Here is a 53,794-nt window from a genome sequence, read left to right as displayed (position 1 = left end):
ATAATATTTATATTTTTTTGTAAATTTGTTTTTTAAGTCGGCCTAGAGCTAGACTCTGTAGCGTGCTATACTATCTCAGTTTTCACGCTATTTTTTGATTTATATTTACCGTCATAAACGGTTTCATTTTTAAAAAGAATATAGATCAATTCTAATATTTTTCTTTGGATTGCTACTAAAGCCTTCATTTTTATTCCATGTTTTGAAGTGAGTCTTATATAAACTTCTTTGAAGTTATCATCCCACTTCACAATTGTTAAAGCCGGCAAAAACAAACATTTCCTTAACATTCTATTTCCTTTTTTTGATATCCGTGATTTACCTTTTACCGACGTTCCAGATTGTTTTTCTCTAACATCTAACCCTGCATAACTTGATAATTGAGACTTGTTTCTAATCAGTTCAAAGCCATTGGTCTCTCCCAAAACAGTAACCGCAGTTAAAACACCAACTCCCGGTATTGTTGTAAGTCGTTCTATCAATTGTTTTATCACAGGATTAGTATTGATAATACTATCGATATCTTTCTTTATTGCTTTTTCTTGAGCATTGAGCAAATTCATACGAGCTTGCATTCTTTCTATACTTTTTAAATGAGGAGAAGCTTGAATAGTTTCTGCATGAAGCTGATTTTTTATCACATTCCGCTCCTGAACAATTTGATCACGCTCTCTGGTAAGCTGTTGCAGCTCATTATAAGTCTGATCAGGTTTTTTCCAGTGATTTAATTTTCTTTCAAGACCGAACTGAGTAATAGCCTGAGAACAACTTTTATCAGTTATCGTTTTTATATCAAGAGTTCTTAGGTAGCTACTTATTTTATTGGGCAAAACGATATAGACCTTTTTATTATTCTCAGCAAGATAATAAGCGAACTTCTGATGATAAACCCCTGTGGCTTCCATAACATAGTGAATTTCCTGATCTTCAACACTTTGTTTTTCAATCCAATTAATCAATAATGGGATTCCAACATCTGTGTTTTTAAATACCTTATAAGCTAGAAATTTTATAGTTTGATCTTCATATAGACAACCTAAAGTAACTACTAATTCTTTTTGAGACACATCTATACCGGCTACTTGTTTTAATACTTTCATCTTTTATTGCTTTTTAAGTGAGATATCTTCCTTCGTCTTTTCTCCTGATTGGATATTCTGGATATTAAATGGGGTTTTTAATTCCTTACATTCTGCTCTGACTCTAAAAGATAAAAAAAGAATGAGGTCGTTTCTTGCGCCGAATATGTTTCTTTGAACTATTGGATTTTTATTCAACTCTCATTCTTATTCACTTTATGGCTAAGATAATATTTGAGATAAAGCAAATTATAACTTATACAAACATAGGAGGATTTTATCTACGATAAAATTTAATACCATAAAAATATCTAATTAATGCTTTAAAATATCTTGTATCTTATATTTTCCCAACAAAAAACCCTCCAGAATTAAATTCCGGAGGGTTCTGTTTGTATTTTTTATATCTTATTTTTCTTCTAATTCTTCTTTCTTCTCTTCTTCTTTGTCAGGGAAGATAACAGATAAAAGAACTGAAATAACTAATACTCCACCTACAATTCCTAGTGAAATTGGAGAAGGAATATGAATCCATGGTGCAATAAGCATTTTAACTCCGATGAACGACAGGATAATCGCCAATCCATAAGGAAGTTTGCTGAACATGTGGATAAAATTGGCTAATAGGAAATATAATGATCTAAGACCTAAAATCGCAAAGATATTCGATGTATACAGGATAAACGGATCATTTGAAATCGCAAAGATCGCCGGAATGGAATCTACTGCAAAAAGAACGTCAGTAAACTCAATAACTCCCACAACCACTAATAGCGGTGTTGCCATTTTGATTCCGTTCTGAATCGTAAAGAACTTATCACCATCATAATTATCAGAAACTTTCCAGAAGCTTTTGATTAGTCTTGCTCCTGCTGTATTGCTGTAATCTTCATCGTCATCATCATCACCGTCTCCCCAGGATTTGATCCCTGCATACACAAGGAATAATCCGAATAAGGTCATCACCACATTAATTTTCACTGGAGTTCCGAAAATATTCATTTCAGGAAGATAAGTAAGGTTAATTAACCCAACTCCGGCAAAAATAAATATCGCTCTGAAGATTAAGGCTCCGATAATCCCCCAGAAAAGAACTTTATGGTGAAGGAATTTCGGAACTTTAAAGAATCCGAAAACCAGGATAAATACGAATAAATTATCTACAGAAAGGGCCTTTTCAATCCAATAAGCAGCCTGATACTGAGTAAATTTCTCTACTGCCAGTGCATGACTTTCAGGGGTTCCGTCTGTATTGAAAACCCAATACACGACTCCTGAAAATATCATAGACAGCGAGATCCATACGATAGACCAGATGGTAGCTTCTTTGGAAGAAACTTCGTGGCTTTTTTTGTTGAAAACTCCTAAATCCAGGAGTAGCATGATAACGACTGTTACCGCAAATCCCCACACCAAGCCAGGGTGCAGATCTAAAATACTTTGATGTTCCACTTGAGTTATGTTATTATATGATAAAAGCAATAGATGTAACAAAGTACAAATATTGCTATTTTATTTACATTTTGATGTATAAACGATTATAAATAATTCATCTGTACCGTTTGGATCGTCTGCTCCAGCTTTCTGTCGGCTGTAGGATCTCCAATCGCATTGAATTTCCATTCACCATTTCTTCTGTAGAACACTCCCATAACCATGGCAACATGACCTTTGAAAGAAGCATCATTCGCTATATCATACTTAGCAAAAACTTCTTTTACATTGGTTGGAGTTCCTTCGTAGATACGGATAGAAGCGAAAGGAATAGTTCCGAAGTCCTGCCCTCTGTAGCTGTTCAATACCAATGCCACGTGATCTACGTTAGGCTCAAGGTTACTGAAATCTACAGTGATCACTTCATTATCTAATCCGTCATCTCCATTTACGTCTCCTGTAAGATCATCTCCGCTATGTCTTACAGAACCGTTTCTGGATTTCAGGTTTCCGAAATACACTACTTCAGTAACATTTTTGTTTGAATCATATAAAATACAGCTTCCGTCTAAGTCAACTGCTTCTTTTTTAGTTCCGAAAAGTCCTTTTTTTTCAATTGCTCCCCAGTTGATTCCTACACAAGCTTGGGAAAGTTCAGCTCCGTTTTCTTTTTTAAGGTTGATTCTCTGACCTTTTTGTAAGTTGATAGCCATCTTTTTATGTTTAGTTGTTATTTACATTTTTGCGAAAATATAATTCGCTTGTTTCAAATTTCATTTTATTGATTGTTCAGGTTCAAATTAAGCATTGCTCGCAAAATATTTGTTTCTTCATCGAAGGCGAATATTTTGCTCATAATGTCTATATTTTCGAGGTTTCTGATATAATCTTTCAAAACACTTTCTACCTCAGGAGGTAAATTACGTTTTCTTTCATTCATGGTATCTTCCAGCTCTTCATTTTTTTTCTTAAGCTGGTCTATGATGGTACTTTGATTGGATTGATTTTCAGAAGTATCCAGTTTATCCAGTTCTTTGTCAAAAAGATAAAGCTTTTTATCATCTACACTGAAAATAAAATAATCATCAGTCTGAAAGATCTTGAAAAGTTCATATTCATGAGTCCCGATAGCATAACCACAGACAAAACGGACTTTAAATCCCTGTATATTCAACCTTCCTAAGAGTTTTCTTTCAATAGAATAATCTTTGTATTGATATGCAGGAAAAGATTCCACCTTCAGCAGAGATTCATCTGCTTCTAGCCTATAAAATTCCTTCGCATATTTTTTATGAAAATACAGTACATTATCCCAATTGGCTGTAAAAACATCTTCGGTAAGGTCTTTATACAAAGCTTTCAGATGCTGAGAAAATATACCGCTGTACATTTTTCTGTCTGTCTGAAAACTGTCTGCCTGCCTTTCTTCAAAACCTGAAATATATTTTTTGTTGATGTCAATTTCATTAAGGACCGCCAGCATATCATTTTCCTTCTGCCTTTTTATCTTCGTCAAAAGTTCTATAAGACTGTCGGTATACTGCAGGTGGAAAAGTTCCAGTTTATTGTAATCCAGGGTCGTATTTTCCTGGAACATATTGTGGATAATATCTGTTTTGATGTAAATGGATATTATATCAATATGTTCAAAAAAATTCGCCAGAAGTTTAAGTCTTGTTAACCTTCTTTTGCTCTGTGACAATATGGTTGCTGCATCTTCCCCCACCGTAGTACCCTAAAAATTAACCTCTGACATTTGCTTTCAGTTCGTGCTCCAATGTCTGAAGATCCTGATCCAGTTTTCTTCTGTTATCAGCTCCTTGTTTCTGGATCTGTTTCACTTCATTTAACGTATTGATTAACATTGAAGTTGTTTCTCTCAATGTTTCTACTGATACAATAGTCTGCTCATTAGCTCTCGCTACATTAATTGAGTTCTGGCCAAGACGCTCAGCATTCTTTCTTAAGATTTCTTCAGTAGTAGAAGATACTTTCTGCTGGATTTCAATATTCTGCTGTTGTCTGTACATAGCAACGGCAAGTGAAAGTTGGTTTTTCCATACAGGAAGTGTCGTGGTAAGAATAGTCTGTGCTTTTTCTGCAATAGAAACATTGTTATTCTGAACCAATCTGATCTGAGGAAGTGACTGCATCATGATTACACGTACCACTTTAAGATCAGCCATTCTTCTGTCTAATCTAGCAATAAAATCTCTTTTGTCTGCAATCTGATAATCCTGAAAATTAGCAGGATTGGCTTCCATTTGAGCCAATTCTACAGCCGCTCTTTCCATTCTGATATTTCCTGCAATCACAAGATCTTCAATTTGCTTGATAGAGTTTACGTTGCTTTCAAAAATCGTCTGAAGAACTGCATTATCTTTGGTAGAAGTAATGATTCCTGCATTTACTTTGTAAGAGATCTGTTCAATATTGTTGATGATCTTGTCATACTTAGCAAATAAGTTTTCTACCTGAGTCATTACTTTCTTCATGAATGGTAATTTGCTCAGGAAGCTTTTTACTTTATTTCCGTTAAGCTCCTCTACGTCTACATAGTTCAGCTCTACCAAAAGATCATTGATTAGTCCACCAACTTCTCCAGAGTTTGATCTTCTTACATTTCCTAAGAAACTGTCACTCTGATTAGTTAATGTTTTCTGAAGCTCAGCTCCAAAATTCACAATGGATCCAGGATTAGCTTCATCAATAGAGTTTGCTAAAACTTCATATTTCTGACGTTCCTCTGACTGCAGCTGAGTCAGATTTACATTTCCCTCTCTGTCTACAAGAACTGCGGGTGCCGCATTTTCAACAGGCTGCGTCGGTGGAACCATTGGAGCCGGTTCAAATGTTCTAAGAGGTTCAATTGATCCAAGTGGATCTATCGGTTGATTTTCTTGATTGTCCATAATTACTTTTGATAAATTGATACAAATTTTTCAAGGCCGTCTCTCTGTCCTGCTCCTACTGCCTCAAATTTCCATTCTCCGTTTCTGTTGTAGATTCTTCCGAATTCAACTGCCGTTTCGATCGAGAAATCTTCATCCAATTCGTATTTTAAGATTTCTTCATTCGTATCTGTATTGAAAATTCTGATGAAAGAATTTCTTACCTGTCCAAAGTTCTGTCTTCTTGAATCTGCATCATGAATGGTTACTACAACAGTAATTTCCTTTATTGCATCATCAATTTTTGTAAGATCAATCTTGATCTGTTCATCATCACCAGATCCTTCTCCTGTAAGGTTATCTCCAGTGTGAATTACTGCTTTATCGGGAGATTCAAGGTTGTTATAAAAAATAAAGTGATTATCTGAAACTAATTTTTTGTCATCTCCTAATAAAAATAAAGAAGCATCAAGGTCAAATGCTGTTCCTGTAGAAGTATTATTGATATCCCATCCTAAACCTACAGTAAATTTAGGGGCGTTAATATTTTCTCTTTGTCCTTTTTGTAAGTTAATAGCCATAATATAATTCCGTTTGTGTTAAAGTATTGATGTTATTTTTATATTCTTTTATTAAATGATAATTGTTACTGATGGCCAACTCTAACAGGAGATCCATCTGTTCTTTTTTTACTTTAGACGTAAGATAGTCAAAATTACTTGAATCCAGGCCTAAAATATATTTTACAATCCTTGTATTGAACTGAAAACTCGGCTTATTCATCACTTCTGTGATGTGCATTACGTTTTTCACTGCATAATAATTGAAGAAGTTTTCAATTTTAGGATCCAGATCAAAATTCATCAGTTCGGCGTAATACAGGAACATAAAGTCTGCTTCTACTTCATATTCATCCAGAATTTTGTTCACTGTAAACTCATGACTTCCTGTAATTTTTATATCGTCTATAAAAATACAAAGTTTTCCTCTTAAAAAATCTTTATCAATGTAATATGTATCATTGGCAATCAGATTTTTACGATCTTCAAAATTAAGATTACCATAATCTGTGATATAGGTATGATTTCTATTGATTTTTGATAAGATACTTGATTTTTTTTCTTTTTGAAACAGATAAAAATCCAAATGTTTTTTAAAATAAAAACATAAGAAATTAGAAGCTGTAGGAATTGCCATATAAGGGCTTGGAAGTACTACAATTTCTTTATCTGTATTAAAAAGTTCCTCATTTTCGGAAATAAATCCTTCGAATAATTCTTTTGCAAATTTTTCAGCATACGACTTATCGCCATATTTGAAATAGCTGTATTCTGCCGGTGAGAAAGTGAACTCATCTGCTGAATGAATGTGGTGTAAGCTGTACCTTTTGTTCATGTTTATGGTTAGTGTTTAAGTAAATGTGCGCTGAACCCGAAGTCTGTAGCTCCTTTATAATCAGCCACAGGATTATCACCAATATGTAAAATCTGGTGCAACGGAAGATCCTGATTTTTAAGGCTATTCTTCACCTCCTGAAAAATAAGCGGGTTCGGTTTTGAACAGTTGATTTCATCAGAATAAATATGAAAATCAATATACTGATCCAAATTTTCATGAATCAGAAACTTTCTCATTGTTTTTCCTTTGATAAATCCTGTATTACTCAGAATATTGATAGTTTTTCCCTGATTTTTAATTTCATCAAAAAAATCATGAATATTTTCAAAAATGATAACAGGTTTATATTCTAAAAACAATTCTTCACTTTTTTCGTAAAACTCATTAAGTTTTTCTTTATCAAAAAGCTTTATATCTACATTATTTAATGCTCCCAAAATCATCAGATAGATCTCAAAAGTATCTATATTCCCTCCTGTAACCTCATTAATAGTATTGCAAAGATCATCGTAATATTTTACAGTTCTTGCAACCACCTCAATCGGTACATCCAGATTAAAAAATGAGGAGAACAGCTCAACTCTTTTTGTTTTAAATTCAGGATGAGATTTGATTAGGGTAAGCCACAGGTCAAAGGAAAAATGACAGTGGTTATGAATGTCGATATCTGTTTTCAATATGTTTTAAGTTAAAAGTTTTATTTAGCTTCTTGAAAAAGATTTAAAATTTATTAATCATCAAAAAGTGTTTAATTCTCTATTCTTCCCAAAGATAAAATTTTTATCATAAACGTATTACCTTCTATCTCTGTTTTAAGATATTTTATGATTTAGATGAATACATAGCAATAAATAAAGACTGTAGGGCTTTCTTACAGTCTTTGTTTGGTTATGGGAATTTAATTGTGTTATGTTGGGAATAGTGAATGAGAATTTGCTTAGCTTGTCAATCTTGACAGTATTTCAAAAATTCACTATTCACTTGTAAAGCAAAATTCACTATTGACTTTTCTATTATTTTTCCGGCATGACCTTATAGGTAGGATCTTCCTGAATATTGACTTCTACTACAGCTTCGGCGTTTTTCAGCATTTTTCGGCAGTCTTCACTAAGGTGGCGAAGAAATAATGTCTTCCCTTGTTGTTTATATCTTTTTGATAATTTATCTACAGCATCAATCGCGCTCATATCTACAATACGGCTTTCTTTAAAGTCTACTACCACTTCATCAGGATCGTCCATCGGATCAAATTTATCTGCAAAAGCTGTTGCTGAGCCAAAAAACAAAGGGCCATATATTTCATAATGTTTAACCCCGTTTTCATCTGTATGTTTTTTCGCACGGATTCTCTTGGCATTATCCCAGGCAAAAACCAAAGCTGAAATAATCACTCCAACCAGAACTGCTAATGCAAGGTTATGCAGCACTACTGTAATTAAAGCTACAGTAATTCCAACAAATATGTCTGATTTCGGCATTTTATTTACAATCCGGATAGAAACCCATTGAAAGGTACTGATAGAAACCATCATCATTACACCTACTAACGCTGCCATCGGAATTTTCTCAATAACAGGCGCCCCAAACAGGATAATAAGTAAAATCATGATGGAAGCAATAATTCCTGATAATCGGGCTCTGGATCCTGCATTAAGATTCACTAAGGTCTGGGCAACCATTGCACAGCCCCCCATTCCGCCGAAAAACCCATTGGTAATATTAGCTAATCCCTGTGCTACTGATTCTTTGTTGGCATTTCCTTTGGAATTGGTAATTTCATCCACCATCGATAGAGTCAGTAAGGATTCGATAAGACCTACTCCAGCCATAATCAATGCATAAGGAAAAATAATCTGCAGCGTTTCTATGGAAAATGGAATTTGGGGAATATGGAAACTTGGAAGATTTCCACTGATATGGGCAATATCTGCTACTGTTTTCGTTTGAATATTGAATCCAAGAACTACAGCAAATACGACAATAATAGCAGCTAAAGATGCCGGAACTGCTTTTGTAAGTTTAGGGAAGAAGTAAACTACGGCAATGGTGAGTGCGGTAAGCCCGCCCATAATATATAAAGGCGTTCCCTGAAGCCAGCCTATCACTCCATTGGCATCTGTAACTTTAAATTGTTCGACCTGCGCCATAAAAATGATGATCGCCAATCCGTTCAAAAATCCGTACATAACGGGTTGTGGAATAAGTCTGACAAATTTCCCAAGTTTAAATATCCCGACCAGCATCTGAAAAATTCCGGCTAAAGCAACGGTTGCAAAAAGATATTCTATCCCGTGAGATTTTATAAGAGCTATCAGAACAACAATAGTAGCTCCGGCCCCACCTGAAACCATTCCCGGACGTCCTCCTAAAACAGCTGTTACAATTCCCATCAAGCAGGCTGCATATAATCCTGTAAGTGGAGAAAGCCCTGCCAGAATAGCAAATGAAAGCGATTCAGGAATCATGGTCATGGCTACGGTAAAGCCAGCCAGCAATTCATTTTTGTAATTTATTTTTTTCGAAAAATCGAATAAGCTGATGGTATTTTTCATTGAACTGCAAAGGTATATACTTGATGAGTGGTATACAATTTTTTCTTCCCAACTTTTATGAAATACTATTATTCTCAATTTATTTCACACATCTGTTCACATAATATGTTAATTTTAATTAAAATCTGCCCATAAAGAAACTTTTTTAGATTTCCACTCATCTTTACTTCTAATTTTTGTTTAAATTTGAAAGCAATTAAGCAGATTATTGGTACTAAACAAGATATTCTAAACATAAAAAACTGGTTGTCAAAACACTTACAACCTTTCAACACAAAAGCTTAACGTAAATAGAATTGCATGAAACAACGTTAATAGGTAATATATTATTTACACAAATGGAAGAGAAAAGAAGTTTGAAAGAGAAGATGAGCCATAAAACCATTGGAAATAATGCATATACCTAAAGGTAGATAAACATATCCTTTTAATTTAAGCTGTCCTAAACCGTTTCCTAAAATTTTATCATCTCATTACAGGTATTCAAAATTTTGAATAGCGCTCTGATTCTTCATCTCAAAATTCGATGAATTACACGTTGTAATTTGGAGTAATATATATTGCTTATTTCACGTTTTTGAATGTATAAGTTGTAATAAATAGATAATATTAAATAAAAATGTTATACAAAGAGATCCATATTGGAAAGTTTATTAAGGAGAGGGTTGATGAAAATGAAATAACTATGGAGAGGATATGTAAATTCCTGGGCAAAGATGAAGATGCCATAGAAGGAATGTACAACAGCAGATCAATAGATGCAGATCTTCTTCTGAGATGGAGCAAATTATTGGAATATGATTTCTTCAGACTTTACAGTTCTCACCTGATTTTATATGCTCCACCGGCGGCGGCCCATAAAAATCAACAGAAATCTGATAAAATTCCTTACTTCAGAAAAAACATTTATACTCAGGAAATTAAGGAATTCATTATGAAAAGAATTCTTTCTGGAGATATGACTCAAAGTGAAGTGATTAAGGAGTACTCTATTCCTAAAAGTACGCTTCATCGATGGCTTCAGAAAAGTGATATTAACGGATAAATTGATAAAAATGCGTCCCAATTATAAAAAGATATACCAGGACATGCTTAAGATGGAATATCCGGATAAGCTAAAAGATCCTAAAATAAAGGAACTTTTAGGAAAGCTGGATACCAGCGAAGATGTACTGAAATTCAATGAAAAGCTTTTTAAACCTTCCAAAGAAGGCCAGAAAAATAATCAAAAGCTAAAGACTTATGACAAAAAAACGATGCTTAAACTTCTTGAATATCAAAAGAAGCATGGGCACTCTACGAGTTATATGTCTAAAAAATATAAGATCAGCAGAACCACTCTCTCCAAATGGAAACTGATGTTTGAAGAAGAGTTGGAACAAGCTATGAAAAAAGCCGATAAATAACTTATCGGCTTTTTATAAAGGTAATAGCAAGGAAAAAGCAGGGCTTACGTGAGCCGGAGTCGAACCGGATAGCCTTGCCGGAGTGACCGACTTCGCTATTCCTCCCTCAAATGGTACGATGAACTTTTTCCTAACGACACTTGTAATTTATAGAAAGGAAGCTTGAGGTGGGAAGAAAGGAAGTTATTAAAGTCTGAAAGAATACTCTGCCTGACTTTATAGAAAATTACGATACAAAGACTATTTCCTTCTCCCCGCTTTTGGCTTCGTTTATTTAATTTTTTGTCAATATGATATTAAAATAATAAAACAAGGCAACAAGCAAATAGTGATGTCGTGCTCTACCAGCTGAGCTACTTTTCCTATATTTTAGTGGAAAAGACGGGATTCGAACCCGTGTCCCCGTCGTAATGAGCGAAGTAACACTATTCTACGGCACTTGTTTGTTTTTATGATAATTCTTAAAAAAATTATTTTTCTTCTTCTGCAATATATGTTTTAACAATTGGGCGTCCCCCTTTTACATTTTCAGGATAATAATTTAATCCAAAACCTTTCCATCCTGAAGACCAATACATGATCATTTCTTTAAGATAGGGAATATCTTTAGTTTCATCATATTTAAAATTTTCATCAAATATTTGCTGAACCTCATCAATAAGTTCCGGATAAAACATTTGGTCTTCTTCATCAAAGACTTCGATATGGATATCAAGATGATTCCTTAGCTCATTTAATAAATAAGTTCTGAAATCCCAACCCATGATTATGATATCCGAACCACGTACCGAAAGCACCGGCCGCCATCTGAGGTTTTTATCACTTACAATAAACCTGAAACCTTTCAAAGGTAAAAGTACAGGAACATGGAAAAACCATTCGGAAAAAATTTCTTTTCTTCTTTCAGAAGATTTTGGTTTTATTCCCCAGGATTTCAGCCATACTTTATTAACAGAATCAATATCGGAAAGCATCCATTCATAAGGAGCTCTCATCACTTCTCTAATTTCTTCTTCATGCTCAAGCCAGTTATAAAAAAAGATATATTCCTCAGCAATAATTTCTCCTTCATCTTCATATTCTATAATTTCTTTCCTGTCAATAGCATGAAGGACTTTAAAAAACTCCCGATGCTCTGGTGTAAACTGTACTTCATACTTCCTCTGGACCTCATCAATTTGTTCATCTGAAAGCCCTTGCCATTTAGCACCGTAAAATCCTTTGAGACAATTCTCATCATTTACAGACCAAATTTTCTCTGTACGTTCTTTCACCCAGTATAAAAATTCTGTTAAGTCTTCAGGTATATTCATTGTATTATTTTTTTTAAAAAAAGAGGCAATTTTTGAAAAGACATTTATTTACAGACCACTGTCATGATCTTTCTGGAGTCGAACCAAATAAACCGAAGTAAGCCTTTTCTACGGCACTCTTTTATACAAATCAGGGTAATTTTTTTAGAATCGTTCATGCATTTGCTCTACCCGCTGAGCTACTTCTCCTTTTCGGGGGAAAAGGCAGGATTCGAACCTGCGACCCAATGTTTATTCAATCTCGAAGTATGATTCTAAGACGACACCTGATTTTTAACTTCTTTATTTGTACTAGATTCAAATATAATTCCTAAATCACATTGAAAAAAGCAAGGCAATCAGTTAAACAGACTCATATTAACGGCGTGCTATCTTTACACCATCTGCTTCCGCAGAACAGGACTTGAACCTATACTTCTGTTACCCCACGAAGTAATTCTGTTTTACGGCACTTGCTATTCGTTTTTCCATTGGGTTCTTCTGTATTTCTTCCAATTTCGCTGAAATTTGGTTTCTTTTGCATTCACCACTTCAAAGCCATGTGGAAAACAATACGAACAGCCCAAATCATTTCCATACAGGAGTCTGGAAATCTGTACTCCGGAAATTTTCTTCGGAAAATCAATCAATTCATACACACTGGTTCCGAAGGTTTGTTTTAATTTTTTAATTTTTTTCATGAGTATTGAGTATTAGCCTCAATACACTGCTTCTTTAAGATCTGTTTTATAGTTATTCATGGTTATCAGTTGATGTTACAAATTTATATGGTTACTGCGCATTCTTTTTACGCGGTTCATTTTTTATAAAAACCAAGCAATATATTGTAAGAGTAATTAGTTTCAATGGAAGTTGACGATGAAACTCTTACGGACGGCATTGGTTTGTTTTACCGGGTAATTTGACGAAAGGCTCTGTCAGTTTTAGAATCGAAGTAGACCTTTCTTACGACACCGGTATTATTAATACTTCAAAATTATACGCTAAGTACGCATTCTTTTTACGCAGTTGAATTTTTATTTAATCCCGGACATGAATTCTGAAATTCTTTCGGCATTTTCAATATTCATCTTTTTCAAAATATTTAAAACTCTATTTTTAAAATGGATTTGATGCTGTATTACTTTGTCTAATTCATTTTGAAATTCTGATTCTTCCACTCCAAATTTTGTTTTCACATCTTTCACCTCATTAATATTGGCTTCTGTATACTCTGAGAAACTAATCATTCCGTTTTCTCTTTTATAGAAAATCCAGGGATGTCCAATCCATATTTCTCCCCAGGCGGAAGATCTTCTTTCAATAACTTTCTCCCAGTTTTCTATATTCTCAAGATCACCACAGCAACTTGGCTGAATAAGCACCTCATCATCTTTTTTTAATACAATTCCCCCATCAAAAGAGAGTACAAATCCTCTTTCATCTGGGTCATCAAATTCTACTTCGGTGAGTTTTGCGACTACAATTGTCTCCAGACTTTCATCATCAATGTTTTCAATATTGACAAGGTTGGAACCTTTCTGGATTTCATTACAATTGAGGGTAAGGCGGGAAGCAGTTTCTGTAAACTTCAAAAAATATTCTTCAGGATCAGGATAATCAGCAATTTCTGGCAGTTCAAAGTCTTCTTTGGAATATTTTAAAGGATTAATCTCAATGGTGTTAATAAGCTCTATCATAATACATCTCTTCATTTACTAGCCCCGATTGCAGCGGCATCCTTTTTCTGAATTGGCCTCGGCCAGGCGAAAAAAGATATAGCGGAAAGCAGGAATAAGCTCCTAAATATACTAATGATTTCTAAACTCCCATTGATCATCATAATGAACTTTGAATTTCAATAGAAAGCAGTGCCTTTTACAGCACTACTTTTTCAATCATTTCAATTGCTGATTTCTGATCTTCCAACGCGTTCAATGCATCGAAAATCTTATCTGACCAACCTGCAATAAGGTATACATCATTTCTTTTGATATCAATAGGCTGTCTGCCGTAGCCTGCCAAATCAAAAATATAGAGTTTAGCATTTGGTGCTATCATCTTATACCTGTTCCAGCTATCTTCAAAAGAGTTTCCTCTTCTGCTGCTATCCCACATTTGGGTATCTGTGAATAACATTACTTTATTTACAATTTCCTTTCTTTTGACAAGGTCTTCAATCACCAGATAACCATTGGTAGAATAGCCTACTTCACCTTCACGTTTGTATAATGCATCTACATTTTGAAGAACACCCTGCTTAGGCATTGGAGTTCTCAACCACCGGTTACCGAACATACCCGTAATTACATTCTGACATTGCGACTGCAGAATCATAGACATCAGCAAACCAATATCGTACAACAAGACTTTACTTCTGGGAGAAACTGATTTCTGCATAGACCCTGACACATCCGCCGCAATCACTACTGAAGTATTGAATCCGAAACCTTTAATGTTCTGCGCACTTGCCAGGACTGCTTCTTCTAAGGCATTCCAAACCGAAGACAGATAAGGTGAATCTACGTTTTTCAATTCTCTGTACGCAGCAAGAAAACGGAATGGTAATTGTTTTGAATTTTTTACAGCTCTCTCATCTGACAGGTAGCTGCACACTTTACTCATTGCTTCTGGAGAAACTTCTGATTCAAGAATATTTCTTAAGTTTCGCAAGGTGGCCATATACCCCAGTTTATTACTAAAGATCAGTTCCTCCCATTTATTTTTGAAAGCCTTTTTCTTTTCCGCTTCATCTGCAAATTTTGTCTGTCCCAATACTGAAAGCTCTACTTCCCATGTATAAGGAGTATCTAGAATATCATAGACAATCTTATTGAAAATAGTCTGTTGATTTTCATCTTTTGCTTTTGGATGAACCAAAAACAAGGCATCTTTAAAGGTTACTTCTCCTTTTCTGTTGTATTTAGCGAACTGGTATTCATCAAATTTATTGAAAGACTTCACCAGACCTTTCTGGATCTGCTTTGATAATCTGTTCAGCTTTTTGGTTTCTGTCCTTACATTAGCAAGCTGGTAATATGCCAATAGTTCAGTGATTTCATCCGCTCTTTGGATGACTCCGTGTACCGTTCTGCTCACCAGATCAGTACCGGAAGCCTCTTTTGCCAGCTCTGTGGCTAAAACCAATGGAATGGAACGCAGATGCATCTCTTTTCTTGCATATACAGCAAGCTTTGCCACAAATTCAGGGTCGGTTTTCTGAATCAGAGACTGTATTCTCTCCAATCTGTCATTTCCTTTTTCATAAGTAATATTCGACAGTCCTGTTGTAACCACAGCACTATACAATTCTTCTGCAGGTGTCATCACATATGCTTTTGCACCTTCGTGGTTGGTGACCACTATTTTCTCTTTTTTTAGAAAGTTAAATTTCATGAGTTACTGTTTTTATTGTTAAACATGGGAGGAATTGATGCTTCCTCTCTGATTTCTGATGCAAAGTAAGGACCCTATTGCGCAACCTTTCTGCGTAGATGATTTTTTTAAAAAAAAATGGTTTTATATTTTCAATAGATTGATATAATACGGCTTAAAACTCTCGCAGATTTTGGGTGCTTTTATTTATGTTTTGGCTAAAGCCAATTGAATTTTGATTTATTAATGATGTTGATATCCGTATGAATAAATATTGTTTAACGGCAAAACTTTTTACTTTATCTTTTACTTCTCCCATAATCCTCCATATTTTCCTTCTATCATTCATTTCTATGAAAGAAATCGGTATTATCAGGCTTTTAGAAGAATCTTATCTAGCTTTGTGTGTATTAAAATTAAATCTATGATTAAAGGATTATACGAAACGCATGTTCAGGTAAGTGATTTGGAAAGTGGTATTCAGTTTTATACTGAAGTGCTGGGATTAAGATTGGCACATAGAGATGAAACAAGACCAATTGCGTTTCTATGGGTAGGAGAAGAAAAAGAGTTTATGCTTGGATTGTGGGAGCAGAAGGAGAATCTGCAAACAAGACATTTTGCTTTTACAAGTACAAAAGAAGATATCCTAAATTATTCTGTAAAGTTTTTAGAAAATAAGAATTTAAAGCCTTACAACTTTCTGAAAAACGGAAGTATAGAGCCCATGGTATTTGCATGGATGCCTGCATTGGCTATTTATTTTAATGATCCTGATGGCAATCAGTTGGAATTTATTTCTATTCTTGAAGGAGACAGCAACCCTGAATTAGGTGTTCTTTCATACGAAGAATGGATGAATCGAACACAGAGTTGATTGTTTAAGCCACGAACGCATGGATAAATTAATTTAGCATTCGTGGCAAAATATATCTGTTATTAGCTATTGACAAGTTTCTTCACAGCCAAAACATGTTTACAAGGTCCTCTTTCGCCCTGGTACTTACTGAACCATTCACAGGTGCAGCGTTCTTTACCTTCTTCAAGAATTACAGTATGATGTACTCCAGTACCTTCTACCCTGGCTTCCGTTCTCACCTTACTATTGTTTAAAATCTCTACTTTTCCGTCTTCGATAAGTTTTTCTGCATTTTTCATACGAGGATTCAAGCCTAAAATACGGCTTAGTTTAAAAGGCAGCCTACGATAGAAAAATGCATTTTCATCAAGATCATAGCCCAGTAATCCCATTGCGGCCAGTCTTCCGGTCACGTTATCTGCTTTACTCAAGCTAAGATTTTCTTCCAATGTTAAAACGGTTGCGTTGAATGACTGATTGGCATAAGCATATTTATCCAAGGCATCGATCCATTCATCTGAAACCTCAGCAGTCAGACTATTTAGCACTGCTCCTTCTCCAGAAAACCCTCTCCAGCTTTCTCTTGATAAAGAAAAACTGAATCTTATATTCCCCATGTAAAGCTGCCAGGTGGTAGACTGCATATTCGGATGTGAGAAAACCTGCATATAATCTATATAAGGCAGCAAAGGCTCCAATAAACGAAGCCTGTGAAGCCCTCCGATACAAACGGCATCAGCAGATCTCACAGGAGAAAACATAGGTTTATTTCCTCTCACCATAAGGTAATAATCTGTTTTCACCACCCCTTTCGGCATTCCTCTGAACAGCTGCTGGGTCTGTATTTTATTAAAAGTATGCTGTTTTTCTGATTCCGAAAGGTAGATCTGAACGGTTCCAAGACCTTTGATCCATTTTACAGGCAACGGCACTTTTCTTTCCACCACTTTTTTTTCTTCTTTGTAGAGTCCGACTTCTTTTTCCCCTACAGAAAGCATAATTCTTTCATTGGGACGAATGCTTCCCAAAGCAGTGATCATAGGCTGATTAAAGTCTACATTGGTGGTCCCGTTTTCCAAAAACTCACCATCCAATCCATCAGGAAGAACATCTACACGGGCATAAACTCCGGCACAATGTGAAAAACCTTCGAAACGAAGCCTGTGATTTCCGGCTGTCACGATGGGATCTTTCAACAGGGCCATCTGAAACGGAGACAAACTGAAACTTGATTTTACGATATTGGAAAGTGCAATCAGGCAACGGGCTAATATAAAAGGCTGACCTACATTCCCCCAGAAAAAACAGGGAACATCAGTCTTTTTCTGTATCTCACTATATTGAGCAAGAAACAGCTCCTCAAGAGCATCTTTCTTTACGAAGGAGGAGGATCTTGAGTAATTATAGGTAAGCATATCTTCCATAGTTTTATTTTTTTAGAAGATGATTGCAGATTTTCTTCAGGCTCGAGTTTTCTTTCCAGTCGTTGAGTTTTTCAATTACTTTTTTATCGGCTTCCGACTGGTTTAAAGCCAATACTTCATGATACACTTCCAACAGCTTTTTCAGATTGGTAATAGGTTTATCCATCTGAAGCAAAATATTGGAGATTAATTCTTCGAGTGCAATATTATGATTTTTACTTACATTCAGCATCTGATGTTGGATAAGATCTGTAAATCTTTTCACAGGGGCCCACTCCAGCTTTTCATGGATACCGATCACTTTTCCTAATTGTGCATTATTCATCATCTTATGAGAAACATGTTCTAACCAAATTTCAGCAGCAGTTCCACGAATTGTTTTATCACCATCCAGGAAAATAGTTCCTAGAAACAGGCATCCCATTTCATCCAAAGGTTTTTTAACCTGGTAAAGGGCCTGTGCTGTATTCAACACCAGGTTTCTTTCGTAAACTTCAGCAATACCGGAGTAGAAAAGACAGCTTTTAATCACTTTGGCTAAAGCATTGCCCAAGGTATTCGGAAAGCACCACATCATCCCAATGGTTTCGGAAAGTTCTCTTGGTTCAGCAATAAAATATTCCAGAAGTAATGGATTTTCTCTTTTTTCAAAATGATATTTTGGGATCACGATGTTCAGCTCAGCCGGATAATACGAATTTTTCTTACTGTCAATGGTTTTCCATTGATACATTCCAGAAAAAAATTCTACTGGAATCGTATGATATCCAAAACTGCTAAACTCTTTGAAAGTAGTTTTCGGAGAGCGTGTAAAACCGGCAGTCATCCACCATGCGGGATGTTCAAATTTTCCTTTTGGCTCAGTATTTTTACCAAAGAAGAAAAGCAGCAGATCCTTGTACTCTCCTTTTAATCGTTGCTCAGCCAGCTGTAATGCTTCTGCTGTATTATCCAGAGCACATCTCTGTAATGCCAGTTGCATATCAAGATGATGAGGCTCAATATTTTTATTCTGATATATTTCCAGTTTCTCTACTAAAGTAACCGGAGAAATCCAACAAGGAGCATGAGTAATGGCAAATAATAAAGGAACGCTGTCTCCTGCCTTTATTTTTTCATAAATATATATTGCAAGTTCTTTAAAGGCTTTCATAACCGGACTTCCAGCTCCCACTTCCGTTATTGCGCCCAGTTTCTTTTGATAGTTTGAATAGGTCTCTCTTGCAGCTTCCTCACTGCTTGTTTTCTCATATATTTTATCCAGGTTTTTAAGCTGAATCGGATATTTTTCTAATAAATTCAGTCCATAATTAATGATAACATTACATAGCAGGACGTTCAGATACGGAACTTCCCATTTGGCAATCGTTTTACAGGCTTTCAGGAAAACCGGTTCTATCAATTTCACAGATTCTTCATTAACATCATTGGCAAAACGGGCGAATCCACATAAAGCAACGTCACAATGATGACTATAAGGGTCTTCTATGGCCAGAGGAAGAAAGAACATCAAATCTTCAAAGCTTTCGAGTACCGTAACTTTATTTTCTTCGGTAGTCAGGAATACTTTTTCAGAAACTATTGCTTCCAATTCCTGTGGTTTTTCTTCTATATAAGTATCTAAAAGAGTCCGCACATTCGTCAGTATATTGTCTGAATAATGAGAAAGGGATTCCTTTATCATTTCAGATGGCGGAATATATTTCAAAATAATTTTGGCTGCCTTCGACTGTATTCCATCGTCTTTACTTACAAAAGCAGAAGTTAATGCAAGTCCTAATATTTCAGGGTTTAATTTTTTATATTGAAAGATTTTTTCCGTTAAAGTAAGACTGCTCATAACGACCGTTTTAACTTCCAAACTCAACAGATTGGGAAGGTAATGAGCAAATTCATCGCTTTTGAAAGCAGAATTTCCTACTATTTTCTTTAAATGAATGAGAATTGTATTGACGGCTTTTGACTGTACAGATGCTAGCCCGGCCATTAGCTCGTCCTGAAGATCTATCAATTCATCTTCTGTTGGTTTTAAAGCGGTAAAAGCATCCATAAACCAGCCTGTCACGTTCTTGTTAAAATTTCTATTAGATGCCAGCAGGCATTCTTTTAAAAATCTTTTTCTTTCAATTTTTTGCTCTGTGACAAGCTTTTGAACTAATGGGAACCATTCTTTCTGGAATGGCAGTGATTTGGATGGATACTCACACAGATACCAAAAATGAGTATTGAGTGTTTCAGGATGCTGATCCAGATCTGTAGGATAATTACTCAGATGATGCCCCAACAATTCAGGTTTTGGCTGGATATAGCCTTTTTCTGTCCATCCTAAAATATTCTGATAATTAAAAGCAGTAAACTCAGCATCTATAGAATCATTGATAAAATCGGAGAACCAATCCGGGCATCCCCATTCCAGTATCTTTTCCGTCTGTTCCATATTACGGAAAAGGCTCCAGTAATTTTTACCAAAACTCTTTTGATCCATGCAGATAAATGATGCAATATCAATAATAGAATGCTGATTCACAGAACCTGCTGTATGATAAGAGTTTTTGGTCATGATGATCTTGTTGATCTCACGATCCATTTTTTTTATTGTAGGCACTAATGCCTGCTTTTCTTCGGCTGTAAGCTGTTGCAAAAAAGGGACAATCTCATGTATTTTTTCCTCATTAAGGATATCATAAAGTCTTTCTTTCATGTGTTTTAATTTGATGTATAATTTTTTTCAGGTTATTTTCGTTTTCCCATTCTTTAAGAACCTCAGCAACGCTTTCGTCTACTTGGGTTCTGTTTTGATTCAGAAGTTCATAATAAAGCTCTAACAGCTTTTTTAAATTAAAAACCGGTTTTTCAACTGCTGAAAGAATGGAGATCAACAGTTTTTCAAAGGCTTGGTTATGACTGGAACTCAAATTGATAAATCCGGATAATCCATCGGTAAACCTTTTTATGGGAGCCCATTCGAAATTCACCTTTTTGCCCATGATAATTCCCAGCTCCTGAATATTAAAATCTTCTGAACCAGCCTTGTTTACTAGGGCTTCAAAAGCCATACCAGAAAAGGTTTTATCCTTATGAAACAATCCTGCAGACAGTACTAAATAATGTACAGACTGAAAAGGAAGATTCAGTTTCATCCAGGCATCCAGAAATTCTATATTTCCTTTTATATCATACTGATAGGCAGAACAAGACAAATCACCATTATATTTTCTCGCGGCTAAAGACCCGGAAAAATAAGGTGCTGCATACAAACTACGAATCAGATCATCCTGATACATTGCATGATAAGAATTGAAAAGATGCCCCAGGAATGAGGTATGTTCCGGCAATTCCTTGTTATTATCAATAGTGATTAATGATTCAGGAACTTCTTCTGTATTATTCCATTTATAGATCTTTTTATATCCCAGCTTCCAATCGAAGCCGCCATCAATGAATTCTTTTTTATAACGTTCTGAAAAATAATTTTGCTCAAAAACTGGTTTAAGAAGATCAAAATAGTCTTCATGAAGTTGTTCTTTAGCATATAGTTCTCCTTTTTTCAGATTTCCTTTTTCCACCCTAAGCTGTGCAATCTCAAGATCAAAAGGAATAGGCTTTTCTTTTTGCTGCTGATATACTTTCAATTTATCTACAAGAGTATTAATGGTTATCCAACAAGGAGTATACTCCGGAACTGAAAGTAACGGAAGTTGTTTATTCTCTTTTAAAAATTCAAATATACCTAACAGAAGCTGTTGATATGCTTTGAAAATAAAAGGGGTTCTTTTTTCACTCCAGTTTTCGAGTGCTGGAAATCCTAAATAAGCACTTGAGAATATTTTTGATTTATTCTTTTGTTTCAGCAGTCCGTAATTAATCACAAAAGTTGCCAGCAAATGCTGAAATCCTACCGTTTCTTTTCTTTTGAATGCAGCATTAAATGTAGGTTCAAGCTGATTAAAATGTTCTTCTTTAAAAGTATCATTAAATCTTATTAAAGCATCTAAAAACAGATCAATATGATAGGTTTCATTATTATTGAAAATCTGAGAAGCCAGGAAAATAAAGTCATCTATGGATTCTACGGGAGGTATAGGCTGTGAAATATGCCATGGAGCCGCTTCATAATTTTGTTCATCCTTATTTTCATTGGTTTCATTTTCTATAAGAAATTTACCTAGTAAAGTCTGGGTATCAGAAAGAAGAGAAGCTGTATAAAATATCAGCTCTGTCCTGATTTTTTTTGATTTCGGATCTCCGTATTTAACAATGATCTTTGCTCCTTTGGTTTGAAGGGTTTTATCTTTGTTTAAAAAGACAGGCATGAGAAACAGACATACTGCTTCATGATATTTTTGATGATCTTTTGCCATTTTTTCCAGAACCTGAAGCAAACCATTAATAATATTCTTTGTGGGTAGGGTCATTAATGATGCAGCAGCCTGTAAAAAATCTTCTGTTTTAAAATCTTTTTCCGTAATTACCGGATTGATAATCTTTAATATTCCCGGAAACAATGAATGCTGTGTGGAATGAAAGATCATAAACAATTCATCCTGTAATTCCAGAATTTCTTTATGAGTAGGTTCCAAATAGGCAAAAAGCTCAAGGAACCAGGTATTATGTTCTTTTGAAAAATTGAAATTGATAGCAGCAAGACTTGCTTTAAGTACTCTGGAACGGTCTATTTTCTTTTCCAGCACTAGATTTTTCAATACATCTTTCCAACTTCTTTCGCGATAAACAGATGTAACACTGCATTCATGTTCAAATAAAAACCAAATATGGGATTCCAGTGTTACTGGATACGCAAACAATGTTTCTTCTGTTCTTGATGATGAGGAAAGCAATGATGCCCAGATTTCATCCTGAATGGTAAGATAATTTTTCTGCTCCCATTCCAAGACTTTCAGATAATCAAATCCATCAAGAAATAAATAGCTTTCTCCCATCCAATCAGGAACATAGGTTTCAAAGAGTTCATCGACTAGTTCTACCGGTATAGAATAAAATCCCGGTCTCAACTTTTCATATTCATCCTTTGTTTTACTACACGCCAAAGCAGCTAACACAGATATTGTATTGTGCCCCCATTCTTTATTGATATGTTTTTTTAAAATGGAAGCAACTTCTTTTTTATCTTTTGGTGTAAGCTTCTTAAGAAAAGGTATAATTTCCTTGATTTTATAGTTTAAATATATTGCTTTAAACTCTTCATTAATAAGCATAAATCCATTCTTGATCGCTAAAATAAAAAAAATTGACAGACAGGCTGGTTAATTTTCCCTAAAAAGTGAATTTTTTAACAAATTTTAAGTTAATAAAGTACTTCTACCACTTGCTTTAATTCAATATTGGGTTCTCCTAGTTTAAGAAAATGTGAGATAAAAATCAAAAAATTCAGCTAAAATTGACACTTTTTAACCTGAATTTGAAAAAAAAACCAAAAGTTGAAAAAATAAGAGGGAAACTTCGGTCAATCGTCAAATCACAACATAATCATAATTTATTGAATTCCAGGAATATTAAATCTGATATACTCTAAGAAATTTCACGCTCTTATTTTCTCTATTTCAATCTAATTAAAAATAAATAATCCTCAAAAATAAATAATTTATTTTCTAAAAAACAATTGTAATTCATTAAAATGTATATATTTGCAAAATATAATTACTTGACAACTCAAATACTTTTCAATGATAAGCCTTGAATTATTATTTTTAATGAACATTAATAAACTTCAATCGGTTATGGTAAGGAAGCTTGATTCTCTGAGTGCCCATGGATTGGGTTTTAATGATTTTGTAATTCTTTATATCCTCAACCAGTCATCTGAAAGTAAAATGCGCAGAATTGACCTGGCTGAAAAAGTAGGGGTTACCGCTTCCGGTATTACCCGTTTACTAAATCCTCTGGAAAAAATAGGATGGGTAGCCAGAGAAACTAACGAAAGAGATGCCAGAGTGAGCTACGTTGTTATTACAGCGAATGGGAAAAGAATAGTTGAAGAAGCCCAGGTAACTGCTGAACATACAGCAAAGAACATCATTTCCTCAAAAAAGAATAAAGCGCTACAAACGGCGACCGAGCTTTTATTTGAGTTGGGTGGAAATATTAAATAAATAAACAGGAAGAAGGAAGCTGGAAGTTATTTTGGGTCTTATAATTACTCCTCATTTCTGGTTTCAGGCCTTTAACAATATATACAAAGATTTTTATGAAAAATAATATAAAACAGCAGCTTCGGGAAAAAGCCAAAAACCATATCATCACTATGGGTGTACTTGCTGTGAAAAATAACAAGACCGGAAAGCAATATATAAAAGGAGCATTGAATCTGGAAGCACTGGTAAATAAAATGAAGTTTTTATTACAAGGCAATATGTTTAACAATATCCAGCTTCAGCAAGACTGGAACGAATGCGGAAGTGATCATTTCAGTTTTGAATTTGTCACTATTATTCCTGCTCAGGAAAATAAATATGTTAATTATCGTCAGGAAATTGTAAAAGCAGAACGTGCTGCGATATCAAAACTTGATGGTGAAATGTATGCCTCATGAATCATATTGCTCCTATAAACGATGTTAATCTATGCTATGAAATTTTAGGCGCTGAGCATCAACAGACTCTTGTATTGATTTCAGGACTAGAAAGTCAAATGATCCGCTGGGACGATGCTTTTTGCCAATTATTGGTTCAACGAGGTTTCAGAGTGATCCGTTTTGATAACAGGGATTCGGGAGGATCTGTTTTTCATTCTGAAAAGAGGCTAAATTTCAATGGAAATTATCAGGAGTTTTTTTCTCATATTACAATGGAGGACATCCCCTATTCTTTAATGGATATGGCAAAGGATGTGATTGCTCTACTCGATTATTTACAGATTGATCAAGCTCATTTTGCCGGCAGATCTATGGGTGGAATTATTGCACAATTATTGGGCTCATACTTCCCGGAAAGGGTTTTATCATTAACGATAATCATGTCTACTTCCCTAAATCCTGCATTACCACCTTCAGATCCGGAAGTGATGGCCATGATGATGAAACCTCCGATAGATCCAGCCTTCGATAAGGAAGGTTATCTCAAGGAAAAATTACTTTTTGCAAAAAGAATTTCAGGAGATTTATATGAACTAAAGGAAAGTTTAGAAATCAAAATGATTGAAGAAGAACTAAACCGTTCAAAAACAAAATATGGAACGATAAGACAACTGTTGGCGATTTCTTCCTATCAATATACTTTGGATGTTCTAAACAGAATAACCGTTCCTACTTTAGTTATCCATGGGACTCAGGACCCTATTTTTCACTCTGATTGTGGAAAAGATATTGCAGATTCTATCCCTAATGCAAAATTTTTGTTGATGGAAGGAATGGGACATTCTATTCCCAAGGAGTTAAATCATCTTATCTGTAATCAAATTACAGCATTGATCTCAAAAGTTAGGGTGTAACTTTTAAACGGTTTTTATTGTTTAAAAGTTCTCTCAACTTCTGTTAACCCCATCTTTGCAAGATGTCTGTATACGGTTGCCAGAGTGAGATTTCTTTTTTCAGCAATTTCAAAAGGAGGCATTCCTTCATCAAATAGTTGAAAAGTAATAAGATGGGTCGGTTTTTTAACTACTGTTGTGGAAGTATCTATTTCAGTTTCCTGATTGAATAAAGGAATATCCAGCAGGTGGCAGGATTTCAATCGTTCAATGTACTCTCCAAGGTCATACAGCAATGTTTTCGTTTCTTCGTTGAAGTTTTTTAAACCTTTGATTCCTATTGTTTCCGAATAAAGGTTTTTCAAAGGTAATAAGAACTTCTCAGCAACATTTTTGTAGAAAAAATTGACAGCACCATTGCATTTTTCTTCAATCTCACCCCACTGAATATCACCATTTATAAAATCGGCTAATTTCAGATGGATAACTTTTTTAAATTTTTCAGTTACTTTAAAAAGGTGTTCACTTTCTCTTTCAAAATCATTTAATAAGGTATTGATTTTCTTTGAATCTGGTATTTTTGCACCGATAATTACCTGTTTCCAATTCATTACTGCTTCTTTTAGCCAGGATGCGTCTACTGTCATCTGAACTTTATGTAATGTGTAATCATATTTTTCATGTTCAATGATCTGTACTAGATGATCATTAGCATTGGTAGATATCTGAAAGTCTTCGATTCTATGGTCTTTGAGTATGGCATTCTTCGAAATTTGAGATTTCAGGACGATTCCATTCAGGGTACGGCATCGGCTTAATGCAACATAGACTTGTCCACTGGCAAAGGATCTTCCGGCATCTATGATTACCCGATCAAATGTCAGTCCCTGACTTTTATGAATGGTAACTGCCCAAGCCAGACGTATTGGATATTGATCAAAGCTTCCCAAAACTTCGGTTTTAATGTTTCTATCAGCATCAATCGTATATCTTTTCTGCTCCCAGACTTCGGTGGTTACTGTAATTTCTTTTTTACTTTCATCCAATACCGCCTTAATGGTATCTTCATCGAGATAAGAAATCTCAGCTAACTTACCATTATAAAAGTTTTTCTCGGGAGAGGAATCGTTTCTGATAAACATAATCTGTGCACCTACTTTAAGCTCCAGGGTTTCTTCAACCGGATATTGGGTTTCTTTAAATTCACCCATTACTAAGGCGTTATAAAATAGAGATTCTGCCTCCAGTTCTTTGAGTTTTTTCTGGTTAATATGATCTGCAATACGGTTATGAGAACATAAATGAATATAGGTTTCAGTTTCAGGCTCAAAATCGGGATTGTATCGGGAATTCAGCTTTTCAAAATCCAGTTCATGGAAGTCTGTATGCCTTACAGCATCCAATATTTCCAGGAATTCTTCATCCTGCTGGCGGTAGACTGTCATTAATTCCACTGTTACTAACCGTACATTCTGCAAAGCTTTGGCTGAAAAGAAAAAGGGGGTTTCGTAGAATTTTGATAAAATCCTTTCAGAATCCTCTCTTACAACGGGCGGCAGTTGATATAAATCTCCCACTAATAACAACTGAACTCCTCCAAAAGGCATTTGGTTTCGTCTCACTCTTCTTAATGAATGATCCATCATATCTAATAAATCAGCTCTAAGCATAGACACTTCATCAATGACAATCAATTCTATTTCCCGAAAAAGATCCAGTTTTTCTTTTCTGTACTTAAAATGCGGGAAAAGTTCGTTGATATTCATTGCAAGATTAGGATCAACAGGTTCTGTAGTAGGAACAAATGTTCGGGAAGGAATAGCAAACAGCGAATGGATGGTTACTCCACCGGCATTAATCGCTGCAATCCCTGTGGGAGCAACAATAATATGCTTTTTACGTGTTTTCTTTACAAAATCATTCAGAAAGGTAGTTTTTCCTGTTCCTGCTTTTCCTGTCAGGAAAACACTTCTGTTGGTATGTTCCAGTAGCTCGACGAGTTCCTCCAAAGGATACAATTTTTATCAAAGATAACTGATAAAAATAAAATTAGCTCATAAAAAAGAGACTGATCGCTATGGAACAGTCTCTTACTATCAATGATATGCTCTGTATTGCATCTTAGCTGTGCTTCAGGCACCAATGTAGAATCTTAGCAATATTTCTGGCATCATCCACTCCTCTGTGATGGGTACCGTCTAGTTTAAATCCAAGTTCATTCAGCGCTCTCTGCATTCCTACACTTTTTCTTATGGTAGGATGAGTTTGCCCGAATAATGTTTTGACATTGATATGATCATCGCTTAACGGATAATCCAGATAAAATCTTCTGGTCTGGTTCTGAAGCATATTCAGATCATAGTTTCCATAGCTTGCCCAGGTTAAATCTTCGGAATCATATTCTGCTCTCAGAATATCAAATGCATCATCCAGCATAATTCCCTCGGTATCCAACATATTTTGGGTAAGCGTAGTAAGTTCCGTACAGAACGGGCTTACTTTCGAATGTTGAGGTTTTATTAAAATTCCCTCATTTTGAGAGATCTTACCGGTTTTTGTGTTCATGATACAAACTCCGATTTCGATGATCTCACTTTCCTGACCTCTGGGTGGTCTGTTTTCCCAACATGTAGCTTCAAGGTCTATAATGAGTATATTTTCTGTTGTTTTCATTATTTTTTATTTAAAATTAAAAGATGGAAGTGATGTATAGTTTTGATTTTTATACTTCCATCTAAAGAGTTATTCCAAAATTTTATTGAGAATTTTGGCTGTATTATAAGCATCGTCTGCTCCACTGTGATGATTTCCGTCGAAGTCCATTTTCAAATAATCCAGAGCCCTTTTCAGTCCAATGGGTTTATAAAGTCTGAAATGTCTTTTGAATTCATACATCACATCAAGGTATTGTCCTGAAAAAGGATTTTCTATCCCGAGCCAGTCGGATTGTTCAATAATTTGTTCTCTGTCGAAGTTTCCGTATCCGGCCCAGGTAAGGGATTCGGGATCATATTCATCTCTGATCTTCTCACAGGCCTCTTCAAAATAAATTCCCTTTTCTTCTATGAGTTGTGGTGTAATTCCTGTCAGCTTTGTGCAAAATCTATTGATTTCTGATCTTTCGGGAATGACATAAATGCTTTGTTTTTGTGAAATGGTTTTGGATATCAAATCCAACTTACAAATTCCCATTTCGATAATATCTACTTTTTGTCCGATTGGAATCCTGTCATTTTCCCAACAGGTTGCTTCCAGATCGACAATTACTATTTCATTAGTTGTTTTCATGGTGGTGTACAATGTATTAATAAGAGCAGGATAAAGTCAATAAACAAGGTCATAAAAAACCTGGATACCATAAATATGGCATCATTTAATTATTGATTTATTTTCAGTTTAAATTCTTTCTCCCAGACTCTTCTGTCTATTACTCCCGAGGCCCGAATGGCGGTGTCCATTTTTTCTTTTTCATGATTTCCTTGACTTCTTCGTAGGAAATCGGGTAAAAATCGTGACAGTCTACTCCAACATCGAAGCTCAATGCCATTTCATCATCCGGCAATGTTCCGTGTGAATGTCCGTATAACTGCCAGACTCCACGATGTGAGCCATTCCAGGTACGCATGGCGTAATGGAAAAGAATAATTTTCTGTTTTCCGTTGCTATTATCAGGTTCATCAATTTTCAATTCATGATAATCTCTGATGGAGGCGAATCGTTTAGGATACGTTAAAGCAGCCCCCTCGTGATTCCCCTTGATCAAATGGATATTTCCGTTCAGCTGATCTAAGATTTCCTTTGTAAAGTCTGGCTTTCCAAGACTGAAATCTCCTAAATGGTAGACGGTATCTCCCGGATTGATTCTTTCATTCCATCTTTTGATCAGTTCCTGATTCATATGTTCCATAGACTCAAAGGGTCTTTCGGAAAATTTTATAATATTTTCGTGACCAAAGTGATGGTCAGCTGTGAAAAATATATTGGGTTTCATTTTTTTTAATTTAATTGTTTAGTTATTGGTGGTTCTAGATACCACCCCGCCAAATCATAGATTTGACATTCCTCCGGAGGAGGGGAATATTACGTCTTCAACTGAGATTTTTGTGAAAATGGTGCTGAGGTTTTTAATTATGAAATGCTTTATAAAAAGCGGTTTCGATTTCCTGTTGATCACTTTCCGTATATCTTCTTGAAAAATGGATCGGAACAGCTTCTTTTACCTTACATTCATTCATAATTTTCCCTGATGCAGAAGCAAAACTGTGATAATTGATCTTGGCAAATTCCTGATCTGTATCTTTATAAAATGTTTCAATATACACCTTATCTGCATGATTGAAAACAGCTTTTATTTTTTCATAATTGTCTTCATCCGCCGCGTGATCCATGATAACACCTAGTTTGTAACCTTCATTTCGGGTCAGCAAATGAAATAGTTCTGATGCTTTATACAATGTTCCTTCTATTTCAATTACTTTATCCAAGTCATTATTTTCAAAAGCTGTTTTCAATTCACTGATCCATTTTCCTTTCTTAAAATCAGAAGCATTTTCATGAAAAGTCACTGAATCTTTTTCTTTAAACAGATAAGCAATAGAATCTGTTTTATGATCGAGAATGGCAAAATCTACATTCACATATTCATCTTCAAAAAGGAAATGCTGAGTGTTGATATATTCAAGGTTCCAATAAGGAGGACGAATTGTATAAACATTGATTTTTTCTTTAGAAACAATCTCGTGGATCTCATATTCAATTGCATTTTCATCTATTAAATTCCAGGTATAAGATTTTAATCTTGCTTCAATTTGCTGATGAATATTTTTCGGTCCGCAAATAATTACTTTTTCACCACTTCCGATCTGATGTCTGAAGATGCCGTCAAAATTGGAAAAGTGATCTATATGCGTATGGCTGATGAATATCGCTGATATCGTTTGCGCTTCCTTTACAGTCAGCAAACTTGCTTCTCCGCAATCACATAAATAATGCTTTCCTGAATTGGGAACTTTTATTAATATACTGATGTCTTCTTTTAAAAGACTTTTTATTTCTGCCTGTAACATTTTTTCTTTTTTTAAAACCACCCCGTCAAAAATTCTTTGAATTTTCGCCACCTCTCCAAGGGAGGGGAATTTTCACTTTTTCAACTGGAATTTTGAACATTCCTTTGGGCTTGTGGTTGTATTTATACATAAAAAAGTTCCGGTAAAATACATTACCGAAACTTCATCTTTATTTAAACAATAAGTTCTTTTATCGCTTTTCTACGTATACCAAAATCAGATTTCCTGATCTTACACATACGATTATCTGCTGTATGATGGAAAACAATACCTTCCATATTATTCTCTGGATTGCTCAGAAAGTTTTTGATACATTCAAAATCCAAACTTTCTAAACTAAGAATATTATTTCCGTGTTTTACTAATAAATGACCTTTAATATTTTCAGGGTTTCCTTGTACTTTCTCACCAATAAGTTCGTAAGTACCCTCTTCTACGTTGCCCGATTTGGCCAACGCATTGAATCCTTCCCAGAAGTACTGATCATCTTTTTTCTCCATGCTACACTCTACCCAATGCGGATGATGGCCTGTGGTAAGATCTGCTTCCTGACATGGAATTGCACCTTCAGGAGCTGTTTTACCTTTTTTGGCGTCGTATCTTTTGTATAATTTACCATTGATCACGGCACATGCAGAACCATCAAACTTTTGCGTAGCAATAGCTTTTCCATCAAAAACCCAATTGTTTTCAGGATTAATTTCGTTAATAACTCTTCCTAAATTATTTATATCTTTTTTGAATAATGTACTTATCTTTTTCATCTTTAATTGTTTTAGCCGCAAAAGCTCTTATTCATTGGCATTAATCCCAATCTATGCTTTTGCTGAATTTAATTCTTCTTTCACAATATCAATCACTAAAGAATTCAACTTTTTGTTGATCCTTTTCTGTTCTTCTTTTTCAATGGTTGTAAAAACTGCCGGAAAATCTTTTTCAAAATCTTCTAAAATGTCCTGTGCAAAAAGACCAATCACTTTTCCTATCATTTTAGGTTCGAATTCGCCGATTTTGCTCACCACATTATTCAAACGGTTCACTGTTGCGTATCTCTGGATTTCGTCCCAGATATTCTGAGCAGTTTCGCTGAAATTAAGTTGTTTTTGAACAATTTTATCTTGTTTTTTGACCATTTTAGATTTCTCTATCCACTTTTCATTTTTATTTTTCAGAATGACTCTGGCTCCGTTTCCAAAATATCTGGTTTTTAGAGTTTTAATAATGGTTCCTTCACACATATTATTCATTTCCGGTAGTCCCAACCAGGTTGGAATCTTAGAATTGAAAACATTCGGGAACGTCAAAGCTTCTTCTAAAGTTCCTTCAAATAGGGTTTTAGCATAGAAAAATCCGGTCTCCTCAAAAATTGAGTTGGCAATATCCGTATCCAAATAAGTAACCCCATTCAACTTAATATCGAATGCATAAAAATCGTTGTAAGGTGCATATTCAATTCCTGCCTGCACTCTTATTGCATCTTTTACAGGTTCTACTTCTTTATGTTTGTAACCGCCGCCGAACAATTCACCGTAGATGACTACAGTTTCAATATTCGGGTATATTGTTTTCACTTTTTGAAACAAATTAATTACATTTTTTCTGTATTGTTCCAAAATTTTGTGTGCATTATAAAATTTCTCTTCTTTCTCAATGAAAGCTGTTCTTTTTGCGATTTTAATTTCCTTTCCGTCGGTAAAGAAAGAGAAATTAGCCCCATGAACTTTTTCCTGCACGATGAAAATCTCATCTCCAAAGCCCTGCATCTTGATCTGATCGATCATTCGGGTCTGGTAAGCATTTTCTATAGAGTTATATGTTTTAAAAATCATTTTTTTAGTTTTTTAAAGTTTTTTAAAAGTCTTTCTATATTCTCCTTTCCTACGGGATTCATGGAATGGCTATAGAATTTTGGTAAGTCTAAATAATGATCCATACAGTATTCTACTAACCATTTTGCACAATCATAGCCTGTTTTTTCAACAAACTCTTTAGCTTCTGCTTTCAGGTAATGCTCATCGGCTAGATCATGATCAAAAGAAATCATTTCCGGAAGTCCTTTTGCCAGGATTCTATTGACAAACTGATCGTAATTCCGAACAATATGCCAGTCCCTTCTGAGAAATATATCCTGCTTGGTATAACGATATGCCTCAATCGGATATCTTATATCATCCAGAAACAATAATCTTTTGGTCATTTCCATCGTTTTATTTTTTAGTCTTTGAACTTTACCTAGTCCTCATGAATCCAATCTACAACAGTCTTTAAAAAGTGTAATCTCACTTCTTCGAACCTTGTAATATTGGGAATATGATTAATTTCCAATAAATGTTTGTTTCCGTTTTTCTGAACGATATAATCATTCGCGATCACATCCATTCCTATTTTATCTTTTAAGATTAAAGTGTCCTGTAAAAGCTCTGCATCAATTTCCATGAATTGGGCATCATCAGGGTGTATGGATTTTAACCATGTATCGCCTTCAAGCTTAATCTGCCAGGATTTTTCACCTATGTTTAAGATTCTTACTGCATCTCCTTCAAAATAAGGTTCCAATACGCTGTTTTCTGTACTTTCCCAGCTTCCTGTAAACTTATGTTTGTTTTCTCCACAATGCCAGTTTCCCCATTTTGCAACCAATTCTGTATCCGTATTCACATAAGCTCCTGCAGAGATAAATCCTCTTTGGGAATTAAATTTTGAATACTTCATTGCCTTGGCAAGACAAGGAATTTTTAATCTGCATTCTAACATTCCGTAAGCATTTGGAAAACATGGGCCGTTCCAAAGAGACAATCCTGAGATAAAATCGAGATCATCTTCAAAAATTCCGTGATAGACAACCTTATCTACCGGAAGCATTCCTACTCCCTGAGCTTTTTCAACATATAAAGTTCCGTCCATAACTTTTATCATGGGAATGGATTGATGCCAGATCATAAGGCCATCATAATGCTGCCGTATATATTCGTATTCCTGTTCGTGTAAACCGATAACGGCTATTCTATTGTGAGTCATGTTTTTAGTTTTTTGTGTTATTTTCTTAACACGTGATATATTTGAAAAGTTAGTATTTAAGACAGGAAATTGATATCATAACGTTAAAAACTTCCAGCTTCATTCGCCCTGCTTCCATCCACATTATTACACCATCATATCAGCACAATTGGAACTTGCGAAGGCAAAGGGTTTTGCTTTAAACACATATCCCATTCCCAGAATATATCCCATAGCATCTTTTAGTGCTACATTGGATTTAAAATCAGGATCGGTATTAATGTCTGCGTGTACCTCCATTTCCACTCCATAAGTGTCCAATACAGAACAGATTGCGTAAGCAATTTCAACAGATTTGTTGACTTCATTCAACATTCGCTCTTTGATACTGATTGTCTGTATTTCTCTTTCTTTTCTGATAAAGGTAAACGCTCCTTTTCCTTCACGAATAAACACTACTGCTGTAGCATAATTAATAGCTTCTCCATATACGTGAGAGTCTGATCCCACACATACTTTCAGACGATGTCCGTTTGCCTGTTCGCGAATAATGGCTTTTTCTACCAGCTGTGTGATAGAGTCTTGGAATATTTTTCCGTTCATATTCTGCCATGTTTGTTGTTGCGTTTCCATTTTTTCTACATACTTTAATTTATAATTGATAAATGATTGTTGATAATTAATTACTGAATGATCAATTTTAAAAATTCATTATTGACTATTCATTTACTGCACTCCGAACCGGATTCGAACCAGTACCATCAGTTTTGGAGACTGAGATGCTACCATTACACTATCAGAGTAAAACTGTTAATTCATTAGGACTCGAACCTAAACTCCAAGAATCAAAATCTTGTGTGCTACCCATTACACTATGAATCAGATTAATTCATGAATAATAAGTAATTGGTAATGAGTAATGCTTAAAAACAGTCAAGTATCAAAGATGACTCATTATATTACTTATCATTCATGTTTTGCGGAACAGACAGGAATTGAACCTGTACCTTTAGTTTTTCAGACTAACGTGCACACCGAGTACACCACTCTTCCCTATTTTATGAGTAATGAATAATTAGTGATAAGTAATTATCAAAACTACTTTTCTATCATTGATTACTTATTATTCATTACTTATTGTAGAAAGTAAAGGGCTGTCTGTTTTTATTGATTAAAGATCTTCTGCTCTTGACAGTCCTTTTCTCTTTTCTTTATTTGTGTGAATGGCAACTGGCCAATTTTTTTTATCTGAACTTTCATGGTATTAAAATCAATTTAATATTGACCAGTTATTCACATCCAGTACTCTATAAGGGAATCGAACCCTTATTTTCTGCTCGAAAGGCAGGCGTCCTGACCGTTAGACGAATAGAGCGTTTTTTATAAATAATAAGTAATTAGCGATGAGTAATAATAAAATGACTCTTCTATCATTGATTACTTATTGCTCATTAAAAAAGAATAAGCTTGTCTTTAAATTTGCTTAACAAAAAGAACTTCTACGCTTGACAAGCCTTTCTTTCGAAAATTATATTGAGCATTTAATATTTTCTTCTCTTTGACCAACTGACTAGGAATCGAACCTAAACAACAAGAGTACATTTCCTGCATGCTGCCATTACATTATCAGCGGTTTGGTGGAAGCAGTAGGATTCGAACCTACTCAGCAATGAAGCAACAGATTTACAGTCTGCCCCGACTCTCCAACTTCGGCGTACTTCCCTATTCATAAGTAATTAGTGATGAGTAATGATGAAAACTATTTTTCTATCACTGATTACTTATTGCTCATTATTTATTAAAAAGAAAAGCCTGTCTGTATTTTGTGTTTTGGCTTAAAGATCTTCTGCGCTCGACAGACGTTTTCTTTTATTAATAAAGGATATTTTTTAGCTATAATTGATGAATGATTATTGATAGATGATTGATCATCTTCTGTAACATTCCAATTTTCAGCTTACTTTTGAGATGGTTATGGGATTCAAACCCACTCAGCTCACGCAACGGTTTTGCAGACCGCCCCGACTCTTCCACTTCGGCGAACCATCAGATTTTAATAGGAGTAATTTTTAATACCTATTATTTAAAAAACAAAGTCTGTCTATATTTTGTTTGAACTTCTGCGCTTGACAGACTTTATTTTTACCTAAAATTGTATTCATCATATTGTTTAGCTTCTAACTGTTTATGATTGAGAAAGAAAAAGCTTGTCTTTATTTTAGTGTTTGGTGTAAAGATCTTCTGTTCTTGACAAACTTTTATTTTTCTCCTGAAACCATTAACATTAGTTACTGCGATTCCGGAAAGATTCGAACTTTCAACTTCTGGTTTAACAGACCAGCGCTCTACCATTGAGCTACGAAATCCTTTGTACGGGAAGAGGGATTCGAACCCTCAGCGCCTTGATCCTAAATCAAGTGTGTCTACCGTTCCACCATTCCCGCGGCTTTTTTATAAGTAATGAGTAATTGGTGATGAGTAATGGTGAAAACTACTTTTCTATGCATTATTGCTTATTACTCATTATTTATTACTTATCATTTTGTCTGGAAAGCAAGATTCGAACTTGCGACCTCCCGCGTCCAAGACGGGTAAACAACCACCGTTATCTTTCCAGCTTTGGGGTTCATTTCCGTTTCTTTTCCGGGAGACAGCCGGATGGGAAAGTTTCCATGAACCTTTTTTGTGATTCCGAGAGGACTCGAACCTCTAACCCTGGGTTTAGAAAACCCATGCTCTATCCGGTTGAGCTACGGAACCGTTTTAGTAACCCCAGAAAGATTTGAACTTTCAACCCCCGGTTTAAAAGACCGGTGCTCTAACCATTTGAGCTATGAGATTGTTTTAGTTTTATTGATCATTCATTACAATTTGCTTTGCTTGTCAATTTAAATTTTCACATTCTTTGTAATCTCAGAAGGATTCGAACCTTCAACCTTCGACGTATCAGGTCGATGCTCTAACCATTTGAGCCATGAGATTTTATATTTTGGGTATCTTCGGGGATCGAACCCTGTTCTCCGGTTCCACAGACCGGCGCTTTACCAAATAAGCTAAAGAAACCATAAAAAAAAGCGCCTCTTTTGGGGAGGCGCTTCATATTTTTTAACGTAAAAGATCATTAGCTGACCCACGTATATAAGCACCTTTTATCCACAATTCCACTTTCAAGAATACATACAACACCTGTCGGCTCTTGTCCGAACAGTCTTGAATATTGATTGTATATGTTATGAAATTGTTTCATTTTATTTTTGTTTGTTTCTAAATTATTTTTTGTTGAATCCTGAAAACCTGTTGCTTTCAATTTTCGGTTGCAAAGTAAATATGAATTTTTGAAATCCGCAAATAAATTTTCAAATTAAATCCTTGACAATCAGTTAATTATGATTAAAATTTAGAATAAGTGATTTCTGTCCGCAATATTTTGCGGATATCTTAATTACCTAAATGACTGTCTCTCATTGGTTTGTCTATCACTCTATTTTATCGTATTAAAGTTGCATTGTTAATTAAAAAATTTTCATGTTTATGGTTATTTTTTTTCATTCTAAATAATTTCTGACCTAAAAAACAAAAAACGCCTCGATTTTTCGAGACGTTTTTGCAGTATTTTGATTAATTTTTTACAAGTTTACAGTAAATAATTTCCAAAGTCAGCACATTTCGCCTCATTCCATATCACCTCATTATATCCCAATAATCCTTTATTAGAAGGACTTTCGAATAGTTCTGCATTGATATGTGCTCTTTGTATTGTCATAATTTTCTGGTGCAAAGATATGAAAAATTGCTTTTGAATATAGAAAAATGGACTTGTTGTGAGGGTTGGAAGTAGGAAAAGAGAGGCTGGCAGTAATAAAGGAGATCATTATTAAAACTCATTTTTTAATAAATTTGCCTATTCAAAAGACAGATTTACTTTCATCTTCCATCCTGTAGCTTGACTCGCTATTAATGATTAAACATCTTGTTCCTTCCCGTCTTAAATCTTGAAATATCTTTGAGGATCACCTCATCATTGGGATTAAAATATTTTAGCTCATTCACAATTTCAGAGCGGGTGTCTACTTTTTCTGCAATGATTTCATATGCGATCTTTCTCACCACTTGTTGTAATTTCGGATCTTTTTTAAATTCGTATTTCATGACTTCCAAATAGATCAGTTTTTTGTAAGCAGGAGTTTTTTCATATAGAGTTTCTATTTCTGTTTCCAGTTTTTTATTATCAAAAATATTGGCAAAGTAATTATTCAGGCAGTTGAAGGCATCTTTATCTTCTTCCCAGCCTTTTAATAATACTTTTTGGGCATCTTCAGGTTTTTCCATTTTCTTCCGGTAGACCAATGAGGCTTTTACCATCTGATTATTGAGGGTATAGTCGTCTGCCACCATTTGATAGTAGATATGGGCATTTTTCAGATCATTAATCTCTTTATAAAGATCTCCTACTTTTTCTTTCTGCTCCATTTCTTTATACAGGTCAATGGCTTTTTTATACTGCTTTGCTTTTTCATAACAGTTTGCAGCGTCTGATTTACTTTTTAATTTTTTAAGATATACCGCTGCTGCTTCGTTATAGAAACCACCTTCTTCCAGTGCTTTTGCTCCTCTGTAATAATCCTGCAGCAAATTCATATAAACTTTTGCTGCTTTTTTGTAGTCTTTTTCTTCAATATATTTTTGGGCAAGATCTTCATATTTACTTCGTATCCTGTCAAATAATGAATTTTCAAGATAGAAGTTTCCTCCTCCGGCTCCGCCTCTTTTTGAATTCTGTTTATTTTGTTCTTTATCTTTTAAAGAAGCAATAACCATAAGGATGATAAATGCTACAATCAGAAAAATAACTAACGTTCCCACCACACTCCAGAAGCTTTCATGAAACAGCTGAGCTACAATTCCGATGACTTTAAACATGGCCAGCAATACAAAGGCGGCCATAAACTTGTCTATAAATTTTTGTTTATTCATCATCATCGGATTTTAAAATGGTTTTATCATCCCTGAACAAGCGGTAAAGCAGCAGCATTACCCCAATGGCCAGTACCCAAACGAACCAGTTGTACCCAAACATTTTGACCAACGGATAAAACAGATATACCAACATCCCTACCAGAATAACAATTAAAAGGAATTTTATCCAGCCCGGGACATTATCTCCGCCCAGATTCAATGATTTATTTTTAAACATAAAGGAGTATAATCCAACCGCTGCAATCATTAGAATTACCATATAAATAATATCTGAAACAGGAGTATCTTTATTTAACGAATTACTCCCTGATTCCACGCCTTTTATTTTTGAATCTTTGATGGACGACGGGGGCGGCATATCAGCTATATCTATGGTTCCGTATAGTTTTCCTAAAGAATCCTGCATCAGAACCTGTTTTTTCTTTAAAAGATATTTGACAACATCTCCATTTACCGGTTTTCCTCTGGTATACTGTTTTAAAGAGTCTGAAATTTTACGTTTCAAAACTTCACTCTTTTTCTGAATCTCTTTTGTTATTTTCTTTGTGTAGATTATTTTAAGAGAATCTCTGGTGTTTTGTTCTTTCTTGCTGAGTTTTTGAATATCATGACCGATTGCATTTATATCTCGGCCTCCTTTCTTTTTATATTCTTCTTTTTCTTTTTTTGTCTTGCTCTCCTGCATTCCTGCATTCAGGAGTTCATTGGACAGACCTTTTCTTTGATCAAAAAATATAGAGTCTATCTTTTGATCTATCTCTGAAACGCCGGAATGAAACGCGATCATATCTGAAGGAGCTTTTACAGCATCTGTTACAATCTTCCCTGAAGACACTACATTTTCCTCTTCTCCTGCTGTACTATCTTTATTTGATGGTAAAGCTATTTTTAGTACAATAGCGATTACTATCACAGCCCAAAATATTCTGCGGAAATTCCTGGTCCCTGCACTTTCCTGTTTCGAATCGGAACTTCCGAAAAGCCCGTCTAACCAGGTAAATTTACTAAACCCATCGCCTCTGGATGTTCCCATGATATCTAAGGGTATTCCAAGTTCTATAGCTCGTTCAGGATATTTTTCAATGTATTTTAAATACTTTTCAATTTCTTTTTTGTTTCCGGCCATGACTTTCTTCAGATCAAACGGCAGGTTATTCATCCATTCTTCTTCGGTTTGAGTTTTCTGTAACGCTTCGAGCATCTTTTCATCATCCATCTCAACCGTATAGCTTTCTATGGTTTGTGGAATTTTAACTCCGTTCAAAGGTTTTCTTATCGATTCTTCTATCTTTCCGGATTCCTGAATCAATTCGACCCAATCGATCTGCTCTGACAGCTTCACCAATCCAAATTCAGGATGCATGATGAGAAAAGTTGAATCTACCATTTCCCAATCTTCTTGATTAACCTTGGGATAAAACGTAGTATTTTCCGGAATAAAAAGTTTATGATCTACCCATTGAAAATAAGCATTCTTTCCGATTTCCTGTGGAACATGATCTTGAAAAACTAAGAAACACCCATAGATGACGTTGGGAGTATTTGTTGGAATGGCATAAGCTTTTGTACCATCCAGGTCAATTTCCAGAGTTTCCATTTCCTGAAGCCATACAAGAGGTGAAGAACCTTTTATTAAAAGTCCTTTTTTAGGATATATATTTTTCGGGAAAGGTTTTATTCTAAGCTCCATAATCTTATCTATAACATCACCTGCTCTATAAACGGTTTCAAATACTGATGATACATTTCCTCCATCGTTCTTACCTTCAATAAGGTTTGTTCCGGAAGATAATATTCTGATCCGCCAAATTCTGTCTGAGTAGCCAGTGCCAAAAATCCATAGCTTGTCGTCGGAACATAAAACTCTTCTATCCCTTTGTTACTGCTTCTGAATATCAGCATTCCCCGGGAATCTGCAATGACTTCACTTCCATCAGGAAAGGTATATTTATTTTTATTCTGTTCTGCAAAAATCGTGATATCGTATTTGTTTTTGTAAAGATTGAGGGTATTTTCATATACACTGCTTATTTCATATCCTGAAAAAACAAAATTATGATGTGCATTAATCCCGATTTTATTAAAATTACCAATAATTTTTAATCCGCTTCTATTCAGTTTGGCTACTTCTGTCTCTACTTTTGCAATGTTTTTGTCTATATCTTTGTATTGATGATCAAAAGGTTCTACTGAAGTATTTCCTTCTATATTTATTTTATACAACTGAGGATTTGAGGCCTGATGAAGGTAAAAACTTTGGTCAAAATAAATCAGTTTATACTCATCCGGAATATTCAATCCGGTGACATTGATCTCAGAATATTCTTTTGTAATCACATTCAGTTTAGACACTAATTTTCTGGAAGGCTGATATTGGCATAATATAAAATGCTGCTGCTTATTTTTTGCCAGTGCAAACTGTCCTGTTGGCTTTACAGAAATTCCTTCAGCCATTACTTCACAACCATGATAGGTTTTATAGTAATCATAAGAATGTCTGTCATAATAATTATCAGAAAGATAAGTCTTCAACAGTTGTTTTTTTGAACTTAGGATAAAAAATTCACCTTCGTACAGAAACTGAGCTATCTTATTTACAGGAGTTGGTAGCAGGATCGGGTAATTTAATGGAAGATCGGTTTTCTTTCCATTCGAATTATTATCAGTCTTTTTCTGCTGGGGCGGATTGGCCCACAGCTCATGAAGGGGAAGCATTATTTTCTGGATATGCTTTCTTACCCCTTTATGATGCTTATAAAAATTAATTTCCCCATGTGAAGTAGTGGTGACTAAAAATTTAAGTCTGTCCCTATTCTGGTGAATAACTCGCTGCATTTTTTCGTCTTCAAGGTTCTCCTGATGGGTAATGAAAAATACTTCAATATCTTTCTGAGGATATTCTTTACTTAAAAACTTTTCCAACGCTTCTGAAACTTCCAGTACCGGACTTACCTGATTGAGGTTTTCAATTACTGCTTCCACTTTATCTAAGGAAATAGGAATCGCAGCCTGTCCCAGCACCATTACTTTACATTCTGAATGGGCTTTCGGATGCTTGATGATTGCAATGACTGATGAAAATGCCAATACTTTTGGGGTTCCCCAGTTTCTAAGGGAAGTATCAATCAGTATAATTCTTTCAAAAATATTTTCTTCAGGTGGTATTTCTCTTTGAATGTATAAAGCTTCATTATTCGCCACACGATTGATGAAAACTTCATCTTCGTTGGCAAATTCTGATAAAAGCATTCTATGAAAATCTCCTTTATTGGTCATATCAGAAACGCCTCCGATAGGCTGTTCCCCTGGAGAAAGATGACGCATCGGAATTTTAAGTCCGCTCCATATTCTTTTAATAAGACTCCCTATCTGGAAAGTCTTGGGTTCTTCCACCAGTTCTCGGATAAAGTCTTTATCTGTATCGGCAGTAGCTTCTTCCTCTACAACCTCATCATCTAATTCCGGTTCTTCCATCAAACCTTTCATGGCATCAATGATGGATTGTACGGTTGGAAATTTTTCGTTGAGATCTATTGCCGTCAGATCTTTGTTCAAAACAGATGGACCAGCATGTTGCTTTTCTGCACTGAAGATCAATTCCTGTGGTCTTTTAGAATACACCCTCAAATAAGCTTCTGCATTTAAAGAAGATATCCTGTTATGGCCATCTTTAAACAAAGTCTGTAACAATATAATCTTATTTTGCTTCTGTTTATAAACTTTCGGAAGGGCTTTTATCTTTTCCAGAAATTCAATTTCTCTTTCTGCATTGAATTCAAAGTTTCCAACACTGTAAAAATCTGCCGTATATCTTAAAGGGCCTGCAAAGTCTGTATAGCCATCCTGCATGGCATATAAAACCATCAGCAAAGCTCCGAACGGAGGCCATCCCTGTGGCTGAAGCTCTTTTAGGATTTCAATAACGTATGGTCTATACGCAATTGCCCCCACTCCAGGAATGGAGAGGAGGTTATTCTCGTTATATCCGGAATCTCCGGGAACATCTTCATCGGTTTTCCATTCCCAGAAATAATTTTCGTAGGATTGGAAATAGGCCTTTAATTCCATTCTCTTGATTTTTCAGTAAGACGGAATGAACTTACAGATAATGGTCTGAAATCTGTTTCTTTGATTAAAAGATAATTTCCATTTTCATCCCATAAAAGCCATCCATCTGACTCTTTATTATATTTTTTTTGTAAGAATGTGCTTAGGTTTTTAAATTCAAAATCAAAACCGGAGGGCAAAAGATGTCTGTCTTTTGTCCAATATGTTTTCCCCGGCAGACTTAATAATGGGGTTCCTAAAAAAAGAGCTTTATCTCCCATCACAACCCATTTTATTTTTTCTAGTCTGAACTTTGGTAAAGTCATAATACTTTCTTTGATATCACCAATTTTGCTTACCAAAGCAATAACCGGATGTTCTTCTCCACTTTCCTTTAACTTCACCGGGACTTTTTCACTGATCCCGAAATAGTTTTGGTTAGAAGCCGGAAAGGTGAGCCTTAAAGCTTTATCAATAGACGTCCAAAGCAATGCTGTTCTCATTTTTTTGCTGGGAACTAATGCTTCTTTTTTGAATAAAAGCCCATCACGCAGTTCGTACAGTAAAAAATTAGGCATCTGATGCAGCTCTGAACTCAATATCTGTTTATCGGTAAAACCTTTGAGCCATATCGTTTCATCATCTGTTGCGATCAGAACATTCTTCCAATCCCTGATAGAGCCAAGATAGTCCTGATCCGCACGTGGAAGTTCTGCCCAGAATTCTTTTATAGGGTCTGAAGGATTTTCTGCCATAAGCTTTCAATTTCCTGCTGAATATATTGCTTTTGTTCAGTATTTCTGATCCAGTCACAGCGTGTCTGTAAATATCTCAGTTTATCTTTGATCACATTTTGCTCTTCAAAGCTTAGATGCCCTTCGTTCCATTTATCTACAAGGATTTTTACATCTTTCATCACCTCTTCCGAATTCGGAGTTTTATTATGCATCGCCTGTGGATGAGAGTTAGGATGATCGTCTTTCTCAATCGTTCTGTTGACTATTCCTTCCAGAATTTCAATCTGTTCTTCTGTATCCCAGATATGTTTTAAAACCCAAAGATCTGAAAGAACAGCTTCATTTCTTCCACAAATCAAAGCACTTGCAGCGATAAGGTTCTGAAGTTTCACGGCTCTACGGTCCGAAATAGCAATTCCTGTATTTCTAAGGCTCATAATCGTATTTAGATAAACTTCATAGATTGGTTTTAAATCTATTGCTCTGCATAGGCTTTGAAGTTCTCTGATCTCATCCGCATGAATTTCCGGCACCTCTGTTTCTTCTTCATTTTCAAGTTTTCTTCCTGCTAAAAGTACTTGCTGCAAAAGTTCCGGATTGACATAATCTACATTGATTCTTACCAGAAAACGGTCAAATAAAGCATTCAGTGCTTCATCTTCAGGAAGAACATTACTGGCTCCCACGAACATTAAAGCAGGTAAGTGTTTTGTTTCTTTTCCTCTTTTGAAAATCTTTTCATTAAGAGCCATCAATAGGGAATTCAGAATAGCGGAATTGGCATTGAAGATCTCATCCAGAAAAACCATAGAGGCTTCAGGCATCATGCCTTCAGTATTGGTCAGAAGTTCTCCTTCTTTTAATTTTCTAATATCAAAAGGACCAAATATCTCGTTGGGTTCTGTAAAACGGGTTAATAGATACTCAAAGTTCTTCCCGTCTTTTACCATTTTTGCCAATGTTCTTACAATAGCTGACTTTGCAGTCCCCGGAGGTCCATACAAAAAGGCATTTTCTCTTGCCAAAAGACAGATTCCCAGCAGGTCTACTACATCATTTTTTCCTACAAAAGTATCTTTTACGTAGTTTAGAACTGTATTTAGTTTATTAATATTCTGCGTCATTGATTTTCTTCAGTTATTATTTTTAATTCTTTCCAGAATGCTTCTTTATGCATTCCAAATTCTGCCATAAGCAATGTATTGATGAACGGAATTTCCGCCAGTTTATAATCTCTTTTTTCAACAATTCTTTCCAGATACAATTTCCGGTAGGTTTTGTCTTTCAACTCTTCTTCCCAATTCACTCCTTTCAGATCAAGTTCATATCCGACTCCTGAGTAATGAAATTCTGTAAGGATATCTTCGAGCAATTTGATGAGGGGATCTTCAGGATCAACAGAATTCAGTGCAATCATCACTTCAGGTAAAAATCTTAATGATAAATCGGCTGATACAATAGAAGAAATATCTCTGATCCCTTTAAATTTTGGAATCAGAATTTCAAGATTATTGACTGTATTTTCTCTCATCAAATATAATTGAGCACTATGATACAGAACTTTTGCTGCCCAAACCGCTGTGATTTTATCACAGGATAGCTGATCGGAAAGAAATTCCAATCTTTCTTTTTCGAATTCTGCTTCAAAATACATTTCTGCTTCCTCCTCTTCTTTGGAAGAAATGGTCTGAATATTCGAAAAGAGGGTAATACATTCGCTTTTACGCAGTAAAAAGATTGTATCTAGAAATGGTGATTTGGTTTCCATCATCTAACAAAAATAGAATTATTTCGTTGAGAATAAAACTTTTGAAGAGAGGATCGATATTAAATTATGCTGCTGATAGAAAAATGCGGCTTTTAAGGCTTCGAGTGGCAGATTTTTTACTTTGAAAGGATGGATGTTAGAAAACGCTAAGGCGCTAAGATGGTTTAATATTATGCTGTTGTAAGGCGCAAGGATTTTATCTTCGATAAAATTTTATGCGGTTGATTAATTTCCTATGATTATTTAGTTTCTCGCAGATCGCCCAGATTTCGCAGATGTCTGTGATGAGATAATGTAATATCTTATCTTTATGAATAATGGTGAAAAAGGAATACTATTACGAAGTGTGAAAACTCAATTTTTCCTTTATTTTAATGTGAATATTTTTTTAATTTATAAAGTATATAAGCCACGAATGAACGGATTTTATCATTTTATTCGTGTGCATTCGTGACAAGAAAAATCAGAGTAATTGTTGCTGAAAATCTTCGATTTTCTTGCGCCTTAAAAGCAGCATATTACTTAAAAACTTTGCGCCCTTGCGTTTTCCAACAATAGAAATATTCCTGAAAAAACTTTGCTTCTTTGCTCGCTCCTCGTAATGATTGGTTAAGCTACTATTTCAATGATATTGTTTTCCGGATCGAGGATGACGCTTTCATAATATCCGTCACCGGTTGTTCTTGGTTCTCCGGCGATGGTATAGCCATCTTTTCTTAAGGTTTCAGTAAGCTCATTTACTTTTTCTTTACTTCCTACAGAGAATGCAAAATGGATAATTCCGAACTGTTGGAATTCGTAAGCGTTTTCGCTTTCCTTAATATCTGGTCTGGTCATGATCTCTAGACGGCATCCGTTATCAAAACTAAGAAAGTAGGATTCAAACTTTTTAATAGGATTCACATATTTTTCATTGGAAGTTGCTCCGAAATATTTCTGATAAAATGTTCTGGTTTTTTCAAGATCTTTTACCCAAACAGCAATATGTTCTATTTTCATTTTTAAAATTTTAAGAATATTAATATTGCAAAATTAATTGCCAGAATTATGGTATATCCGCTCCCTGTTACTCTATCCTTGTTCTGTATTTACCTATTTTTTTAGCTCTAAGAAATAAAATTTCAAAAACTCACCTTCAAAGTCAACAAACAAAGTACTTATTGACAATAAATTATACATTAATTCCTGATAAACCAGCTTTATGATTTCACTTTCCACAATGACAGGGTCAATATAAAAGTTATTATATTTGTGCCATTCAAAATAAAGTTATGAGTATTCACATCAGTGCTAAAAAAGGAGAAATTGCTAAAGTAGTATTGCAGCCGGGGGATCCGCTTCGTGCACAGTATATTGCTGAAAATTATTTAGAAAATGCAAAGCTGGTAAGCAAAACCAGAGGTATCTTTTATTATACAGGTCTTTATAAAGGTAAAGAGATTACTGTAGGAGCTAGTGGAATGGGATTCCCTAGTATCGGAATCTATTCTTTTGAATTATTTACAGAATATGAAGTAGATACAATCATCAGAATCGGAACATGTGGAGCTTACAATACAGATCTTAAGCTTTTTGATATTTTAAATATTGAAAATGCTGCCAGCGAAAGTACATATGCTAAATATGCCTGGGGAATTGAAGGTGATATTCTTCCTCACCAGGGAAATATCTTCAATACCATCAATGAAACGTCTAAAGAGTTATCTATAGATGCTAAAGCGATCAATATCCACAGTAGTGATATTTTCTACAGAAAAGATCCTAACACTCCTGAAATTGCTACAAGATACAACTGCCCGGCAGTAGAAATGGAAGCTTTCGGATTATTTGCCAACGCACAGCATTTAGGTAAAAATGCGGCGACTATTCTTACGGTAACTGACATTATTCCAACTCATGAAAAAATCTCTGCTGACGAAAGAGAAACTGCTTTGAAACCAATGATGGAATTGGCTTTAGAGTCTGCAATCAAAAGTTTGTAAGAAAAGGATAAAAGCGAATTTGCTGATTCGTCTTTCAACCATATAAAAAAAGAGCTTTACTGGATCAGTAGAGCTCTTTTTTATAGTCTGAAAAAATTTCTGGCAGTTTCTGTCGTTTCATCTGCAACTTCAGAAATACTGATCTTCTTCAGATAGGCAATCGTCTGTGCCACATAAGGGAGGAATGAGGGTTCATTTCTTCTGTTCTGCATTCTCGGCATATTCTTCGGAAGCATGAATGGTGCATCGGTTTCAATCATCATTCTGTCCAGGGGAACATATCGGATTACTTCTTCTAAATGTTTAAATCTTTTTTCATCGCTGATGGCTCCGGTGAACCCCAAATAAAATCCTTTGTCCAGATATATTTTAGCTTCATTCAGCGTTCCGGTAAAACAATGTACCACAGCTTCCGGTAATTGAGAAAGATAATCATCTGTGATTTCATTAAACCTTTTAAAAGCTGACCTTTCATGGAGAAAAAGAGGTTTATTCACTTCTATTGATAATTCTAACTGAGCTTTATAACAGCTTTCCTGAACCGGTCTTGGAGAAAAATCACGATCGAAATCCAATCCGCACTCTCCTACTGAAATTACGTGCTCCTGCTTCAAAAGCTTTCTAAGTTCATTACTGCTTTCATGATTAAAAGACTTTGCATCGTGAGGATGAATTCCTGCTGTTGAAAATAAGATATCAGGATATTCTTCTGCAATTTCTGCTGATTCCTTACTTCCACGGACGCTAGTTCCAGTGAGGATCATAAAGTCTACTCCATTATCCATTGCGCGGTTAATGATTTCTTCGTGTTCATTATAGAACTGTTTATTGGTCAGGTTAATGCCAATATCAATGTATGTATTCATTTGTTTTAAAATTTTTGTGTTTATTTAAGCAGGCTGGAAGATGGGAGTTATGAAAGTCATAACGAACGGTCATTACTTTTTTATCATGACTTTTAGTCGTAATATCCCTAAAAGTAACATCCGGCTTCATTCCTCCAGCTTCCAGCCTTTTAATTTTATTTTGCCGGGTTACAATTTCCCAGTTTTCACTTTGTTTAGGATTAGATTCTTGAGTCATAACGAGTCTAAAGTTAAGTTCGCCTTTATTTTTATTGCTGAAAATATTGAAGGATAGGTTTCCTATATTAATCTCATCCTCCGACATCTTATGAGTCAGGTAATAGCTCTGAATAGCAGAAAGATCTTTCTGAATATATGCATTTGCATTTTTAACTAGAAAACTCATAAACTGTTTGCGTTTCTCTCCGATAGATTTCAGGCTTGTATCAGCTGTTTTATAACTTCCTTCAAAAATAATCACCAGGTTATCACATCCTGACAATTCTACTGAAGCTTCAAAATCTTTTGAAGTATACTTCTCTTCGACAGTTTCTGTGTAATTATGTCTATCAATACTTCTTTTATGATCAGAGCTTGAATTGAAGATCTTTTTGTCCTTCCATTTGGCTAAAGAACAACTGGTAAGATAGGACTCTTCGAACACATTTCCATCTTTGTATACAAAAGACAAATTTGTAGATTCAAGGCTGTCTACCGGTTTATCGTATGAACGATAGTTTTGTTGTGCAGTAGCTTTCAGTTTTCCGCCTTCATAAGAGATTCCATCCAGGATATTGTATGAAAAGGGAGCTGATTCCTGTATTTCATGCCTTTGACTGATCTTCTGGTCTTTTCCCATAATAATATAGATGATTTCTGAGTTGGTATTAGCATTTCCGCCCAGCATTCCTTCGGAATTTCTTTCTATGATATAGTCGGTAATTCCATCATTATTAAAATCATCAGACGCTATTTTGTGAAAGGTTACACTATATGAATCCCCATCATTATTGAAAGAAACAGTATAATTTTTATAATCTATTTCTTCAGGTTTCTCATTCCCCACTTCTTCATCCAGTAAGACTTTAAGAATATCAAAATCTTTTTGTAATGCTGTATTATGCATAGTTTTTACAGCTATTAATGAATCTTTTTTTTCTTCAGATTTACTGCTTTCTTTTCCTTTGCAGGAGAACAAGACCAGAGTGAACGTTGAGAGTAAAATATATTTCATAGACTATCGTGATTTGGAAATGGAAATTTAAATCATTTCCAACTTATATTAGGAATGCATAATATCTTTAATCAACGAGCTCAGTTTTGGAAGTGCTGAAGAACTGCTCTCCTGCATTAAATTCAAGGTTTTATATCCTTTGAGAATAGCATGAAAATAAGTATCATTTTCAGGATTGATGATAACGATATGCTTGGCTCGTATTTTTACAGTTTCTACAATATTTACGGGTAAAGACGTAGATCCGGAAGTACCGATTACAAATAATACATCTGTATGATCTGCAATATCACATACGGTATCAAAATAGTAATATTTTTCATTGTAACACTCATCAAACCATAATGTGTGAGGTCGCAGCCAACTGCCACATTTTGTACATTTCAATCCATCAATATCTTCCTGAGCAAGATCTTCTATATATTCTTTTTGTTTTACTTGTTCCGGAAAATCAATAGGCCCGCTGCATTCTTTCGAACAGCGTACCATCTGTTTATTTCCATGAATTTCATATACCTTATTTACTCCCGCCCTCTGATGAAGTCCATCTATATTCTGAGTAACCAATCTGAATCTATCTCCTAAAAGTTCTTCAATTTCAGTAAGGGCAAAGTGTCCTGCGTTGGGTTGTGCTTCCTGGATCAGCTTCTTCCAAAACAGATTGTATTGCCACACTTCTTCGGGCTCTTGTTTAAAATATTTCAATGTTCCGAATTCTTCCGGACGGTGATATTTCGTTCCTTTGATCCAGATTCCATCTATCGAGCGGTAAGTAGGCAGTCCACTTTCTGCAGAAATTCCGGCTCCGGTAAGGAATGTGATATAACCTTGTTTTTCTTTGATTATTGTATTTAATATTGATTGTAATGCTTCCATGTTTTTAGTTTTAAAAAAAGAAATTGGATATGAATTTATCTCTATCAATTTTCTTCGTCGGCAAAAGTACTTATTAGAAACGCAATCTTTTTGCGTAGAAAAAGATTTCTTTAATTAAGTTGTAAAAATGGAAGTTACTATAGACAAAGAAACCTTCAGTCTCATTTTTCCCACTTCCAGACTTTTCTACTCATTGATAAATTTTTCCAAAAAACCTATCAACTTTGTTCCGCCATGACTCCAGCGGATTCCGTGCCCTTCTTTTTCTCTGACTTCAAACACCAATTCGTGTTTATAATGAAAGAAGACATTCCACCAGGTTTTATTTTCAAGGATGTACCGAATTTTCTGCATTACTTTTTCCTGTTTTTGCTGGTTATTTCCTTTGACTTCGCCCCAGAAATTTTCTTCTATTCTTCCAGTATGTTTTTCCCAGGCACGCTGTGCAATGGTAATCTCTTCGTTAAAGGGCTCCTGGCAAGCTTTAATCAAAACAGAAGTTAGGGGTGGAACCGCCGTTTCATCACGAATACTTGCTGAGGTTAGCCTTTGGCCTAAAACAATCAGCCAGTCTTCAAAAGATATTTTTTCCAAATACTTTGCTTTAACCTCATCAGCGTCATTACAGGTAAAGATATTAACAAACTGATTAAAGACTTTTTCCCTGTCAATGCTTATTTCTTCATTAAAATAAGGCAGGTTCCAGTCTAATATTTTATCTTGAAATTTTTGAATGTTTTCATCCAGCATCTTTAAATGCTCTTCTGCCAGAATAGACTTATATTTTTCCTTCCATTCACCTGAAATGAAAGGAATATAGTGTTCAAAATTATTGATCATAGCATTGTATCAGATTAACAGATAAGTTTTCTTCCTTAATCAGATAGCCGATGAGGTTGAACCATTCTTTGCAATGATCCAGAATCCAGGCATCTGACGAAATAATTGCTGACGAAATTTCTGTAAGAAATTTATCTGGACTATATTGTAATTCTGCTTCCCAATTGAGCTGATTTTCTATCGCAAAATCTAGAACAATCTGTTTAATTCTTCCACTATTGGAAACCGGCTGGTCAAAAACCCAGACTAATTTCTGAACCTGGCTTTTTTCAAAAAATATAGCTGCAAGCTCTATAGCTCTATGGGTTTGGTTTACCCTTTTATATGTTCCATGAACACCGGAAAGATCACGGAAACAGCCATCTGCACCTTCAAAGATATAAGCTTCAGACAGCAAGCTTTCCAGTAAAATCAACACATTGAAGCCATCAAGATAAACGGTTTTATCTTTCAGTTCTGATATTTCCAGCTGCTTTTGTCTTCTGTCATAAATCTGTCTTTCGGATGCTGAAGCACCACGCAGCACCTGTACCTGTCGTGTCTTTAGTCTATATCTGTTTCCGACAAGATTAGATGCGGCTCTTTCTGCATAACCTTTGGTGAGTAAATACTGCATATCCTGAACGGCAAGTTTCAGTTTGCTGATTTGTTTTTCTGAACCGAACAAGGTATCGTCGCCTGTATTTTTTCCGCGATTTCTGTTATTCATACTCAAAAATAGAATTTTTAAAGATAAAGTTCTCGCAGATTTTTCGCAATTGCCTACTAAACATGAAAACTATAGATACAAATATCAATAATGTTTTTCACAAATGGCACCATCTCATATTGCACAAAGAATATATTCACTAAGGAAAAGATGTAAACACTTAAGAGATTTAAAGCTAAAAACTTTGAGTATAAAAAGTACACAAAAGTTTTATATCCGAAATCATCTGCGAAATCTGTGTGATCTGCGAGATTAATAGTTTTTTCATAAGGCAGTTTATTGTACTTTTAAGGAAAATACACCAAGTCATGAAAATAAAGAATCTGTTTTTGTTTGTTTTAGTATGCTTCTCTTTTTGTATGCTAAGCTGTGAAAACAAAACGAAAGAAAAGGTGATTAACCTCGCAGGTTTTGGTAAAAACCCTGAAACCCTGAAAAATGTTGATAACTTTGATAAAAGTACTAAAACGATTCATGTATTTGTTGCCTTATGTGATAATAAATACCAAGGAATTGTTCCTGTTCCCGAAAAAATAGGAAATGGCCAGGACCCTGATCAGAATCTGTATTGGGGAGCAGCTTATGGAATCCGGACTTATTTTAAAAAGAGTAAGGAGTGGAAGCTTTTAAAGGCTGAAAAAAAGGATTCAATAAGGATGGAAAGGCTTATTTTTCAGCACACCTCAAAGAAAGATTATTACCTGGTTGCTGATGCTTATGATGGGCAATATATAAAAAATTGCACAAAGGACTTTTTCTATAGCAGTTCAGGACAGATCAAGGATGTACTTTCTATTAATAATACCAAGATTGGGTTGTACGGAAATTCCAAACTCGTTTCTTATATAGGACATGACGGATTAATGGATTTTCAATTATCCGAATCTTTTAAAAATACAGATGGACAGACAAGAGACTGTATCATTTTAGCCTGTTACAGTAAAAGGTTTTTCTCACCATCATTACAGGAAACGAAAGCTAATCCTTTGGTTTGGTCCAGCCATCTGATGGCTCCTGAAGCTTATATTCTGCATGATGCTTTAACAGGCTATCTCAACAATGAATCAGGTGAAGAAATCAGAAGCAGAGCAGCACTGGCCTATTCAAAATATCAGAAATGCAGTGTAAAAGCAGCCAGAAGTCTTTTAGTGACAGGATGGTAATATCATTTTATTCAACCTAACAGGATATTGGTTATATTTTTTACAACAAAAGAGATATTTTATACAACAGATTTGACATGGATTAGGAATAAGTTTGCAAATACTTAAAAATACCTTTATGAATACACTGAAAAAACTATGTTATCTGTCTGCAGCAATATTTCTATCTGTTTCTTTTGTTTCATGCTCCAGTGATGATAACGAAATTGCTATTGAACAGCAGACTCCCTCGCAAGTTCTGGCCTCTACTCCTTGGGAAACAACAGGAGCTAAGGATAAAAATGGAACTAATGTAGCATTAACAGATGCCAGTGTAGCTGGTTATGTAGGTTTTGCTTACTTTAAAGCAGACGGAAATTTTGCTATTTACAGCTTAACTGATGTATTAAGATCAAGGGGAACCTGGTCTGTAGATGCTCAGGGAAAGACAAGAAGCATTACTTCTTTAAATCCGGATGAATCAATCATCTTCAAGCGTGATGTTGAAATTCTTGTTTTAAACAAAAATGAATTCACATACAGAATCCGTCCTAATGAAGCTGATCCATCAATCTATTATGATATTATCCATACAAAAACGACTCATGCTGAGCCAAAAAACGGACAGCTTACGTTAGCTTCTACTCCATGGAAAACTACTGATGCTAAAGACAACAGCGGAACTTCTGTAGCATTAACGGACGCAAGCGTGGCTGGCTATGTAGGATATTCTTATTTTAAAGCTAATGGAACGTTTAAAATCTTCGGATTAAATGATGTCTTAAGATCTCAGGGAACATGGTCTATTTCGCCTGATGGGAAGACAAGAACACTTGTTGCCTTAGATGCTAATGGGAATGTGCTTTTCACCCGTACTGTAAATATTCTTGTACTGAACGAAACTACATTTACCTACAGAATTACTCCAGATGCAGCTAATCCGGCTATATTTTACGATATCATTCATACAAAGGATTCTCACAAGGAACTTCAGTAGTGATTATTTTTTTGATAATAGGGAAAACCTGCTCAATAATAGGCAGGTTTTTCTTATCATTTTTTTGTTCTCCTTTTGAAGAGATTGGTTGAAAATTGTGAAGAGATCTTCATCACGCAATTGAACTAGGTTCATTTCATAGATATTCAGTATGGATTGAATGAAAGCATCATTTTAATTCGATTCAAACGAGTTATTGATTCTTACCAATACTCTTCCCACCATTTTTTCCAGGTTACATTTTCCAATTGATCCAGATCTACTTTTTCTCCTATAACAGGCAGAGTAATAGGCTGATTATTTTCTTCTGCATTTTTAGCAGCAAGCTCTACCGGTTCAAACCATGCATGCTGAGAAAGTTTGAATTTTGAATGATGAACAGGAATAAAATTTTTAGCTTTTAATTCCTTTACTTCTCCAATAAGCTGATCCGGTAATGTAT

General features: G+C 35.1%; 49 protein-coding genes and 13 tRNA genes (1 of these 62 only partly in view). 9 read left to right on the top strand and 53 right to left on the bottom strand.

Going from position 1 to position 53,794, the window contains the following annotated elements; all coding sequences use genetic code 11:
- Positions 1–65: 65 nt before the first annotated feature.
- From AC3HD6_RS20270 to AC3HD6_RS20230, 9 genes are all read right to left on the bottom strand, one after another.
- A complete protein-coding gene (locus AC3HD6_RS20270; RefSeq protein ID WP_488896434.1) occupies positions 66–1,100 on the bottom strand; it encodes an IS110 family RNA-guided transposase in 1,035 nt (344 codons plus the stop codon).
- Between the two features lie 387 nt (positions 1,101–1,487).
- The gene (locus AC3HD6_RS20265; protein ID WP_488897970.1) at positions 1,488–2,531 is read right to left on the bottom strand and encodes a TerC/Alx family metal homeostasis membrane protein; all 1,044 of its coding nucleotides are present in this window, start codon (positions 2,529–2,531) and stop codon (positions 1,488–1,490) included.
- 86 nt (positions 2,532–2,617) lie between these two features.
- Positions 2,618–3,226 (bottom strand): TerD family protein, encoded by a 609-nt coding sequence (locus AC3HD6_RS20260; RefSeq protein WP_488897969.1) that lies wholly within the window; start codon positions 3,224–3,226, stop codon positions 2,618–2,620.
- 65 nt (positions 3,227–3,291) lie between these two features.
- Positions 3,292–4,239, bottom strand: a complete 948-nt coding sequence (locus tag AC3HD6_RS20255; RefSeq protein WP_488897968.1) for a hypothetical protein — start codon at positions 4,237–4,239, stop codon at positions 3,292–3,294.
- Between the two features lie 16 nt (positions 4,240–4,255).
- Positions 4,256–5,425, bottom strand: a complete 1,170-nt coding sequence (locus AC3HD6_RS20250; RefSeq protein ID WP_488897967.1) for a toxic anion resistance protein — start codon at positions 5,423–5,425, stop codon at positions 4,256–4,258.
- A 2-nt stretch (positions 5,426–5,427) separates the two neighbouring features.
- The gene (locus AC3HD6_RS20245; RefSeq protein WP_488897966.1) at positions 5,428–5,985 is read right to left on the bottom strand and encodes a TerD family protein; all 558 of its coding nucleotides are present in this window, start codon (positions 5,983–5,985) and stop codon (positions 5,428–5,430) included.
- The gene (locus AC3HD6_RS20240) at positions 5,975–6,799 is read right to left on the bottom strand and encodes a phosphoribosyltransferase family protein (protein WP_488897965.1); all 825 of its coding nucleotides are present in this window, start codon (positions 6,797–6,799) and stop codon (positions 5,975–5,977) included. Before AC3HD6_RS20240 ends, AC3HD6_RS20245 begins: the two co-directional genes overlap by 11 nt.
- Positions 6,800–6,807: 8 nt before the next feature.
- Complete coding sequence (locus tag AC3HD6_RS20235) at positions 6,808–7,479, bottom strand: HAD family hydrolase (RefSeq protein WP_488897964.1); 672 nt, start codon at positions 7,477–7,479, stop codon at positions 6,808–6,810.
- A 336-nt stretch (positions 7,480–7,815) separates the two neighbouring features.
- Positions 7,816–9,354, bottom strand: coding sequence for a SulP family inorganic anion transporter (locus AC3HD6_RS20230; RefSeq protein WP_488897963.1), 1,539 nt, complete (start codon positions 9,352–9,354; stop codon positions 7,816–7,818).
- A 619-nt stretch (positions 9,355–9,973) separates the two neighbouring features.
- On the opposite strand from AC3HD6_RS20230, the gene AC3HD6_RS20225 reads away from it, so the two are divergent.
- Positions 9,974–10,399 carry a transposase gene (locus tag AC3HD6_RS20225; protein ID WP_488897962.1) on the top strand — a complete coding sequence of 142 codons (426 nt, stop codon included), beginning with the start codon at positions 9,974–9,976 and terminating at the stop codon, positions 10,397–10,399.
- Positions 10,400–10,409: 10 nt separating this feature from the next.
- Positions 10,410–10,760, top strand: a complete 351-nt coding sequence (locus AC3HD6_RS20220; protein ID WP_488897961.1) for a helix-turn-helix domain-containing protein — start codon at positions 10,410–10,412, stop codon at positions 10,758–10,760.
- Positions 10,761–11,230: 470 nt separating this feature from the next.
- Here the strand turns inward: AC3HD6_RS20220 and AC3HD6_RS20215 are convergent, their stop codons facing one another.
- From AC3HD6_RS20215 to AC3HD6_RS20200, 4 genes are all read right to left on the bottom strand, one after another.
- Positions 11,231–12,073: a hypothetical protein gene (locus tag AC3HD6_RS20215; RefSeq protein WP_488897960.1), complete on the bottom strand. Its 843-nt coding sequence runs from the start codon at positions 12,071–12,073 to the stop codon at positions 11,231–11,233.
- Positions 12,074–12,528: 455 nt separating this feature from the next.
- Positions 12,529–12,753 (bottom strand): phosphate ABC transporter substrate-binding protein, encoded by a 225-nt coding sequence (locus tag AC3HD6_RS20210; RefSeq protein ID WP_488897959.1) that lies wholly within the window; start codon positions 12,751–12,753, stop codon positions 12,529–12,531.
- A gap of 336 nt (positions 12,754–13,089) precedes the next feature.
- Positions 13,090–13,752: a hypothetical protein gene (locus AC3HD6_RS20205; protein WP_488897958.1), complete on the bottom strand. Its 663-nt coding sequence runs from the start codon at positions 13,750–13,752 to the stop codon at positions 13,090–13,092.
- Between the two features lie 178 nt (positions 13,753–13,930).
- Positions 13,931–15,448, bottom strand: coding sequence for a TROVE domain-containing protein (locus AC3HD6_RS20200; protein WP_488897957.1), 1,518 nt, complete (start codon positions 15,446–15,448; stop codon positions 13,931–13,933).
- 403 nt (positions 15,449–15,851) lie between these two features.
- Between AC3HD6_RS20200 and AC3HD6_RS20195 the strand changes: the two genes are divergently transcribed.
- Entirely contained in the window at positions 15,852–16,304 is a 453-nt protein-coding gene (locus tag AC3HD6_RS20195; RefSeq protein WP_488897956.1) for a VOC family protein, read from the top strand.
- Between the two features lie 62 nt (positions 16,305–16,366).
- On the opposite strand, the gene AC3HD6_RS20190 is transcribed toward AC3HD6_RS20195, so the two are convergent.
- The 3 genes from AC3HD6_RS20190 to AC3HD6_RS20180 are packed head-to-tail and all read right to left on the bottom strand — an operon-like array spanning position 16,367 to position 22,926.
- Positions 16,367–17,710, bottom strand: a complete 1,344-nt coding sequence (locus AC3HD6_RS20190; protein WP_488897955.1) for an SWIM zinc finger family protein — start codon at positions 17,708–17,710, stop codon at positions 16,367–16,369.
- A 4-nt stretch (positions 17,711–17,714) separates the two neighbouring features.
- A complete protein-coding gene (locus AC3HD6_RS20185) occupies positions 17,715–20,411 on the bottom strand; it encodes a DUF6493 family protein (RefSeq protein WP_488897954.1) in 2,697 nt (898 codons plus the stop codon).
- Entirely contained in the window at positions 20,392–22,926 is a 2,535-nt protein-coding gene (locus tag AC3HD6_RS20180; protein WP_488897953.1) for a DUF6493 family protein, read from the bottom strand. Before AC3HD6_RS20180 ends, AC3HD6_RS20185 begins: the two co-directional genes overlap by 20 nt.
- Positions 22,927–23,421: 495 nt before the next feature.
- On the opposite strand from AC3HD6_RS20180, the gene AC3HD6_RS20175 reads away from it, so the two are divergent.
- From AC3HD6_RS20175 to AC3HD6_RS20165, 3 genes are all read left to right on the top strand, one after another.
- Positions 23,422–23,820 (top strand): MarR family winged helix-turn-helix transcriptional regulator, encoded by a 399-nt coding sequence (locus tag AC3HD6_RS20175; protein WP_488897952.1) that lies wholly within the window; start codon positions 23,422–23,424, stop codon positions 23,818–23,820.
- Between the two features lie 95 nt (positions 23,821–23,915).
- Positions 23,916–24,260 carry a GIY-YIG nuclease family protein gene (locus AC3HD6_RS20170; RefSeq protein ID WP_488897951.1) on the top strand — a complete coding sequence of 115 codons (345 nt, stop codon included), beginning with the start codon at positions 23,916–23,918 and terminating at the stop codon, positions 24,258–24,260.
- Positions 24,257–25,156 (top strand): alpha/beta fold hydrolase, encoded by a 900-nt coding sequence (locus AC3HD6_RS20165; RefSeq protein WP_488897950.1) that lies wholly within the window; start codon positions 24,257–24,259, stop codon positions 25,154–25,156. The genes AC3HD6_RS20170 and AC3HD6_RS20165 overlap by 4 nt, the downstream gene beginning before the upstream one ends.
- Positions 25,157–25,170: 14 nt before the next feature.
- Here AC3HD6_RS20165 and AC3HD6_RS20160 read toward each other — a convergent pair whose 3' ends face one another.
- The 31 genes from AC3HD6_RS20160 to AC3HD6_RS20010 all read right to left on the bottom strand — a co-directional run bounded on the left by AC3HD6_RS20160 (position 25,171) and on the right by AC3HD6_RS20010 (position 45,726).
- The gene (locus AC3HD6_RS20160; RefSeq protein ID WP_488897949.1) at positions 25,171–27,153 is read right to left on the bottom strand and encodes an AAA family ATPase; all 1,983 of its coding nucleotides are present in this window, start codon (positions 27,151–27,153) and stop codon (positions 25,171–25,173) included.
- A gap of 103 nt (positions 27,154–27,256) precedes the next feature.
- A complete protein-coding gene (locus AC3HD6_RS20155) occupies positions 27,257–27,808 on the bottom strand; it encodes a 3'-5' exonuclease (protein WP_488897948.1) in 552 nt (183 codons plus the stop codon).
- A 69-nt stretch (positions 27,809–27,877) separates the two neighbouring features.
- Positions 27,878–28,423 carry a 3'-5' exonuclease gene (locus AC3HD6_RS20150; RefSeq protein ID WP_488897947.1) on the bottom strand — a complete coding sequence of 182 codons (546 nt, stop codon included), beginning with the start codon at positions 28,421–28,423 and terminating at the stop codon, positions 27,878–27,880.
- A gap of 139 nt (positions 28,424–28,562) precedes the next feature.
- Complete coding sequence (locus tag AC3HD6_RS20145; protein WP_488897946.1) at positions 28,563–29,126, bottom strand: metallophosphoesterase family protein; 564 nt, start codon at positions 29,124–29,126, stop codon at positions 28,563–28,565.
- 133 nt (positions 29,127–29,259) lie between these two features.
- Positions 29,260–30,201, bottom strand: coding sequence for an MBL fold metallo-hydrolase (locus AC3HD6_RS20140; protein WP_488897945.1), 942 nt, complete (start codon positions 30,199–30,201; stop codon positions 29,260–29,262).
- 173 nt (positions 30,202–30,374) lie between these two features.
- Positions 30,375–30,965, bottom strand: coding sequence for an RNA ligase 1 family protein (locus AC3HD6_RS20135; protein WP_488897944.1), 591 nt, complete (start codon positions 30,963–30,965; stop codon positions 30,375–30,377).
- A gap of 51 nt (positions 30,966–31,016) precedes the next feature.
- Positions 31,017–32,030, bottom strand: a complete 1,014-nt coding sequence (locus AC3HD6_RS20130; protein ID WP_488897943.1) for an RNA ligase, Rnl2 family — start codon at positions 32,028–32,030, stop codon at positions 31,017–31,019.
- A complete protein-coding gene (locus AC3HD6_RS20125; RefSeq protein ID WP_488897942.1) occupies positions 32,027–32,404 on the bottom strand; it encodes a cyclic-phosphate processing receiver domain-containing protein in 378 nt (125 codons plus the stop codon). The genes AC3HD6_RS20130 and AC3HD6_RS20125 overlap by 4 nt, the downstream gene beginning before the upstream one ends.
- A gap of 29 nt (positions 32,405–32,433) precedes the next feature.
- A complete protein-coding gene (locus tag AC3HD6_RS20120; RefSeq protein WP_488897941.1) occupies positions 32,434–33,219 on the bottom strand; it encodes a hypothetical protein in 786 nt (261 codons plus the stop codon).
- A gap of 126 nt (positions 33,220–33,345) precedes the next feature.
- Positions 33,346–33,831 carry a ribonuclease H-like YkuK family protein gene (locus AC3HD6_RS20115; protein ID WP_488897940.1) on the bottom strand — a complete coding sequence of 162 codons (486 nt, stop codon included), beginning with the start codon at positions 33,829–33,831 and terminating at the stop codon, positions 33,346–33,348.
- 99 nt (positions 33,832–33,930) lie between these two features.
- A tRNA-Trp gene (locus AC3HD6_RS20110) sits at positions 33,931–34,001 on the bottom strand.
- A gap of 7 nt (positions 34,002–34,008) precedes the next feature.
- A tRNA-Gln gene (locus AC3HD6_RS20105) sits at positions 34,009–34,080 on the bottom strand.
- Between the two features lie 98 nt (positions 34,081–34,178).
- Positions 34,179–34,251 (bottom strand) — tRNA-Phe (locus AC3HD6_RS20100).
- A 250-nt stretch (positions 34,252–34,501) separates the two neighbouring features.
- Positions 34,502–34,573: transfer RNA gene (locus tag AC3HD6_RS20095), tRNA-Glu, on the bottom strand.
- A 260-nt stretch (positions 34,574–34,833) separates the two neighbouring features.
- Positions 34,834–34,920 (bottom strand) — tRNA-Tyr (locus tag AC3HD6_RS20090).
- A 244-nt stretch (positions 34,921–35,164) separates the two neighbouring features.
- A tRNA-Cys gene (locus tag AC3HD6_RS20085) sits at positions 35,165–35,246 on the bottom strand.
- A gap of 246 nt (positions 35,247–35,492) precedes the next feature.
- A tRNA-Asn gene (locus AC3HD6_RS20080) sits at positions 35,493–35,564 on the bottom strand.
- Positions 35,565–35,569: 5 nt separating this feature from the next.
- Positions 35,570–35,642, bottom strand: a tRNA-Leu gene (locus AC3HD6_RS20075).
- Between the two features lie 101 nt (positions 35,643–35,743).
- Positions 35,744–35,815 (bottom strand) — tRNA-Pro (locus AC3HD6_RS20070).
- Between the two features lie 69 nt (positions 35,816–35,884).
- Positions 35,885–35,958: transfer RNA gene (locus AC3HD6_RS20065), tRNA-Arg, on the bottom strand.
- Between the two features lie 7 nt (positions 35,959–35,965).
- A tRNA-Lys gene (locus AC3HD6_RS20060) sits at positions 35,966–36,039 on the bottom strand.
- A 67-nt stretch (positions 36,040–36,106) separates the two neighbouring features.
- Positions 36,107–36,180 (bottom strand) — tRNA-Ile (locus AC3HD6_RS20055).
- A gap of 9 nt (positions 36,181–36,189) precedes the next feature.
- A tRNA-His gene (locus AC3HD6_RS20050) sits at positions 36,190–36,262 on the bottom strand.
- Positions 36,263–36,832: 570 nt separating this feature from the next.
- Positions 36,833–36,961: a penicillin-binding protein gene (locus AC3HD6_RS20045; RefSeq protein ID WP_488897939.1), complete on the bottom strand. Its 129-nt coding sequence runs from the start codon at positions 36,959–36,961 to the stop codon at positions 36,833–36,835.
- Positions 36,962–37,152: 191 nt separating this feature from the next.
- Complete coding sequence (locus AC3HD6_RS20040; protein WP_488897938.1) at positions 37,153–38,172, bottom strand: tetratricopeptide repeat protein; 1,020 nt, start codon at positions 38,170–38,172, stop codon at positions 37,153–37,155.
- Entirely contained in the window at positions 38,165–39,865 is a 1,701-nt protein-coding gene (locus AC3HD6_RS20035; protein WP_488897937.1) for an APC family permease, read from the bottom strand. The genes AC3HD6_RS20040 and AC3HD6_RS20035 overlap by 8 nt, the downstream gene beginning before the upstream one ends.
- A gap of 8 nt (positions 39,866–39,873) precedes the next feature.
- Entirely contained in the window at positions 39,874–42,243 is a 2,370-nt protein-coding gene (locus tag AC3HD6_RS20030; protein ID WP_488897936.1) for a hypothetical protein, read from the bottom strand.
- Positions 42,234–42,977, bottom strand: coding sequence for a hypothetical protein (locus AC3HD6_RS20025; RefSeq protein ID WP_488897935.1), 744 nt, complete (start codon positions 42,975–42,977; stop codon positions 42,234–42,236). The genes AC3HD6_RS20030 and AC3HD6_RS20025 overlap by 10 nt, the downstream gene beginning before the upstream one ends.
- Positions 42,950–44,083 carry an AAA family ATPase gene (locus tag AC3HD6_RS20020; protein WP_488897934.1) on the bottom strand — a complete coding sequence of 378 codons (1,134 nt, stop codon included), beginning with the start codon at positions 44,081–44,083 and terminating at the stop codon, positions 42,950–42,952. The genes AC3HD6_RS20025 and AC3HD6_RS20020 overlap by 28 nt, the downstream gene beginning before the upstream one ends.
- Positions 44,080–44,730 carry a hypothetical protein gene (locus tag AC3HD6_RS20015; protein ID WP_488897933.1) on the bottom strand — a complete coding sequence of 217 codons (651 nt, stop codon included), beginning with the start codon at positions 44,728–44,730 and terminating at the stop codon, positions 44,080–44,082. The genes AC3HD6_RS20020 and AC3HD6_RS20015 overlap by 4 nt, the downstream gene beginning before the upstream one ends.
- Before the next feature lie 606 nt (positions 44,731–45,336).
- The gene (locus AC3HD6_RS20010) at positions 45,337–45,726 is read right to left on the bottom strand and encodes a VOC family protein (RefSeq protein WP_488897932.1); all 390 of its coding nucleotides are present in this window, start codon (positions 45,724–45,726) and stop codon (positions 45,337–45,339) included.
- Between the two features lie 272 nt (positions 45,727–45,998).
- Here AC3HD6_RS20010 and deoD point away from each other — a divergent pair, with 272 nt between their 5' ends.
- Entirely contained in the window at positions 45,999–46,709 is a 711-nt protein-coding gene (gene deoD / locus AC3HD6_RS20005; RefSeq protein ID WP_123908932.1) for a purine-nucleoside phosphorylase, read from the top strand.
- An 80-nt stretch (positions 46,710–46,789) separates the two neighbouring features.
- Here the strand turns inward: deoD and AC3HD6_RS20000 are convergent, their stop codons facing one another.
- The 5 genes from AC3HD6_RS20000 to AC3HD6_RS19980 form a co-directional block, all read right to left on the bottom strand.
- Positions 46,790–47,575: a TatD family hydrolase gene (locus tag AC3HD6_RS20000; RefSeq protein WP_488897931.1), complete on the bottom strand. Its 786-nt coding sequence runs from the start codon at positions 47,573–47,575 to the stop codon at positions 46,790–46,792.
- Positions 47,559–48,788, bottom strand: coding sequence for a hypothetical protein (locus AC3HD6_RS19995; protein ID WP_488897930.1), 1,230 nt, complete (start codon positions 48,786–48,788; stop codon positions 47,559–47,561). Before AC3HD6_RS19995 ends, AC3HD6_RS20000 begins: the two co-directional genes overlap by 17 nt.
- Positions 48,789–48,836: 48 nt before the next feature.
- Entirely contained in the window at positions 48,837–49,664 is an 828-nt protein-coding gene (locus AC3HD6_RS19990) for an SIR2 family NAD-dependent protein deacylase (protein ID WP_488897929.1), read from the bottom strand.
- Between the two features lie 186 nt (positions 49,665–49,850).
- Positions 49,851–50,504 carry a hypothetical protein gene (locus tag AC3HD6_RS19985; RefSeq protein WP_488897928.1) on the bottom strand — a complete coding sequence of 218 codons (654 nt, stop codon included), beginning with the start codon at positions 50,502–50,504 and terminating at the stop codon, positions 49,851–49,853.
- The gene (locus AC3HD6_RS19980; RefSeq protein WP_488897927.1) at positions 50,494–51,213 is read right to left on the bottom strand and encodes a DUF434 domain-containing protein; all 720 of its coding nucleotides are present in this window, start codon (positions 51,211–51,213) and stop codon (positions 50,494–50,496) included. The genes AC3HD6_RS19985 and AC3HD6_RS19980 overlap by 11 nt, the downstream gene beginning before the upstream one ends.
- A 308-nt stretch (positions 51,214–51,521) precedes the next feature.
- Here AC3HD6_RS19980 and AC3HD6_RS19975 point away from each other — a divergent pair, with 308 nt between their 5' ends.
- On the top strand, positions 51,522–52,376 hold the full coding sequence (locus AC3HD6_RS19975) for a hypothetical protein (RefSeq protein WP_488897926.1): 855 nt from the start codon (positions 51,522–51,524) through the stop codon (positions 52,374–52,376).
- A 118-nt stretch (positions 52,377–52,494) separates the two neighbouring features.
- The gene (locus AC3HD6_RS19970; RefSeq protein ID WP_488897925.1) at positions 52,495–53,352 is read left to right on the top strand and encodes a DUF4822 domain-containing protein; all 858 of its coding nucleotides are present in this window, start codon (positions 52,495–52,497) and stop codon (positions 53,350–53,352) included.
- Between the two features lie 203 nt (positions 53,353–53,555).
- Here AC3HD6_RS19970 and AC3HD6_RS19965 read toward each other — a convergent pair whose 3' ends face one another.
- A protein-coding gene (locus AC3HD6_RS19965) for an MBL fold metallo-hydrolase (protein WP_488897924.1) crosses the window boundary here: on the bottom strand, positions 53,556–53,794 show its 3' portion. Its footprint extends 808 nt past the window's final position; the window shows 239 of its 1,047 coding nt (coding positions 809–1,047); the start codon falls outside the window, past its right edge — the gene reads right to left on this strand; it ends in the stop codon at positions 53,556–53,558.

It is taken from the genome of Chryseobacterium sp. II3a, assembly GCF_057815135.1.
Note: the sequence above shows the minus strand (reverse complement) of the source record. Positions and strands in the feature narration are given on the sequence as shown.

What these genes read in the sequence shown, in the direction of transcription:
- AC3HD6_RS20270 (WP_488896434.1), bottom strand. Translation starts at nt 1,100, where the DNA reads ATGAAAGTATTAAAACAAGTAGCCGGTATAGATGTGTCTCAAAAAGAA.
- AC3HD6_RS20260 (WP_488897969.1), bottom strand. Translation starts at nt 3,226, where the DNA reads ATGGCTATCAACTTACAAAAAGGTCAGAGAATCAACCTTAAAAAAGAA.
- AC3HD6_RS20250 (WP_488897967.1), bottom strand. Translation starts at nt 5,425, where the DNA reads ATGGACAATCAAGAAAATCAACCGATAGATCCACTTGGATCAATTGAA.
- AC3HD6_RS20245 (WP_488897966.1), bottom strand. Translation starts at nt 5,985, where the DNA reads ATGGCTATTAACTTACAAAAAGGACAAAGAGAAAATATTAACGCCCCT.
- AC3HD6_RS20240 (WP_488897965.1), bottom strand. Translation starts at nt 6,799, where the DNA reads ATGAACAAAAGGTACAGCTTACACCACATTCATTCAGCAGATGAGTTC.
- AC3HD6_RS20230 (WP_488897963.1), bottom strand. Translation starts at nt 9,354, where the DNA reads ATGAAAAATACCATCAGCTTATTCGATTTTTCGAAAAAAATAAATTAC.
- AC3HD6_RS20225 (WP_488897962.1), top strand. Translation starts at nt 9,974, where the DNA reads ATGTTATACAAAGAGATCCATATTGGAAAGTTTATTAAGGAGAGGGTT.
- AC3HD6_RS20220 (WP_488897961.1), top strand. Translation starts at nt 10,410, where the DNA reads ATGCGTCCCAATTATAAAAAGATATACCAGGACATGCTTAAGATGGAA.
- AC3HD6_RS20215 (WP_488897960.1), bottom strand. Translation starts at nt 12,073, where the DNA reads ATGAATATACCTGAAGACTTAACAGAATTTTTATACTGGGTGAAAGAA.
- AC3HD6_RS20210 (WP_488897959.1), bottom strand. Translation starts at nt 12,753, where the DNA reads ATGAAAAAAATTAAAAAATTAAAACAAACCTTCGGAACCAGTGTGTAT.
- AC3HD6_RS20205 (WP_488897958.1), bottom strand. Translation starts at nt 13,752, where the DNA reads ATGATAGAGCTTATTAACACCATTGAGATTAATCCTTTAAAATATTCC.
- AC3HD6_RS20200 (WP_488897957.1), bottom strand. Translation starts at nt 15,448, where the DNA reads ATGAAATTTAACTTTCTAAAAAAAGAGAAAATAGTGGTCACCAACCAC.
- AC3HD6_RS20195 (WP_488897956.1), top strand. Translation starts at nt 15,852, where the DNA reads ATGATTAAAGGATTATACGAAACGCATGTTCAGGTAAGTGATTTGGAA.
- AC3HD6_RS20190 (WP_488897955.1), bottom strand. Translation starts at nt 17,710, where the DNA reads ATGGAAGATATGCTTACCTATAATTACTCAAGATCCTCCTCCTTCGTA.
- AC3HD6_RS20185 (WP_488897954.1), bottom strand. Translation starts at nt 20,411, where the DNA reads ATGAAAGAAAGACTTTATGATATCCTTAATGAGGAAAAAATACATGAG.
- AC3HD6_RS20180 (WP_488897953.1), bottom strand. Translation starts at nt 22,926, where the DNA reads ATGCTTATTAATGAAGAGTTTAAAGCAATATATTTAAACTATAAAATC.
- AC3HD6_RS20175 (WP_488897952.1), top strand. Translation starts at nt 23,422, where the DNA reads ATGAACATTAATAAACTTCAATCGGTTATGGTAAGGAAGCTTGATTCT.
- AC3HD6_RS20170 (WP_488897951.1), top strand. Translation starts at nt 23,916, where the DNA reads ATGAAAAATAATATAAAACAGCAGCTTCGGGAAAAAGCCAAAAACCAT.
- AC3HD6_RS20165 (WP_488897950.1), top strand. Translation starts at nt 24,257, where the DNA reads ATGAATCATATTGCTCCTATAAACGATGTTAATCTATGCTATGAAATT.
- AC3HD6_RS20155 (WP_488897948.1), bottom strand. Translation starts at nt 27,808, where the DNA reads ATGAAAACAACAGAAAATATACTCATTATAGACCTTGAAGCTACATGT.
- AC3HD6_RS20150 (WP_488897947.1), bottom strand. Translation starts at nt 28,423, where the DNA reads ATGAAAACAACTAATGAAATAGTAATTGTCGATCTGGAAGCAACCTGT.
- AC3HD6_RS20145 (WP_488897946.1), bottom strand. Translation starts at nt 29,126, where the DNA reads ATGAAACCCAATATATTTTTCACAGCTGACCATCACTTTGGTCACGAA.
- AC3HD6_RS20140 (WP_488897945.1), bottom strand. Translation starts at nt 30,201, where the DNA reads ATGTTACAGGCAGAAATAAAAAGTCTTTTAAAAGAAGACATCAGTATA.
- AC3HD6_RS20135 (WP_488897944.1), bottom strand. Translation starts at nt 30,965, where the DNA reads ATGAAAAAGATAAGTACATTATTCAAAAAAGATATAAATAATTTAGGA.
- AC3HD6_RS20130 (WP_488897943.1), bottom strand. Translation starts at nt 32,030, where the DNA reads ATGATTTTTAAAACATATAACTCTATAGAAAATGCTTACCAGACCCGA.
- AC3HD6_RS20125 (WP_488897942.1), bottom strand. Translation starts at nt 32,404, where the DNA reads ATGGAAATGACCAAAAGATTATTGTTTCTGGATGATATAAGATATCCG.
- AC3HD6_RS20120 (WP_488897941.1), bottom strand. Translation starts at nt 33,219, where the DNA reads ATGACTCACAATAGAATAGCCGTTATCGGTTTACACGAACAGGAATAC.
- AC3HD6_RS20115 (WP_488897940.1), bottom strand. Translation starts at nt 33,831, where the DNA reads ATGGAAACGCAACAACAAACATGGCAGAATATGAACGGAAAAATATTC.
- AC3HD6_RS20045 (WP_488897939.1), bottom strand. Translation starts at nt 36,961, where the DNA reads ATGACAATACAAAGAGCACATATCAATGCAGAACTATTCGAAAGTCCT.
- AC3HD6_RS20040 (WP_488897938.1), bottom strand. Translation starts at nt 38,172, where the DNA reads ATGAATAAACAAAAATTTATAGACAAGTTTATGGCCGCCTTTGTATTG.
- AC3HD6_RS20035 (WP_488897937.1), bottom strand. Translation starts at nt 39,865, where the DNA reads ATGGAGCTTAGAATAAAACCTTTCCCGAAAAATATATATCCTAAAAAA.
- AC3HD6_RS20030 (WP_488897936.1), bottom strand. Translation starts at nt 42,243, where the DNA reads ATGGAATTAAAGGCCTATTTCCAATCCTACGAAAATTATTTCTGGGAA.
- AC3HD6_RS20025 (WP_488897935.1), bottom strand. Translation starts at nt 42,977, where the DNA reads ATGGCAGAAAATCCTTCAGACCCTATAAAAGAATTCTGGGCAGAACTT.
- AC3HD6_RS20020 (WP_488897934.1), bottom strand. Translation starts at nt 44,083, where the DNA reads ATGACGCAGAATATTAATAAACTAAATACAGTTCTAAACTACGTAAAA.
- AC3HD6_RS20015 (WP_488897933.1), bottom strand. Translation starts at nt 44,730, where the DNA reads ATGATGGAAACCAAATCACCATTTCTAGATACAATCTTTTTACTGCGT.
- AC3HD6_RS20010 (WP_488897932.1), bottom strand. Translation starts at nt 45,726, where the DNA reads ATGAAAATAGAACATATTGCTGTTTGGGTAAAAGATCTTGAAAAAACC.
- deoD (WP_123908932.1), top strand. Translation starts at nt 45,999, where the DNA reads ATGAGTATTCACATCAGTGCTAAAAAAGGAGAAATTGCTAAAGTAGTA.
- AC3HD6_RS20000 (WP_488897931.1), bottom strand. Translation starts at nt 47,575, where the DNA reads ATGAATACATACATTGATATTGGCATTAACCTGACCAATAAACAGTTC.
- AC3HD6_RS19995 (WP_488897930.1), bottom strand. Translation starts at nt 48,788, where the DNA reads ATGAAATATATTTTACTCTCAACGTTCACTCTGGTCTTGTTCTCCTGC.
- AC3HD6_RS19990 (WP_488897929.1), bottom strand. Translation starts at nt 49,664, where the DNA reads ATGGAAGCATTACAATCAATATTAAATACAATAATCAAAGAAAAACAA.
- AC3HD6_RS19985 (WP_488897928.1), bottom strand. Translation starts at nt 50,504, where the DNA reads ATGATCAATAATTTTGAACACTATATTCCTTTCATTTCAGGTGAATGG.
- AC3HD6_RS19980 (WP_488897927.1), bottom strand. Translation starts at nt 51,213, where the DNA reads ATGAATAACAGAAATCGCGGAAAAAATACAGGCGACGATACCTTGTTC.
- AC3HD6_RS19975 (WP_488897926.1), top strand. Translation starts at nt 51,522, where the DNA reads ATGAAAATAAAGAATCTGTTTTTGTTTGTTTTAGTATGCTTCTCTTTT.
- AC3HD6_RS19970 (WP_488897925.1), top strand. Translation starts at nt 52,495, where the DNA reads ATGAATACACTGAAAAAACTATGTTATCTGTCTGCAGCAATATTTCTA.